Genomic DNA, 54,304 nt, shown 5'->3' with positions numbered 1-54,304 from the left:
GATGCCGAGCGGCTCGCCAAGGCGCTGCTGGACAATCCCGACGTCATGCCGATCGGGCTCGGCGCCCGCGACAGCCTGCGGCTCGAGGGCGGACTCTGCCTCTATGGCCACGACATCGACACCACGACCACGCCGGTCGAGGCCGCACTGGAATGGTCGGTGCAGAAGAGCCGCCGCACCGGCGGCGCGCGCGCCGGCGGCTTTCCCGGCGCCGAGACGATTCTCGCTCATTTCGACCACGGCGCGGCTCGTCGCCGCGTCGGGCTGCGCACTGAAGGCCGCGCGCCGGTGCGCGAGGGCGCGCTGCTGTTTGCGGACGCGACCTCGAGCGAGCCGATCGGAAAGGTCACGTCGGGCGGCTTCGGCCCGAGCCTGAGTGCCCCGATCGCGATGGGTTATGTGCCCACAGGTCAGAGCGCGCTTGGCGCACAGATTTTCGCCGAGGTGCGCGGCCAGCGACTGCCCCTGCAAATCGCCGCGATGCCTTTCGTGAAAAACACCTACAAACGCTGAGGACAAGAAAATGACCACGACGCTGTACACCTCCGACCACGAATGGCTCGCGATCGACGGCGATGTCGCCACCGTCGGGATCACCGACTACGCGCAGTCCCAGCTCGGCGACGTCGTGTTCGTCGAACTGCCCAAGCTCGGTCGCGCCCTGAAGAAGACGGAAGCCGCAGCCGTCGTGGAATCCGTGAAGGCCGCCTCCGACATCTACGCGCCTGTTACGGGCGAGGTCACCGAAATCAACGACGCCCTGGCCGCCGAGCCGGCGCTGGTGAATTCGGATGCGCAAGGCAAGGCGTGGTTTTTCAAGATCAAGATTGCCGACAAGAGCGAGCTAGGCGGCCTCATGGATGACGCCGCCTACAAGGCCCACACGGCTTAAAGACGATGGAGCAAGCGATGACCGCGCACCGCAAATCCAACGGCGATACCGCCGCTTTCGTTCGCCGCCACATCGGCCCCTCGGCACGCGACGTCACTGCAATGCTCGAGGCCGTCGGCGCGAAAAGCGTCGAGGCGCTGATGGCGGAGACGTTGCCGGCCTCGATCCGGCAGGCCGCCCCGCTCGATCTCGGCAAGCCCTTGAGCGAGACCGAGGCGATCGCGCATATGGGCGAGCTCGCCGCCCAGAACCAGGTCTTCGCCTCGCTGATCGGCCAAGGCTATTCCGGCACGATTCTGCCTGCGGTGATCCAGCGCAACATTTTGGAGAACCCGGCCTGGTACACGGCGTACACGCCCTATCAGCCGGAGATCAGCCAGGGCCGGCTTGAGGCGCTGCTCAACTTCCAGACCATGATCTGCGATCTCACCGGGCTCGACGTCGCCAACGCCTCGCTGCTCGACGAGGCGACGGCTGCCGCCGAGGCGATGGCGCTCGCGGAGCGGCACTCGCGGGTCGAAGCAAAGGCCTTCTTCGTCGACAAGGACGTGCATCCGCAGACGCTCGCGGTGATGCGCACCCGCGCGGAGCCCCTGGGCTGGACCCTGGTCGTCGGCGATCCCATCACCGATCTCGACAAGACCGACGTGCTTGGTGCGCTGCTGCAATATCCGGGAACGTCGGGCGCCGTGCGCGACCTCAGGCCCGCGATCGCAGCACTGAAGGCGAAGGGCGCACTCGCGATCGTTGCCGCCGATCTGCTGGCACTGACCCTGCTCGCCTCGCCAGGCGAACTCGGCGCCGACATCGCGATCGGCTCGGCGCAGCGTTTTGGCGTGCCGATGGGTTATGGCGGGCCGCACGCGGCCTATATGGCGGTGCGCGATGCGCTGAAGCGCTCGCTGCCCGGCCGCATCGTCGGCCTCTCCGTCGACTCCCGCGGCGCGCCCGCCTATCGCCTCGCGCTCCAGACCCGCGAGCAGCACATCCGCCGCGAGAAGGCGACCTCCAACATCTGCACCGCGCAGGTGCTGCTCGCCGTGATCGCCTCGATGTACGCGGTCTATCACGGCCCCGAAGGCTTGACGCAGATCGCCCGTAACGTGCACCGCCGCACGGCGGTGCTTGCCGCCGGCCTGCGCAAGCTCGGCTTTGCGCCGAGTAGCGAAAACTTCTTCGACACGCTCAGCGTCGATGCGGGTGCGAAGCGTGCCGAGATCGTCGCTCGCGCGATCGCCGAAAAGATCAATCTCGGCATCGGTGATGGCGCTTTGCGTATCGCGCTCGACGAGACCACCGCGCCTGCGACGGTGGAAGCGGTCTGGCGGGCCTTCGGCGGCACGCTTGCTTACGCCGAGATCGACGCCACCACGCGCGAGGCGCTGCCGGAGACGCTCAAGCGCGCGACCTCTTTCCTCACCCATCCGGTGTTCCACGCGCATCGCTCGGAGACCGAGATGCTGCGCTACATGCGCAAGCTCAGCGACCGCGACCTCGCGCTCGACCGCGCGATGATTCCGCTGGGATCGTGCACCATGAAGCTGAACGCGACCACCGAGATGATGCCGCTGACCTGGCCGGAATTCGGCTCGTTGCATCCCTTCGCCCCGCGCGAGCAGGCACGCGGCTATCACGCGCTGTTCGCGCGCCTGGAGAAGTGGCTGTGCGACATCACCGGCTATGACGCGATCTCGCTGCAGCCGAATTCGGGCGCGCAAGGAGAATATGCCGGGCTGCTCGCGATCCGCGGCTATCACGCCGCGCGCGGCGAGACGCACCGCAAGATCTGCCTGATCCCCTCCTCCGCCCACGGCACCAACCCGGCTTCCGCTGCGATGGTCGGCATGGACGTGGTGGTGGTCGCCTGCGAGAAGAATGGCGATGTCGACGTCAATGATCTCAGGGCGAAGGCGGAGAAGCACTCCAACGACCTCGCTGCGGTCATGATTACCTATCCCTCGACGCATGGTGTGTTCGAGGAGCACATTCGCGAGATTTGCGACATCGTGCATGGCCATGGCGGCCAGGTCTATCTCGACGGCGCCAACCTCAATGCGCAGGTCGGCCTGTCCCGACCCGGCGATTACGGCGCCGACGTCAGCCATCTCAACCTGCACAAGACCTTCTGCATCCCGCATGGCGGCGGCGGCCCGGGCATGGGCCCGATCGGCGTGAAGGCGCATCTCGCGCCGTTCCTGCCAGGTCATCCGGCGGCGAATGGGAATGCGCCGGTCGGCCCGGTCTCGGCCGCGCCGTTCGGCTCGGCTTCGATCCTCACCATCTCCTACATCTACATCCTGATGATGGGCGGCGAAGGCCTCAAGCGCGCCACCGAGATCGCGATCCTCAACGCCAACTATGTCGCCGCGCGCCTCGATGCGCATTTCCCGGTGCTCTACAAGAACGAGAAGGGCCGCGTCGCGCATGAATGCATCGTCGATCCCCGCGCGCTGAAGACGACGTCCGGCGTCACCGTCGACGACATCGCAAAACGCCTGATCGACTACGGCTTCCACGCGCCCACGATGAGCTTCCCGGTGCCGGGCACACTGATGATCGAACCGACCGAATCGGAGTCGAAGGCCGAACTGGACCGCTTCTGCGATGCGATGATCGCGATCCGGAAGGAGATCACCGAGGTCGAGGGCGGCCGCTTCAAGATCGAGGCCTCGCCGCTGCGCCACGCCCCGCACACGGTGCACGACATCGCGGATGACGACTGGAATCGCGCCTACACCCGCGCCGAAGGCTGTTTCCCCGCGGGCACCTCGCGCACCGACAAATATTGGTGCCCGGTGGGGCGCGTCGACAACGTCTATGGCGACCGCAATCTGGTGTGCTCTTGTCCGCCGGTGAGCGATTATGCGGAAGCCGCGGAGTAGGACCCGACGGAGGTTTCGTAGGGTGGGTTAGCGGGCGGCTGCGCGAAGGCGCAGACCGCCGGCGTAACCCACCGCTTTAGCTTCCGCGGCGACAAAGATGGTGGATTACGCCTTCGGCTAATCCACCCTACGGCAATGATTTACGGCGCAATCAGCAATCGGGTTTCGCGATCCCACCGCCAGAGCCGTTCGTTGGTCAATTCAGTCCCGCCCCACCAACGCTTGATCGGGTTGTGGCGCCACAAGTCATCTTCTCGGGCGACAAGGGAACGTCCGAGTTCAGTTAGCGTGACCCTCCACTCGCTCCTGCCGAAGTAGCGATCCTCATTGTCGAACGCCGGATCGCCCAACAGAACGGGCGGCGCCGAATGTTCCGCCAATGCGATCAAGGCATCGCTCGCCTCACCCTCTTCGAACACATCGCGATACCACCTCGCTTCGGAGATGTATTTTGGGTCGGTGTGCCCTTCATTCACACAGCCCAGCATATCCATCTCGCTGGCACCGAGCCCCGTCACCTTGTCCGGAAGCTCTTCAAGCAGCGCAATGAGCGCCGATCGAAGTCTCGGAAAGATCATCAGATCCGTCATCAGCAGATCGAAACAGGATTTTGGCGTTTCAGCCCGATAGGCGCGCCAGGCGCGGCTTGCCATCACCAAATGATCGTCGGCGACCTCGAAGGCCGGCAACTTCCATTTTGCGACGGACTCCGCAGCATAGTCCGCAACACTGTCATCCGTGTGCACCAGGCTCAGCTTCGTCGTGATCTCCTTGTAAGGGCGAAGCAGGTCGAGCAACCAGACAAGCACGAGCTGATCGTTGGGCTGAGGATCGATCCACACTTCGATCGAGTCGAACTTCGCACAGAGCTCTAAGAAACCGATATCGCGCGTGCCGAAACCTTCCAGCCAGTCTCGACAAACCTCGTCGAGCCAGTGATCGCCTGGATTGCAGTGCTTTGCCGACCGCCGCTCCAGCCCCATCAAAAGCTGCTCTGCGGAGGGCAATTGGCCGAAGACGAAGCGCATGCAGAAGCCGAGCGCGATATTCGCCAATTTGGTCTGCCGAAGCGTAGCTGCCGCAAGATGGTTCGTGGTCAGAATCAAATGTGACACAGTGGCCTCGCGATTAACAAGCAATACCAAAACACCTCGAGCAGCACGCACGCATCAGACAGGAGAAAGCAATGCCCGGCTGTCGCGATCCCAACGCCAGAGCCGATCGCTGGTCAGGTGGGTGCCGCCCCACCAGCGACTGATCGGGTTATGGCGGCAGAAATCCTCTTCTCCCGCCAGCACCGCTTTCCCGAGGTCAGTGAGCGACAAGCGGGATTGCTTGTACCGCGCGTGACGGGAGGGATCGACATGCATGTCCAGCGAGAACGGTCCCTCCTCCAACCCCGATATGGCCGGCACCGGACAACGTGCGAGACCATCAAGCAGCGTGCCGACCTCCCAGTAATCGAAAACGCGCCGCTCGTTGCGCTTCTGATCACCCGGAAAAACTTCAAACGGCTGTACCTCGCCCGGTGCGATTAACTCTAGAATCCGCGTTTCCGTAGCTCCAAGACCAGTTGTGACGCTCGGAAGCTCTTCCAGCAGGCCAATTGCGGACTGCTCCAGCTGCGGAAGCAGGCTTAGATCCGTTTTGAGGAGGTCGACCCAAGCCCGCGGCGTCGGGGAACGATAAGCCCGCCATGCACGGCCGGCCAGTTCAACGTGACCTTGCGAAGGATTAATAGTCCGCGGATTTTGCTCCGCAAGTCGCTCCGGATCAACATCACCAGCGGCAACGTCCAGCTGACGTATCACGAATCTGGAAACCGCCACTCTCTCGCCGCCACAATGGTCGAGGAGCCAGAGCAGAAGCAATTGTGCGTTTGGGTTTGGCTCTATCCACAGTTCGGCCGATTCGCATTCGAACAACAGCTCGATCAATCCCCGCCCCTTCACTCCCGGCTTATCGAGGCGCCAAGCCGGCGTGTCATCCAGCCAATGAAGGCCGGGTAGCTGTGTCGTATGCGGAGCAAAGAACGCTTCAAGCTCTGCGCCGGATGGCGGCGCACCCCAGACAAATCGACGATTGATCGCGAGCACGAGATCGCCCAGGCTGGCCTGTTCGAGGGCGCCGGCAGCGGAAGAGTCTGTTGTCAGAACAAGCCGCGTCATGCTCGGGGCCTCAAGGCTTGGTTAAAACAGAGCCGTAACGCCACAGCCGGTCGTTGGTCAGCCGCGTGCCGCCCCACCAGCGGTCGATCGGATTGTGGCGACTGAAATCTTCCTTGCCTGCAAGAACTGCCTCGCCAAACTCCGTCAGCGACAACCGGCTGCGTAGATATGCGGCGTGCCGATCTCTGTGATTCTCGCGATCGATCGTGCGCAGCTCGTCGTCCAATCCGGCCACTGCAGGACTGGGGCCAAGCGCTAGCCCGTCGAGCAACCGGCCTAACTCAGTCTCTCCAAACACGAACGTCCGCCGGAGCGAACGCAGGTGAAACAACGCATTCGTGTTTGCAAACCCTCCGGCAAGCATCTCCAAGAATCGCATCTCGGTCGCACCGAGTCCCGTCGAAGGCGACGGGAGTTCTGCCAAGAGATCGAGCAAGGCCGGGCGCAGCATCAACAACGCACTGAGATCTTGATGAACGAGATCGACGCAAGCCTCAGGGGTCGCTGCGCGGTAGGCTGACCACGCCAACTTGGCAGTCTCGAACTCTCGGGCCGTGATACGCGCGACATGAATGTGCGGCTCGGACGCGGCGAGATCCTCACCGCTTTCTATCATCAGATCGGATGCCACAAGTCGAAGTCTAAGCTTTCGCGTTAGCGCTGAGCAGGAGCTGAGGTAGTCCAGCAAGCAGACGAGCTGCAATTGATCCCTGGGAGCTGGATCGAACCAAAGTTCGATCACGTCATATCGCTCGCAGAAGTCCGCAAGGGGCAAGTCTTTGCGATCCTTGATGCCCTTGGGCCACCGGATGCCCCAATCAGACCAATGATCACCTGGCCCGAGATTCGCCGAACGCGCCGCGAAATAGGCTGCGAGCTTCCCGGGCGAGGGAAGCGGTCCCCACTCAAAGTGAAACGAAGATGAAATGACAAGCTCCGCTAACCCCGATCGTGCGAGCGCGCTTCCGGACGAACTGGTCAAGATCAGACGCTTCATCGCACCACCTAATCAATGCAACGCAAAACGAAACGGGCACTGACGACGTCGGCAACTCAACGTCTTCAGCGCCCGCTCCTCGCGAAAAACTCTAGGCTTGACGCTTACTCGTCCGCCGGCTCGTCGCCGTCGGCATCACGCTCGGGGCTGCCGGCGAGAATCTGCTCGGCGATCAGGCCGGAGTTCTGGCGGATCGAGGTTTCGATCTTGGCGGTGATATCGGGGTTGGCCTTCAAGAACGCTTTCGAATTCTCGCGGCCCTGGCCAAGACGCTGGCTGTCATAGGAGAACCATGCGCCGGATTTTTCGACGATGCCGGCCTTGACGCCGAGATCGAGGATCTCGCCCATCTTGGAGACGCCTTCGCCATACATGATGTCGAACTCGACCTGCTTGAAAGGCGGCGCCAGCTTGTTCTTCACCACCTTGACCCGCGTGGTGTTGCCGACCACCTCGTCACGCTCCTTGATCGCGCCGATGCGGCGAATGTCCAAACGGATGGAGGCGTAGAACTTCAGCGCGTTGCCGCCGGTGGTGGTTTCCGGCGAACCGTACATCACGCCGATCTTCATCCGTATCTGGTTGATGAAAATGACCATGGTGTTGGACTTGTTGATGGACGCGGTCAGCTTGCGCAGGGCCTGGCTCATCAGGCGGGCCTGCAGACCCGGCAACGCATCGCCCATCTCGCCCTCGAGCTCGGCTTTCGGTACCAGCGCCGCAACCGAATCGATCACCAGCACATCGACCGCGCCCGAGCGCACCAGCGTGTCGCAGATTTCCAGCGCCTGCTCGCCGGTGTCCGGCTGGGAGATTAGGAGTTCGTCGATGTTGACGCCGAGCTTGCGCGCATAGACCGGGTCAAGCGCGTGTTCGGCGTCGATGAAGGCGCAGATGCCGCCCTTCTTCTGCCCTTCCGCCACCGTGTGCAGCGCCAGCGTTGTCTTGCCCGAGGATTCCGGCCCGTAGATTTCCACGACGCGCCCCTTCGGCAAACCGCCGATCCCGAGCGCAATATCAAGCCCCAGCGAGCCCGAGGAGATCGCCTCGACATCCATCGAGCGGTCGTTCTTGCCGAGCTTCATCACCGAGCCCTTGCCGAACTGCCGCTCGATCTGGGAGAGCGCGGCGGCCAGAGCTTTACTCTTGTCCATGGAAGATCCTTCGACGATACGCAGGGCAGTGGTGGACATTGGGTCGTGCTCCTTATGGCGAGGATTCGCTAGAGGGACAAACGGCTGGCGGGGACGGCGCGGCGATAAAACAACGTACCCTATTTGTTCTAGGTTCGCAATATGTTCTTTTGCAGATTTGGGGTGCTGGCTGACGCACATCAAAGACCGATGACCTGGACGCCGTCAGAATTCCGTAATCCTGCGGCACCGAACCTTTTTGCCGTCTGCGGCCTTCTTCCGGGACACGGGACCGCAACTCCGGGGATCTCAGTCATGACGGACACGCACCACGATACGACCAGGCGCAATCGCCTGCTGGAGGCCGCGCGGCAAGAGATGATCAAGTTCGAGCGCAAGGAAAACGAGTTTCGCAAGAAGGATCGCGAAGAGCGGGCCGCCGAGCTCCGTTTGCCGCTGGACGCGATCAGGGTTCATTAATCCGCACAGGACGGGCTTCGGCGCTGACGAAAGGACACGCTGCCGGACGCGGCAGGCGGTGGCGGTGCCCGCCGCCCGGTCCGCGCCGGAGACAATGCCCGCCGGGAGCGGCCGCCTGTTCATCGCAAGGGACCGACACGGGAATCGAGATTCGCATATCCCGGTGGCGAGTCCGGGCACGATGTGGTATCGCGATACTACCGGTAAGTCATTGATGGAACGCGAACATTTTCCAGAGAGCTACTGTGCATGGGGTTGTTTTCGCGTTTTTTGAAAGGCGCGCATGCGTCTTCCACCACTGGAGCGCAATTTGGATCGGGCCGGCCGCCGTCTCACGGCATGCCTGCACCACCCCTACAGCAGAACCAGCAACCCGATGCCGATCACCAGCACCACGAAGCCAGCCGCCGTCGCGGCGGCGAATGACCGCTCTACGTTGTCCATGATGCCACCCCGTTGCCGGCGCGCCACGTTTCCCCCATGGCAGCACCGTCGGTGCGAAATCTCGCCCGCCGTTGTGTCCTGAGTTGTGCGAACGGATGTCGAAATTGGGACGGGTGCGGGGCCAGTCTGCGGCCTCGACTTTCGCAGCCACTGTCAGGCGCGCGCAAGCCTGCTCTCCTGGTCTGGTCGTGTCCGGTTGACCGACACCGGGCCTCCATACCCAGACGACGACCCCGCTCTCCCCGAGCGGGGTTTTCTGTTTGCGGGCACGAGCGAACGCAGCGGGCCGGATCCGATTCGCGTCATTGTCAGGCTGTCGTAAGCTGAGCCGGCTAGGCTCATCTGGCTATGGTGTTGCAGCCCAGCACCTCAGCCTCCAATAACCTCCTGCCCCGCTTGGCTCTCCCCAAGCGGGGTTTTTTCATGCCGGCCGGCCGGTTTGCGAGCCCCCTCTTCCCGCGTCAGCCGCAGCGAGAAGGCGCGGATCGCCGGCGCTGCGAGCAGCACGATCGGCAGCATTGCGACCCATGCGATCAGCCACGACACGATCCAGTGCGTGAGGAAGACCATCGCGGTCCCTGCGGGAAAGCTGGCAATCCCCGCCGCGATCAGCGAGGTCAGGCCGGACTGGATGACACCGAAGACGAAATGAGAGTAGCGGCGAGGAATGCCGAGCATGACGCGCCCATGTTGTTTGGCCGTTATCAGGCCAAGCAAGCCACATGCCGTCGCAGCGCCCCTGCGGGGCCCAGGAACTTTGTTCATGGTCGGAGAACCACGGGCACGGCGCCCCGGATGTATTCCGTAGCCGCCCGGAATTGATCTCAGGATGGTTTGGGATTGGAGTGCGCGCGCCCATGACCTTGAGGGATGGCCTTGAGGGATGGCCTTCCCTGGGGGATGTCACGCGCGATCGGTGCCAACCATGCCGCTCTACTTCTTCCGAATCCGGAACGGCCGCTATTCCGGCTGTGCCGACCAGGCGTCGGAATTTGCCGATCGCGATTTGGCCTGGAAGGAGATGACCAGCGTCTGCGCCGACATGGCCGCCGGCATCGCCCGCAAGCTCCAGGAAAATTCCGAATGGCACATGGAGCTGCTGGACGAGGCCAAGGAGCCCGTGTTCCGGATCCGCATCACATCCGAAACCTTCGAATAGGGCTGGCCCTAATCCGCGCTGGGCAGCCGCCGCATCGTGAATTCGATGTCGCCGCCGGGCAGCTCGCGCCAGTTCTCGACCGCGCTCATATAGCCGGCCTTGGGGTAGCGGGCGAAGAAAGCCTGCGCCCTCTCCCGCGCCGCCGCGCGCGGCAGCGTGAAGGTCTCGCGCAGATAGCCGTCGCCGGCCGTCGGGCCGGGGTTGCCGCCCAGCTTGCGCCGGCGCGCCATCCGCTCGGCGAGATCCCGCGGACGATCGGCCATGTCCTGCCTCCTCGCAATACGCTCTCACGAGATGTAGGAAGCAGGCCGGTCGAACAGGAGTCCCGGCCGGAGGCGTCAGCCGCCTCCGATCGGTCAGACGGTCAATTGGCAGTCGTGCCGGATTTCTTCTTCGGCGCACCGGTTGCGGCCGAGGCCTTTGGCGCCGCCGGCTGCTTCGGCGGATCGGAGCGCATGCCACCCCATGGATCGTTGGACGCCTTGGAGTCCGGAATCTTCTTCAGCGTTTCCTTGTAGGCCTTGTCACGCTCGGCTTCCGCGGCCTTCTCCTCGGGGGTCTTGCTCGGCCCTTCCTGCAGCAAATTGAGATTGGGCATTTGCGCATAGGCCGGTCCCGCCAGCACGGCCGGTACCGCCAGGACAGCCAGCACCGCGGCCATACGGAAAAGCTTCATCATCGACTCCTTGATCATCCATGGCGGCGCGGATCGCCCGCGCCTTGTCGCCCTTGTCGCAGCCCGCCGGGACCGCTCGGCCCTAGAGCCGGTCCGATTTGCACGATTTCGGCGCCTGTAGCCAGTCGTCCCAGATCGGCCCGCACTTGGTGCACCCGTTCAGCGCGAGGCCGAGCGCGACCAGACCAAACACGAGGACATACCGACGCAACATCATCCACCCATACCCACTCCGGGCCATCATATCGGGCGAAGTCAGGCATTTTCAAGCCGACAGGACCCGCGGCTGACCGGGTGACTTTGCCGCGCCGATCCGCTCACATGGCCGAAATATCCGGCAACACGGAGGGAACGACAGCAATGCCATCGCAGCCAGAAGCCGAGTTCGGCATCACCGACGCCAGACGCATCCTCGGCGAGGTCTTTGCGCCCTGGGTCCAGGATCTCAACCTGTCGGTCGAGAGCATCGAGCACGTGCCGCCGCCGGACATGCCGGACTGGCAGCCGGCAGCGCTCCTGCGCATGCCGTTCTCGGAACGGCTGTGCCGCAACGGCGGCGTGGTCTGCGGCCAGGCGCTGATGGCGCTCGCCGACACGGCGATGGTGATCGCGAACCTCGCCGCCAACCGCGGCTATCGTCCGATGACGACGGTCGACCAGACCACGCATTTCATGCGCGCCGTCTCCTCGTCGGACGTGCTGGCCGACGCCCGCGTGGTGCGACTCGGACGCACCATGAGCTTTGGCCGCGTCACGCTGCTCTCGGCCACCGACAACAAGCCGGTGGCGATGGTGTCGAGCGCGTTCGCGATGCTGCCGGGGTGAGCATCAGTCGAAAAGAAGAAGCCGCGTGAGCGCAAGGCGCACCGCGGCTTTCGATGGAGTTATGCCGCGAGGCGAAACGCGATCGCGCGTCGCGCCGTCGCACACGAGAAGTTACTTGCCGAGCACCTCGTCGGCCGCAGTGACGATGCTGACGTTCGGATTTTTTCCGCAATATGTGCCGAACTGCTTGGCGTTCTCGACGAACACGTCGGTGTCGATGATCGCGTTCTCTTCGTCGCCCTTGTACCAGCCGTCCATCCAGGTCAGCACCATCTTGATGGTGTCGTCGCCGCTCTCGAGGAACTGCTTGCAGCTCATGGTCGCAAGATCGAGCTTGGTGGCGTGCGCGGGCATCGACGACAGCGAGAGCGCCGCGGCGAACAGAAGCGAAAGCGTGGTCTTCATCAATATCTCCATCGGCGCGTAACGCCATAAAGGAAAGGCTTGTGGGGAAAGTCGGCGGAGTGACCTCCGCTTCGACGTCGTAAACGAAGTCTGAAGCGCAGTGCAAGTAGCGCCAGTATTGAGTTTATTTCAACGTAATTTCTACTCGCTATTTTACAAACGTCATTATGGATTAACGCGATGATCGAGAAACGTGCAGCGCAGCGCTACCGTGTTTTCAAGGGGGGAACGATCACCTTTGAAAACAACGGCATCGCGTGCACGGTGCGAAACATGTCGGCGAACGGCGCCGCGATCGACCTCGACGCCGCCGTCACATTACCGCAATCGTTCACGCTCGCGATCGCGCGCGACAATGTCGTGCGGAATTGCCGCACCGTCTGGCGTAGCGACAGGCGCATCGGCCTCGCTTTCGTACAGTAGTGCATATGATGTGAATGAACGTTCGCATCGCGCGCGCGATGCTGGGTCATGTTCGCGCGATACGACGCCGGCGCCGCCAGCGCAGGCTTGCAACCACGAGCGCGACGATCGCGAGCGCGACCGCCGATGATGCCGCAAAAAATCGTCCACCGGGACGATCGATGGTACGCGACCATAGCGACGGCCCCTCGCCCGGCCGTGCCAGGCGAAAGGAAACGACGCTGTCGCCGATCGAGGTGCCTGCCTCGGAGTGGCCGCCGGCGCCGATGGCGACATACTGCTCGCCCTTCCAGAGATAGGTCATGGGATTGGCGACGCCGGGCACCGGCAGCCGGCCTTGCCACAGTTCGCTTCCGCTTCGTGCATCGAAGGCGCGCAAATAGGCGTCCATCGCGCCGGTGAAGACGAGCCCGCCTGCGGTAACCGCGAGCCCGTTGAGGAGCGGAGCGCCCCAGGGGAGCGGCACGCCGAGCGGCGCCAGATCCTCGGTTGTGCCGACGGTCGAACGCCAGAGGATCTTGCCAGCCTTCAGATCGACCGCAACCATTTCGCCCCAGGGCGGCTTGTTACAAAGAAACCCGAGCGGCGATGTCACCATCGCCCGCGACATCGCAAACGGCGCGCCATTCTGCTGGCCAAAATCGTGGCCGGGCGGCGGATTGAATCCGGCAGCCTCCGCGCGCGGAATCAGCTTGATCAGATGAACGGCGCGACTGGTGTTGGCATAGAGGATCTGGTTGACGGGATCGAAGGCCGCACTGCCCCAGTTCACGCCGCCGCCGGTGAAGGGGTATTCCAGCGTGCCTTGCGTTGAAGGAGGTGTGAACAGCCCCTCGTTGCGCGCTTCCGCGAACTGGCGTTCGCAAGAAGACCGGCGCAAGCCGGGCAAGAATGAGAGCGCATCATCTGCCGAGATCGTCTGCGACGTCAGCGCCGGCACATGTGTCGGGAATGGCTGCGTGGGCGACAGCCGTTCACCTTCCGCGGCCCCCTGCGGAACGCTGCGCTCCTCGACCGGCCACACCGGCTTGCCGGTATCGCGATCGAGCACGAAGACAAAGCCCTGCTTGGTCGGCTGGATCACGACATCGCGCTGACCTTCTCCAGTGTCGATGCGCGTGAGCGTCGGCTGCGCCGGCAGATCGTAATCCCAGACGTCGTGGTGCACGGTCTGGAATGCCCATACGAGCTCGCCGGTCTCGATGCGCAGCGCGACCACCGAATTGGCATGCTCGTTGTTGCCCGGCCGCTTGCCGCCCCAGAAATCCGGCGATGGAGAGGATGTCGGCAGGAACACCAACCCGCGCGTGGCGTCGACCGACATCGGCGCCCAGACATTGGCGTGACCGGCTTCGATACCGTCGCGCTTCAGCGGCTCGAATGTCCACCGCATTTGACCGGTGCGCGCGTCGAACGCGCGCACGACGCCACTTGGCGCGTCGACGCGGCGGTTGTCGCCGATCGCGGATCCGATCACGACGACACCGCGGCCGACCGCCGGCGGCGAGGTGATCTGGAATTCGCCGGGCCATTCCAGCTTCGTGCCGATATCGGGCCTGACCTCACCGCCCTTGCCGAAGCCGGCGCAGGGGATTCCCGTCTTCGCATCGAGCGCGATCAGGCGGACATCGTTCGTGCCCATGAAGATGCGCGATCGACATGCGGCATCTACAGGCGCCTCATCGTCGACCCAGTAGGTGACGCCGCGGCATACGTAGCGATTGGCGGGACGCTGGTTGATCGCGATCTTCGGATCGTAGCGCCATTTCTGCGCGCCCGTGCCGGGATCGAGCGCAATCACCTCGTTGAAAGGCGAGCAGAAGACCAGGCTGTCCTCGACGAACAGCGGCGTCGCCTGGAATTTGGTTCGCCGCATCACCCCGGGCGGCCGCGCCGCGAGATCGCCCGTGTGGAATTCGAAGGCCCGAACCAGGTTGCCGACATTGTCGGGCGTGATCTCTCGCAATGGCGAGAAGCGCGAGCCGCCGGGATCGCCACCCCAGCTCTCCCAGGCGATGCCTGGCCGCGACGAAAACAGGAGGAGCGTGATGAGAGCGGCCAAATAGCAGGGGCGGGTCGCCAACGCCCGCCTCATTTATTTCGGCTTCTTGGCAGGTTCAGGCGGACGCGCCCCGCTCCACGGATCATACTTCTCCTTGGACTCGGGAATGCGTTCGAGCGCGGCCTTGTAGGCCTTCTCGTCGACCTTTGGCTTGTTGTCCGCCTTCTGGCCGCCCTCGTTAGGCTGGCGTCTGCCGCCACCCATCTGCGCTTGCGCCGAGACAACCGTCAGCGCCAGCACCGCGGCCGCTATGACCAAAATCCTCATTGGCTCCCCATCGTCTGGGCACAAACTAGCCTGCAATCCCGGAATAGCAAATACCGCGGGTTCCAGGCCCTCAGGAATCCTGCCTTCAGGAAATCTTGATCGGCCGGGACTTCGTCGGATCGCATTCGTGCCTATCTGTTGGCCCGCAGGGGACCTTCACGGATGTTGCGGATTATTGCTCAAGCAGCGCTGCTGGCCGGCGTGCTCGCGCTCGGTGCGTGCGGCTTTGCCGATAGCCGCGCACCGGTGCCGGAGTTCATGCGCATCAAAGAAGCCGAGCAGGCGCCGCCCGAATCGCCCCCCGACGTCAAGCGCGTCGTGCGCGAGCAGATCGAATTCGTTTTCCTCAGCACGTCCAATCCCCGCGAGGTGCATGTCGCCACGCCCCATCGTGAGGTGAGGGGACCGGGCTGGACAGCCTGCGTCCGCGCCCAGCTGACCTCCGCGACCGGCTCGGCGCTCGGCGCCCAGACCTACATCGTGACCATCACCGGCGGAAAAGTGGTCGATCGCCGGCGCGCCGAAGCGGACGACATCTGCGGGTCGGAAAGCTACCAGCCGATCTAGGAACAAATCACGCCGACACGCGATCCGGTTCCGGGAAAAACCAGCATGACGGCCGGGAACGATCACCGCCTCCCCTTCTTGTTACCGCCGAGGGCAGTTTCTGAGGAGGACACGATGAGGACATTCACGATTGCACTGCTGGCCGGCGTCGGGGCCCTGGCCACAGCGAGCGGCGCGAAGGCCGCCGACATCTATACGACCAGCGAATACACCAGCCCCGATCTCGTTCAGCAGGTCCGGCTCGTCTGCGATGATTCCGGCAATTGCTATCGCAGCCGTGGCGGTGAGCGCGTGATCGTGCGCGATTCCTATAACACCATGCCGCGCGAGCGCTATTACGAGCGCCGCAGCCATCGCGACTGGGACGATGGTCCGCGCGGCGGCGTCGGCATTCGCACACCCGGCGTCAGCGTGGGCGTCGGTGTCGGCGGGGACCGCTGGTAGTCAATAAGATTGAAATGGGCAGGACCGGACGAGACAACTCGCCCGGTCCTGTTCCATGTCAGGTTTCGAGCTCAGGTTTCGAGCGGATCGGTCGGCGCGACGATGCGCGTTGACGACGTGAGCTGCGCGATGAAGCGGGCGAGCACCATGCCGGCGCACATCGCAACGACGAAGATGAACGCGAAGGCCGAACCGAATCCAAGCGCGGTCAAAGCCGGCCCTGGACAAAAGCCACCAAGGCCCCAGCCGATTCCGAATATGGCGGGACCGGCGATAATCTTGGGGTCGATGTCTCTTCGCGTCGGAATGTAGAAGCGGTCGGCGAAGACAGGCCGCGCGAGCTTCAAGACGCGGCTGAAGCCGACGAAGGTCACCGCGACCGCGCCGGCCATCACGAAAGCGAGGCTCGCATCCCAGGTCCCTCTCGGGATCCCGCCGACGTCCAGAAAGTTCAGCACCTTTGCCGGGTTCGACATGCCGGAGACGATGAGGCCGAGGCCGAAGATCAGGCCGATCGCGAATTGAACGAGAATGGCCATCGCGATCAGCTCCAGTGCCGCATCGCGAAAACCGTCGCCACGCCGGTCGCCATGAAGGTGATGGTCGCGACCAGCGAGCGCACCGATAGCCGCGACAGGCCGCAGACGCCATGGCCGGACGTGCAGCCGCTGCCCCACACCGCGCCGAAGCCGGTGAGCAATCCGGCGACAATTAGAAGCGGCGTTGCCGCCGCGATCGTTTGCGCCGGCAGGCTTCCCGTGACTAGGCGCACCAGGATGGGCGCGATGACGAGGCCAGCGACGAAGGCGAGCCGGCCGGCGAATTGCCGATCCTCGTAAGGCGGAAACAGCCGCGCCACGATTCCGCTGACTCCGGCGATCCGACCCGCCGTCCACATCAGGAGCACGGCGGCGAGACCGATCAATGCGCCACCAAGGAGCGACGCAATCGGCGTGAAAGGTGTGGCAACCATGATGATCCTCCGGGTCGAGAGTAATTCTGGCGTATCCATCGGGGCGTCCGGCCGCTGAGCGCCCTCATGCTCAATGAGACGTTAATATTACCACTCGAATTGAAGCGGCGTCCCAACTGTATTTTCCAATCTTTGCGCTAAACATGGCCTCCTGAACGGGGACGACGGGACGTGGTCGATATTGCGCACCAGGCTGCGATCAATCCGGCATCGGCAAAGCATGCCGCGGCGTCGCACGCGCGCGTCCCTCTTACGGCGATCGAACCCGGCCAATGGCGCGCGCTCGCGCAGCGCGCGATCGAACCGAATGGATATTATTTGCCGGGCTGGGAGCTCGCCGTGAGCGCATCCGCGCACGGCCGCACGGATGCCTCGGCGCTTCCCGCTTTCGACGGAGCCTCGGCCCGGCTGATCGGGCTGATGCCGGTGACCTCGCTCTGGCGCGCGTGGAATATCCCCCTGCCTGCGCTGGTGAGCGCGCATCCCTATGGGACGCTGTGCAGCCCTCTGATCGACCGCGACGCTCCGATGGAAGCCGCCACGCGTCTGTTGCAGCGGGCGCGCGAAGCCGGAGCGCATGCGCTCGTGCTCAACGACGTCGCGCTCGACGGGGCGGCGATGACCACCCTCAATCAGGTCCTGCATCGCGACGGCCTGCAGCCGAAAATCCTCAGCTCCTACATCCGCGCCAGCCTCGATGCGACGCAGGATGGCGAGACGCTGTTGCGCGAGGCGCTCGGCGCCAGAAAGCTCAAGGAGCTGCGCCGCCAGCGCCATCGTCTCGAAGAGCATGGCGCCGTCGCGTTCGACGTCGCACGGCGGCCCGACGAGATCGGACCTGCGCTCGAAACGTTCCTGCAGCTCGAGGCCAGCGGCTGGAAAGGCAAGCGCGGCACCGCGCTGATCCAGCATGCGGGCGATGCGACCTTCATCCGCCGTGCCGTAGCGGCGCTGGCAGAGACCGCGCAGTGCGAGATTGTGACCTTGCGCGCCGGTACGATACCGGTGGCCGCCGGCATCGTGCTGCGTCATCAGGACCGCGCCTTCTTCTTCAAGCTCGGCATCGACGAACGCTTTGCAAAATATTCGCCAGGCGTGCAGCTCACTCTCGAGCTCACCCGCCACCTCTGCGCCGATCCCGCCATCGCCAGCGCGGATTCGACCGCGAGCGCTGACCACCCCATGATCAACCCGATCTGGCGCGGGCGCTTCGCAATCGGCGATGTGCTGATCCCGCTGCGGCGGAACGATCCGATCGTGGCGCTTGTTCATGGAGCGCTGATCGGCCTCAACGTCGCGCACGAGACCGCGCGACGCGCGGTCCGCCTGCTCCGCAAATAAGAGAAAGCTACTCCGCCGCCTGGGCGTTGATCTCCGCCGAGACCTCACGGACGGCACGCGCGAGCATGTTGGGATCCTGTGCGCCGGAGACGGCGTATTTCTGCGCAAACACATAGGTCGGCACGCCGGAGATGCCCTTCTCGGCGGCTTCCTGTGCGTCCGCCGAAACGCGCGCGACGTCCTCGTCGGTGGCAAGGCGCTTGCGCACGTCGTCGGCGTCGAGGCCGACATCGGCAGCCGCCTGCACCAGCACGCTCACATCGGTGAGGTCGCCGCCGTCGCGGAAATACAGCTCCATCAGGCGCTGCTTCATTTCGGGTGCCTTGCCGATCGTCTCGGCCCAGAGGATCAGGCGGTGGCAGTCGGTCGTGTTGGGCTGACGCGCGACAAGCTCGGGCTTGTAAGTGAGGCCCTCTTCGCTTGCGGCCGCGACCACACGGCCGGCAATGCCCTTATAAGCCTCGACCGAGCCGAACTTCTGGGTGAGATAGGCCTCGCGGCTGATGCCTTCGCGCGGCACCCAGGGATTGAGAAAGAAGGGGCGGAATTGCAGCTTGACCGGAACGTCGGGCACCAGCGCCAGCGCGCTCTCGATCCGGTGCTTGCCGATATAGCACCAGGGGCACACCACGTCGGAGACGACGTCGATCTGGAGCGGCTTTAACGTGCTCATATCAGGGCCTCCTTCGGGCACTTCGCGGGTTCGCCCCAAGATAAGCCGAACCCGCCCCGAGGCAAGGGTGCTAGGTCATGGGTGCTAGGTCATGGCTGCCGCCATCTGCTTCAGCCGTTCGGCTGTGCGCTCGTCGGCCGGAAAGAACGTCTCCAGCGCCAGCTCCGACAGCGTGATGTCGACGGGCGTGCCGAACACCATGGTGGTGGAGAAGAAACTTAGTATCTCTCCGTCATGGCGCAGCTTGAAGGGGATCGCGACATTGTCGCTCGACAGCGGCACCGCGCGCGCCGGGATCGGATAGCTCTTCAGGTCGTTGTGGAGCCTGATCAGCTCGGGATCGGCGGTTGCCTCGCATTGCCGGTGCAGCCGCTCCAAAAGATGCCCGCACCATTCCGCGAGGTTGACCGTGCGCGGCGCCAGTGCCTCGGGATGCAAAGCGAGCCGCAGCACGTTCAAGGGCCGGCCTAGCAGCCGCTCCGGGATGCCGGCGAGCAGCGGCGCCAGCATGCGGTTGGCGGAGACCAGATTCCAGTGCCTGTCATAAGCCAGCGCCGGGTTGGGTTCATGCGCTTTGAGGACGAGGTCGATCGCCTGGCGGGCTGATTTCAAGGCGGGATCCTCCAGCGGACGCTGCGGAAAGGCCGGGGCATAGCCGGCCGCGACCAGCAGCACGTTGCGTTCGCGCAAGGGCACGTCGAGGCGTTCGGCGAGCCTCAGCACCATGTCACGCGAGGGTGCGGCGCGGCCGGTCTCGACGAAACTCAAATGCCGCGCCGAGATCTCGGCCTCGCCTGCGAGATCGAGCTGGCTCATGCGGCGGCGCTGCCGCCATTCGCGCAGATGGTCGCCGATATGGACTGGCTGGTTGCGTTCGGCCTGTGCTGTGGATGCATGTGCGTTCATGGTCGAAAACCTAGCACGCGGATTTCGGCTCTTCCATTACGTCGGAGGTAATCGAATTGGGCCACGGGCCGGCGCATCTTCGGTCGCAACAGGAGACGATCATGATCGCACTGCTGCTCTACCGGACCGTCGCAGACCACCTTGTTCCCTGGGCCATGGCGTTCGCAACCGGGATGCTGGCGCGCAGCCTCAACATGCCCGAGCCGCTGGTGCATTCGACCGGCGACTATGTCGTCGCGCAGGTCACAGCCTTCGAGCACAGCGTCGGCAGGACGCTCTGCCCGTTCCGTCTCGCCCGCCTGCTCCGCGCCTGGTGGCGCGGATTGCACTGAGTTTCACCTCCAGCCCAACCCAACCATGGAGACCACGATGATCGACGCATCCAGCTTCCTCCGCCGCGCGCTTCTTGCCGACGCAATCTTCAGCGGCGTCTCCGCTCTCGGTCTCACTTTCGGCGCCGGCGCGTTCGCGTCGCTGTTCAACCTGCCCGAAGCGCTGCTGCGCGAGACCGGCCTGTTCCTGATCGCCTATGCCGCGCTCGTCGGCTGGCTTGCCTCGCGCGCCTCTGTGGCGAAGCCGCTCGTGCTGCTGGTCGTGGTCGGCAACGCGGCCTGGACGGTCGGCAGCATCGCGTTGCTGTTCTCAGGCGCGGTATCGCCGAACCTTGCCGGCGAGCTCATGGTCGTGGCGCAGGCGATTGCGACCGGCGTGTTTGCCGAGCTGCAGTATGTGGGATTGCGCAAGAGCGGCAGCGTGGTGGCGGCGTAGGGCTTATCGCTGCCAGTCGTCGCCCGGTTTAACCGGGCGACGCATTCTTCCAGAGACAGTATTCCAGAGACAGTGGACGTATGCGGATAAGCCGCGGCGTCCAGGATGCCTCGGTCAAGCCAGGGCATCCAGGACGGCGGGAGGCAGCTGCGCAAGTGCAGGCTACGCCCGCGCGCGGCCGTTCTTCTTGCCAACCGCGTGGCCGTTGAGCTTCTTCTTTTTGGGGGCCTTCGCCCCCGCCTTCTGCGCTTTACGTTCCGCGCGCGCCTTCACCTTGGCGCGCTCGACCCGCGCTTCCGCGCGAAGCTTCTTGCGCTTCTTCTCGCATGAGGCGCATTTGCAGCCGATCGGCTTCAGATAGGCTTTGAAATAGTCGGTGCCGTAGTCATAGTTGATCTCGTCGCCCGGCTCGATGTTCTTGATGGCGCGGATGAAGACCTTGCGCTCGCGCGGCCGGACGTCGGATTCGGCGTTGGGCCGGCACGAATGGTTGATGTAGCGCGCGAGGTTCTTGCGCACCGAGCCGTCGATGGTCCAGCGGCCGTTGAGCTCGAACAGGTATTTGTTCTCGATGTCGTCCTGCTCGGGAATCCGCGAGTCCAGGATCGGTCCGTAATAACGGATGATCCGGGTGCCCTTCTTGATCGGCTGAGTGGCGAAGAGGCCGAGCCCGGTTTTCGAGCGGCCGACACGATAGGATTTTTGCGAGGAGATGGCTGTCATGATCAGGAGAAAGAGGACCGCGAACGAGGCCCGATGCCTCAAGCGAAGCCGCCCTTCTAGAACGATTCCGCGCCGCTGTCAGGTGTCTGTCGACGCTGTTTGAACCTTGCCCACAATCAAGACGTCTGATGGTACGGAGTTCCCGCTCGATCAAAGGCGTTGTCATGAACCACATCACCACCGCAGGCAAGGCCGTGTTGCTGTTGTGCACCGGTCTCGACTGCGCCGCAGCCCAATCCATGGGCAGCGCCTACACCTCGACGGCACCGAAGGATTGCCGTCGAATCGGCAAGCCCGGCGAGCTCGACGGCAGCACCACGCGGGTCTGCAAGAGCAAGGTTGGTCTCGTGGTCCTGATCGCCGAGGACGATCTTCGCGAAATCGTCTCCGGCAAAAGTCTGGTTCGGCCCGTTCAACTCGTCCGAAACCACCGTCGAGTGGCGCACAGCGGCCGCAAAACCGTTTGCGATCATTCAGCGCTGGCACATCGCCGATGGCACCGACCCCGACAAGCAGGGGCGGCCGAACACCAAGGCCATGCTCGTCGTGACCCGGCTGCCGCCGGGACCGGTCTGCCACGTCGCCTATATCGACGCGATCGCCAACCCGAACAGCAATGAGCTCGCCCGCAAGGCCGCAGACGATTTTGCCCGCAGTTTTCGCTGCGGCAAGGACGAGGTGAAGATCATCGGCGGCCGCGGCCGCGCCGTGGAGCTGGCGACGATGCGCTAGGCGTTCGCCTGGCATCATGTCCCAATTGATCAGGGACCCGGCGGCTTCCCGGTTATGGGTGCCATCAGCATCGCCTCGAGCAGGCGTTCGGCCGTCGTCCCCTCGGGCAGCCGTCCCAGGATGTCCGAAAGACGTCCGTCGAGCAGCAGCGTGGTAAAACCGTGCACCATCGACCAGGCGCGTGCGATCGCGGCGCCCTGATTGAGCGTCAGCGCATCGCCGCTGATCTGCTCCTGCCGCATCATGCCGACGGCATTGGCGAGCCCCGCGAAAGAAGCTTCGGCCGCCTCGTGCAGCGACGGCCTGGAATAGTCGAGGCGCTCGGTGCGGAACATGATGCCGTACATGCCGGGATGAGCCTGGGCATAGGCGACATAGGCTTTCGGCCGCGCCAGCGCGCGCGCGAGCGGCGTGGTAGCGGCGTCACAGGATGACGCCATCGCCGCATTGAACTGGCGGAAGCCGACCGCCGCGAGCTCACTGAGAAGTCCCGTGAGGTCGCCGAAATGATGGGTGGGCGCGGCATGCGAGACGCCCGCCTCGCGCGCCACCGCGCGCAATGTCAGGCCGGCGAGCCCCTCGCGCTCCAGCACCCGTTCGGCGGCCCGGAGCAGCGCCTCGCGCAGCGCGCCGTGGTGATATGGCGTCTCGGTCTTGACGCTCGCCGGCCGTCGCGGGGAACGCGGCGTAGTCGCTGCCGACGATGTCTTTCGCGACGTGCGCGCGCGCCGCGGGGATTCGGTCCTGGTATCGCTCTTGCCCATCAGCAAGCTATAAGACGCAATATTGACAGTGTAAAGATTTCACTTGACTGCCGTGACGATCGGAACTATCTCATCTTTACGATGTAAAGATACGGAGGGATAGACCGTGCAGCAGGACGCCGTTGCCGAACGCCGCCACAACCTCGCGCCGATTCCATTCGAGGCCGACGCACCGTTCCTCAAGATCATCGGCGAATTGCCGCGCGAATTGAACGGCACGCTCTATCGCAACGGCCCCAATCCCCAGTTCGATGCGCCCGGCGCGCACTGGTTCGTCGGCGACGGCATGCTGCACGCCTTTCACCTCGATAACGGCCGCGCCAGCTATTGCAACCGCTGGGTCCGCACGTCGAAATGGCTGGCCGAGCACGATGCCGGCCGCGCATTGTTCGGCGGGTTCGGCCGCAAGCTGCCGGATGCGCCAGCAAACCTCACCGACGGCGGCGTCGCGAATACCAACATCGTCTTCCATGCCGGCAAGCTGCTGGCGCTGGAAGAAGCGCACCTGCCGACCGAGATCGAGCCGGGCACGCTCGCAACGCGCGGCTATCACAATTATCAGGGCCGCGTCGCCGGCAGTTTTACAGCCCATCCCAAGGTCGATCCCGTCACCGGCGAGTTGGTGTTCTTCGGCTACAACGCCGCGGGACCGCTGACGCCTGCCCTTTCCTACGGGTCGATCGACGCGTCCGGCAAGGCGACGCGCTTCGAACGGTTCGAAGCGCCTTATGCCAGCATGGTGCACGACTTCATCGTCACCGCGAACCATGTGTTGTTTCCGATCCTGCCCGTCACCGGCAGCATGGAGCGCGCGATGAGCGGGCGGCCGCCCTATGCCTGGGAGCCGGACAAGGGCGCCTATGTCGGCGTGGTCAAGCGCAAGGGCAGCGCGAAGGACATCGTCTGGTTTCGCGCTGAAGCCTGCTACGTCTTCCACGTCATGAATGCGTGGGAGGACGGCGACCGCATCATCGCGGACGTCATGCAGTTCGAGGAAGCACCGCTATTTACCCATCCCGACGGCACACCCACCGATCCCAAGAAATCGTTTGCCCGGCACTGCCGCTGGACCTTCGATCTCTCGGGGAATACCGACCGCTTCCAGCAGACCTATCTCGACGACCTCACCGGCGAATTCCCGCGCATCGACGACCGCCGCGCCGGACTGATGAACCGTCACGGCTGGTACGCCTGCGCCAATCCGCGGCTGCCTATGTTCGGCGCGCTGTCCGGCATCGTTCATGTCGACGGCAACGGAAAGCGCCTCGGCCATTATCTGCTGCCGGCCGGCGACACCATTTCCGAACCGGTGTTCGTCGAGCGATCGACGGATGCAGCGGAAGGCGACGGCTGGCTGCTCGCAGTGGTCTGGCGTGCGCGAGAGAACCGCAGCGACCTCGCCGTGTTCAATGCCACCGATGTCGAGGCCGGCCCCGTCGCACTGGTGCAGCTCGGCCACCGCGTGCCCGATGGCTTTCACGGCAATTGGGTCGGCGCGCAGTAGCTATCCCTCGTCATCGCGGATGTCACCGTAGAGGTCTCTGATGCACATGCCCTCGATCACTGCGGACTGTCTCGTCGTCATCGTCCTGATCTGCGCCGCGCTCTCACTCCAGATGATCCGGCTGAGGCGGAGCGGCCAAACCATTTTCAACGGCGGTATCTTGCTCGCCCTCGGCCTCTCGACCGCCTGCGCGCTACCCGTCCTGTCGTGCCTGCCCTGGGCGGAATTCGCTGACGAAATCACCGAGCAAGCCGTTGCCACAATTCAGTTTTTGGAAGTCGCTTACGTCATTTTGACACTGTAATGATATCGCTTGACCCTGCTTCGTCCCTGAACTACTGATCTTTACATCGTAAAGATTTGGCCTGACCGAGGCGGACCATGGCGATTTTCGTGATCCTCGCGCCCTACGGCGCCTACACCTTCCTGATGCTGACGACATCGGCCACGATCAGCGTGTTCGTGGCCGCGGCAATCTGTCTCGCCACCGTCGCGATCGATGTCGTGCGCGGCCGCTCCGTGAAGATCCTGGCCATGGGCTCGGCGCTGCTGTTTGCCGCGATCGGCCTCCACCTCGCGCTGTTCGACCCGGCGCTGGGCACGCTCGGTGTCAAGCTGTCGGTCGACATCGGCATCTTCGTCATCTCGCTCGGTTCGATGCTGGTCCGCCGTCCCTTCACGCTGCAATACGCGCTCGAGGGCGTGCCGGCCGAGATAGCGGCGATGCCCGGCTTTCTCTATGCCAATTACGTCATCACCGGTGCATGGACCGCGGCCGCGCTTTTGATGGCGGCTGCCAATCTCGTGCTGCTCTATGTCCCCGGCCTGCCGCTGTGGTCGAGCCTTGCGGTCGCCTTCGCGGCCCGCAACAGCGCGATCTATTTCACAAAGTGGTATCCGGAGTATCGATCAAGTACGGTACGCCATCCAGCGCAATGCCCCACACACGCTGAACAGGATCGACGATGAAGGACGTATTCGCCCGCCTCGCTTCCGACTTCCTCTCCGCCATCGTCTTCCTGGTCATCTACCTCATCACCGACAACATCGTCCTGGCAACGTCGGCTGCGATTGCCGGAGCAATCGCGCAGGTGATCTACGCCCGCGTCAAGGGACAGCAGCTCAACTACATGACCTATGCGAGCGTCGCGCTCGTCGTGGTGCTGGGCACGGTCACGCTGCTGACCAACGATCCCCGCTTCATGCTGGCGAAGCCCTCGATCGCGCATTTCGCGATCGGCATCATCATGCTCAAGCGCGGCTGGATGCTACGCTACATGCCGGCGATCGTCGTCGAGACCGTCCCGGAATATGTGACGGCCGCGGGCTATGCCTGGGCGGGGCTGATGTTCGTGATCGGTGCCGGCATGATCGCGGTCGCCTCCACAGGCGATCTGAAGCTGTGGGTGTTCTACATCACGGTGGTCGCAGGCGGCGCCAAGATCCTCGCCTTTGCCGTGCAGTATGTCGTGCTTCGCCTCATCGTCACCAGCCGACGACGCGCGGCCGCCCGCGCCTGAATGCCTCCAACGGAGCGTAGGCAGCTGCTGCGAGTTGCGCTATACGCTCGACCCGGGACTGGCCCGCGGATCGTCGCGGTCCGCCGGAATTTTGGGAGACCCGAATGGCCGTGGACGGCAACTGGACTCTGACCATGACGACGCCCATGGGCGAGCGCAAGGCGACGCTGAGCCTCACGGCCGCTGGCGGCACGCTCAACGGCACGCAGGGTGCGGAAGGCAATACCGCCGAGATTTTCGACGGCGCCGTCAGCGGAGATGCCGTCAACTGGAAGGTCTCGATCACCAATCCGATGCCATTGACGCTCGAGTTCATCGGAACGGTCTCCGGCGACAGCATGAGCGGCGAAATGGGCATCGGCCCGATGGGCAGCTTCCCGTTCACCGGCACGCGCGCGTAAGCCGCGCGGCAACCGTGCGCGCACTCGGCGCGCGCGGACGATGCCGAACCGGCGTGGCAGGCAAGCGCGCTCGCTATGGTGCCGGCAGGCTATGTCGCCGGCACGGCCTATCGGACCACCGACGGCGGGCCGAAGCGCAGCCTTGCTTGCAGCGGCCTCTGGGGCCTTGTCGAGAGTCAGGACGACGTCCGTGGCTGGTGGCGCGCGCAGTGCTCCAACCAGGTCACCAATTGTAGCTGAGCGAGTAAGTCTCGTGTCGCGGACGCGATGCAGCGCGAAGCGGTGCGTCGCAGAGCCTGCTGCCAAAATGGACCCCGGATCAGCAGCGCATCATTTCATGCTGCGCAGCATCCGGGGAACGCCGCCTCAGCCCAAATTCAACTCCTTGAAGAAGTCGTTGCCCTTGTCGTCGATGATGATGAACGCCGGGAAGTCGACGACTTCGATGCGCCAGATCGCTTCCATGCCGAGCTCGGGATATTCGAGCACCTCGACCTTCTTGATGCAGTGCTCGGCAAGGTTCGCCGCGGCGCCGCCGATCGAGCCGAGATAGAAGCCGCCATACTTCTTGCAGGCCTCGCGCACGGCAGGTGCCCGGTTGCCCTTGGCGACCATCACCATCGAACCGCCGGCAGCCTGGAATTGGTCGACGAAGGAATCCATGCGGCCTGCGGTGGTCGGGCCGAACGCGCCGGAGGCGTAGCCCTCGGGCGTCTTGGCGGGCCCGGCGTAATAGACCGGGTGGTTCTTGAAATAGTCCGGCAGCGGCTCGCCCTTATCCAACCGCTCGCGCAGCTTGGCATGCGCGGAATCGCGCGCGACAATCATGGTGCCGCTCATCGAGACCCGTGTCTTGGTCGGATACTTCGAGAACGTCGCCAAAATATCCTTCATCGGCTGGTTGAGGTCGATCTTGACGACCTCGCCGCCGAGCGCCTGCTCCACCTGCGGCAGATACTGCGCCGGGTTGTGCTCGAGCTCTTCGAGATAGACGCCGTCCTTCGTGATCTTGCCGAGCACCTGGCGGTCAGCGGAGCAGGACACGCCGAGCCCGATGGGCAACGAGGCGCCATGACGCGGCAGACGGATCACGCGCACGTCGTGGCAGAAATACTTGCCGCCGAACTGCGCGCCCACGCCGAGTGACTGCGTCATCTTCAGAATTTCCTGCTCCATTTCGAGATCGCGGAACGCGTTGCCGTCGGGCGAGCCGTGGGTCGGCAACGCGTCGAGATAACGGGCTGAGGCGAGCTTCACCGTCTTCATGCAGAGTTCGGCCGAGGTGCCGCCGATCACGATGGCGAGGTGATAGGGCGGGCACGCCGCAGTGCCCAGCGTCAACACTTTTTCCTTGAGGAAGGCGAGCAGCCGGTCTTTGGTCAGCACCGAGGGCGTGGCCTGGAACAGGAAGCTCTTGTTGGCGCTGCCGCCGCCCTTCGCCATGAACATGAACTTGTAGGCGTCATTGCCCTCGGCGTAGATCTCGCACTGCGCCGGCATGTTGTTGGCGGTGTTCTTCTCCTCGTACATCGAGAGCGGCGCGACCTGCGAGTAGCGCAAATTGCGGCGCAGGTAAGCATCGCGCGCGCCTTCCGAGAGCGCGGCCTCGTCGTCGCCGTCGCTGATGACGTTGCAGCCCTTCTTGCCCATGATGATCGCGGTGCCGGTGTCCTGACACATCGGCAGCACGCCGCCGGCCGCGATGTTGGCGTTCTTCAGAAAATCCAGCGCGACGAACTTGTCGTTCGGGCTCGCCTCGCCGTCCTCCAGGATCGCGCGGAGCTGCTTCAGATGCCCCGGCCGCAAATAGTGGTTGATGTCGCCAAAGGCCGCTTCGGACAGTGCCCGCAGCGCCTCACGCGACACCACCAGCATGTCTTTCCCCAGGACCTTCTCGACCCGCACGCCCTCGGCCGTGATCTTCTTGTAGGGCGTCTCGTCCCTGCCCAGCGGAAACAGCGGCGTGTGCTTGTAGGGCGGAACGGGTTTCGACGGGTCGGGGAAGGCGGTAGGAGCGTTCATGGGCTGAAATCTCGGGGTTTTGGGGCCCTCGCATGGGCCCCTTTCATAGAGGCGTTCTAAGCTTTTTTGCCGCAAAGGGAAGGCGGTCTGGTGTGGTCGGGGCATCCCGATTCGGCGGCATGGCGATCCTTTTTCGGCGGCTCTCGGGCGGACACGTGTCCCTCATGATGCCGGTGAAGACCCTGGGCGCACCCCTTGCGCTACGCCCGGGACGACGCTTGAATACGCCCCATAAGGGGCTTTTTATCATGACATTGAACTTGAACGTCCGCGGCGCGCTCCTGGTCGCCGCCGCCATCACCGGCCTTGTGACCCTCGCCTCGCCCGCACGCGCCGACCGCTGCGACGACAGCGCCAAGGAGCTGGCGAACCAGGTCGATCGCCTCAAGGTGAATTTCCGCGCCGCCAATGTCGTCTACCTGACGCACCCCGCGGCCAAGGAATTGTCTGTGGCCTGCCGTGGCGACAAATATTCGATCGAGCTCTATGCCAAAGGCGATCGCAAGCCCAAGCCGGAGTTCTTCGCGCTGGTGGGGTCGATGGCGGCGATCGTCTTCACCGTGACGAAGGACGATACGACGACGGGCGCGACACGCTGCCTGAAGCGGATGGGACTCCTGCGCGGCGACAAGATCAGCATGCGTTATCGGCGTCTCAACATGGAATGCACCCGCACCAAAACCGACGCGTCCATCACGATCACGCGCGGCAAGGACGAATAGGCGGGGCGAGCGTAGCGAAGCACATCCAAACTGTCTCCGCGGTGACAGACTGGATTGCTTCGTCGCAAGGGCTCCTCGCAATGACGAGGAGAGGTCCGAGAGCACATCCCAGCGCGCCGGATCGTTCGCATTTTAACGATTGCCTTGAAGGAAATTTCGCGCCTCGCGGTGCAAGGTCAACTGTTTCTATGTGTGAGGATTTGTGGATGAGCGTTTCTACCGTTTCGCCGCCGCCGATCGCGATCGTGGTGCCGAGCTACGACGCGACCAAGCAGCAGGACGATCAGACCAAGACCAAGGACAACGATCCGACCTATAAGCCGCCGCCGCCTGCGCCGCTGCCGCCGGGTCAGGGTACGCGGATCGATCAGCTCGCCTGATCCATCCGTTTCGCAATGAAGCGCCCGATCCGGTCGATCGGGCCTTTCGCGCGTCCGGCCGCATCTTTGCCGGATAATGGGACCAATATCGTGCGCGTCTACCCTGAGACCTGCGCATGATCGCAAAACTGCTCCTACAGAACACGATTACCACTGTTGCAATGGGCGCGTTGCTGTTCGCTTGCGCCGGGACGATGCATTGGCCTTCGGCCTGGGTGTTCCTTGCCACCTGCGCCCTGCTCGGCCCGCTCTGCGGCTGGTGGCTCTACCGGATCGACCCTGCCTTGCTCGCCGAACGTCTGCGGCCTGTCCTGCAAAAGGACCAGCCGGCCGCCGACAAGGCGTTCATGATCGCCTTCGTCGTCGTGATGCTGGTCTGGCTGGCTGCGATGGGGCTCGACCGGCGCACGCTATCCTCCGACATGCCGCTCGCGCTGCAGATGCTCGGCCTCGCACTGTTCCTGCTCTCGACGCTCTTCATCCTCTGGGTCTTCCGCGAGAACTCGTTCGCCGCGCCCGTGGTGAAGCTGCAAGCCGAGCGCGCGCAGCGCGTGATCTCGACCGGGCCTTACGCGCATGTGCGCCATCCGATGTACAGCGGCATGATCCTGTTCTTCGCCGGCGTGCCGCTGCTGCTGGGCTCGTGGTGGGGACTTCTGATGCTGCCGCTCGTCCTCGTATTGTTTGCAGCCCGCATTCGCATCGAGGAGCGCACGTTGCGCGAAGGCCTGCCGGGCTACTCCGATTATATGACGCGCGTGCGCTATCGCCTGCTGCCCGGCGCGTGGTGAGTTGCGCATCACTCTCCTGTGCGATGCACGGAAGGAAGACGCGACGATGTTCGGCAAGCCCTCCTGCCCCGACGAGCATGATCTCTCGACCATCCCCGACAACACAGCCAACCGATCTGGCCCGAAGCGTTGGCAAGCGCTCGAAAGCCACGACGTGTTCGGGCGATTGATCGCGCCCGAAACGGTCCGGAACGGGGCTGCCGCCAGCCTCCCTCCGGACCGGCTAACCATCCAACTCGCGGTAGCGGCGGAAGATGCCCTGCTCGTTGAAGGGAATACGGCGCTCGCTTTCGAGATAAGCCTTGATGTTCGGCCGCGCGGCGACCCGATCGCGCAGGCCGACGAGGCCCGGGATATCTTTCTCGAACGCCTTCATGCGCTTCGGGAACGCGTAGCGCAGGCCGTCGACGATCTGAAACAGCGAGAGATCGACATAGGTCAGCTTGCGGCCAGTGATATAGGCGCCGCCATTGCCGGCGAAAAGGTCTTCGAAATAGCCGAGATATTTCGGCACGCGCTCGCCCCAGAAATCCGCCGTGCGCTTCTTCGCCGTCGGCTTTTGGTCTTCGTAATAGAGCGAGGGTCCGAGCGGATGATGGGTGTCGTGAATCTCGACCACAAGGTCGGTGATCGTGAGCTGAAGCTGATGCAGCCAGAGTTGGCCGGCCTCCGTCTTCGGGGCGAGGGCGTGGCGGGCGCCGAGATAGAGCAGGATGTTGGCGGTCTGGCCGACGATGAGTTTTCCCGCTTTGAGAAACGGCGGCGCAAAGGGCGGCGTGCCCTTGTGCGCGTCCATCATCTTCATCATCGCAGCCGTGCCGTGCGGACCGCGCGCCACGTCGACGTAGGTCGCCCCCGCCTCTTCCAGCGCCAGCCGCACATATTCGCCGCGGCCCTGGATCTCGGGCCAATAGTAGAGTTCGTACTTCATGGGACGGATCCGTGATTGCGTTGCGGCGAGTGTAACACGCAACCACGAACGCCATGACGGGGAGAGAGTTCCGCGTCTCAATTCGCCGCGAAGCAATACAGCAGGCGGTCGGCGCCGGTGCTCTTCAGATCGGCCGGCGAGCAGCCGCCATCGGGGCCGTGCGAGGAATGCGAGCTGTTCCGCGATTTCGATGGCTTGCCATCGCGCAGGCCTTGACGATCGGCGTGGCCGACGACCGTCGCGCCTTGCGTGCTCGACGTCCAGTTCTTGCAGATATTGTCGTCACCCGCGGGAAATCCCGTGCCGTCAGCTTGCGAACCGTGAGGATGTTTATCGTTGGCCGCCAGACTTCAACCCGAGGCGCGCCCGCTTATTCCGGTTCCGCGATACGAGACGTCCCAAAAGAAAAAGGCGCCGTGCAAGAAGCACGACGCCCTGGCTTTTCATGTCGTCTGCGATCAGTTGGTCTGCTGGATCGCCGACAATTCCCAGCCGCTGCCCGGGCGTCGGGCAAAGGTCCAGACTTCGGTGGCCTCGCCCGGCTGCTCGCTGCCGGCGACAATCGCGCCGGTGTTGCGGTCGAGCGTCTTGTCCGTGAGCGCGAAGCGCAGCGCCACTGTCGCGTAGTCGGTCTCGCCTTCGCGCCAGGATTCCGCGAGGTCGCCCTGCAACAGCTTCACATCGCTGACCTTGTTGACGACGTTGCGCCCGCGGTTCTGGCCGAGGTCCTGCTCGAAATAGGAGACCATTTCCGGCGTCGCGAGCGTGTGCAGCTTGGCCACGTCCTCGTTGGACCAAGCGGCCTGGACGTCGCCGAGCAGACGCTCGAACGCCTCATAGTCCGCCGGCTTGATCTCGAGCGGCGCGTTGTTGGCGCCAAAGCCGAAGCCACTGCCAAGACCACTGCCCAGACCACTGCGGGAGTTCGTATCCGGTCCCGGGCCGGCACCGGCATTCGCGTTGGCATAGGCGGCCTGCGGCGTGTGGCGGCGCTGCCACCACGACATCGCCAGCCGCACCACGACCACCACCAGCACGATCTGGATGATCAGGCCCAGGATCGAGGACAGGCCGCCAAGGCCGCCGAACAGGCCACCGCCGAACAGCATGCCGAGCAGGCCCGCGCCGAGGAAGCCGGCCGCAAGGCCGCCCAGGAAGCCACCGCCGCGGCCGAACAGGCCGCCGCGCGCAGGCGCGGTTGCGGCCGAATTCATGCCTGCACCGGGCTGGGTGTAGGTGCGGTTGAACTGCGACGTCGAACCCGGCGCGGTCGTGGTCGACGGCGGGGCCGAATAGGTCCGCGCGCCGCGCGACCCCGACGACATGCCGCCGCCGACGCGCGCGTCGGCTGACGAGATCGCCAGCGCGGTCGGCAGCGCAAGCGCCAGCACGACAGCGATCGTCTTGAAGAGACTGCGGGAGCGTTGTGAGAACTTCATGTGCGTTTCCCAAATCCCCGGCATGGGGACGTATCCTTAAGATGGGCAGACTTCCCGAAAAGTGAAGATGGTTTCGGAACTTATGGCTGCGGCCCTCAGTCGCGGGGATGTGGCAAAAGCCCATATTTGGCGGGCGCTTGGCCGGGTGTGCGAGGGACTGCGGTCACGGGTTACCGGCGGCTTGGAGGGGAGAATTCCGCTTTTTCCTCAAAGCCTCACCCCGCCTTCGCCATCGTCTCCTTCACGGCCGCCACGAGCTGGCTGAGCGTGAACGGCTTTGGCAGGAAGTCGAACTGCTGGCCTTGGGGCAGGCTCTTCTCGAACGCGTCCTCGGCGTAGCCGGAGACGAAGATGAACTTGATGTCGGGATTCTTCTCGCGCATCGCCTTGAGCAGGGTCGGGCCGTCCATCTCCGGCATCACGACATCGGAGACGACGAGATCGATGCCGCCGCTCTGCTCTTCCAGCAACTCCATGGCCTCGACGCCATTCTCGGCCTCGACCACGGTGTAGCCGCGCGAGCGCAGGCCGCGTGCGTTGAGCGCGCGCAGGCCCTCTTCGTCCTCGACCAGGAGGATGGTGCCCTGTCCGGTGAGATCGGTGCGGGGCTTGGCTTCCGCCGCAAGCCCGGCCTCCTTCGCGGCCCCATTGGTGGCGCCAACGACCGCCGTCGGCTGCTCGACCTGCTCTTCAGGCTCGGCGTGATGACGTGGCAGGAAGATGTGGAACGAGGTGCCCTGCCCCGGCTCGGAGTCCACGTAAATGAAGCCGCCGGTCTGCTTGACGATGCCGTAGACGGTGGAGAGCCCGAGGCCGGTACCCTTGCCGACTTCCTTGGTCGAGAAGAACGGCTCGAAGATCTTGTCGCGGATGTCGGCGGGAATGCCGGTGCCGGTGTCGGCGACCTCGATCCGCACATAGTCCGCGGCCGGCATGCCCTTGTAGGCGAGCCTGGCGGCTTCCTCTGTGGTGACGTTGGCGGTGCGGATGATCAGCTTGCCGCCTTCCGGCATGGCGTCGCGCGCGTTGACCGCGAGATTGACGACCACCTGTTCGAACTGGGAGACGTCGACCTTGACCGGCCAGAGATCGCGGCCGTGGATGGTCTCCTGCTTGACCTTCTCGCCGATCAGGCGGCGCAGCAGCATCGCGAGGTCGGAAAGTGCGTCGCCGAGATCGAGCACCTGCGGCCGCAGCGTCTGCCGCCGCGAGAACGCCAGCAACTGCCGCACCAGCGTGGCGGCGCGCGTCGCGTTCTGCTTGATCTGCATGATATCCTGGAACGACGGATCGGTCGGCTTGTGCGCGTTCAGCAGGAAGTCGTTCGCCATCATGATGGCGGAGAGCACGTTGTTGAAGTCGTGAGCGATGCCGCCGGCGAGTTGGCCGACCGTCTCCATCTTCTGCGACTGGTTGATCTGGTTCTCCAGCGCGCGCCGCTCGGTGGTCTCGAGCATGTGCACGATGGCGGCTTCGGCGTCGTTCTCGGCCGCGTCCACCGGCGTAACGAAGAACTGGCCCCAGCGCTCCTTGGTGCCTTCGAGCGCGACTTCGACCGGCGCGACGTCGGCCTGTCCCTCCGCGGCCTGGTTGATGGCCGCGATCAAAAGGTGCCGGTCGCGCGAACTGACCGCGCGGAAGATCGACTTGCTGGCGCTGTCGAGCCCCAGCGCCTGCCCGAGCTTGGCGTAGCGCGCATTGGAGCGCACGACGTTGCCGCCGCGGTCCACCGTCGCAATCGCCATCGGCGTATGGTCGAAGAAGCGCATGAAGCGCACTTCGGCGGCGCGGTCCGGATCGCTGCGCTCATCGCGGGCACGGCTGATCACCAGCGTGCGCGACGGCCCCGGCGCACCGTCGGCGCCGAAGGCGAGCTTGTGATAGAGCCGCACCGGCATGGTCTTGCCGGTGCGCATGCGCAAGTCGATGTCGAAGACTTCGGTCTTCACCTCGCCCGGCACCGCCACGATCGCGGTGAGCAGCGAAGCGCCGTCGCCGGAGACGATGTCGGTGAGCTTCAGCCCGCCCGAGCCGATCTCGGCGAGGTCGTGGTCGAGCCAGTTCGCCAGCGTCGCGTTGACATAAGCGAGCTCGCCGGCCGGATTGACCGAGAAGAAGCCGCAAGGCGCGTGATCGAGATATTCGATCGCGTGCTGGAGTTCCTGGAACACGTCCTCCTGGCGCTCGCGGTCGCGGGTGATGTCGGCGATCGACCACACCGCGTATTTCGTCTCGCGCTTTCCCGTGCCAAGGGGCCGCACCCGCATGCGCAGCCAGCGGCCCTGGCTGCCGTCCTGGCCGGAGATCCGCACCTCTTCCTGCTGCCGCTTGCCTTCGCGCGCGGCTTTCAACAGGCGGAACACGGCTTCGGAGACGTCGGGGTTGCCGATGAAGACGCGCTCGACGGGGCGCACCTCCTGCGGGCCGGTGGCGCCGGTCAGCGTCAGATAGGCGGCGTTGGAATAGACCACGTGGCCGCGCGGGTCGGTCACGGCCAGGCCATCGAAGGCGTGATCGGCGATGCGCCCCATCACGGGATCATCGAGATTGCGGTCCACGAAGCGGATGATGCCGGCTGCAAAGGCAAATAGGTTGAACAGGCCGACCATCGCCAGCACGGCGAGGATGCCGAGGATATAGGGCTGCGCCTGCGCGCGCCCAAGCGTCATCAGCCCGATAGCGACGGCGACGAGGCCGGCGGCCACCAGCAGCACCAGCGCAATGCTGCCCGAGCGCGGCGACGGTTCGGGCGCCGCAACGGGCTCGCGTGTGAGGTCGTGGTCGGTCTCAGCAGTCATCTCAAGCTGGCGCAGCCTGTCGGCAGAGAATCAACGCGCTACAGGGCGCGTGGGGTCCTCCCTGCCTGAATCGGACCCGCAGGCGCAAGGGCAGCAGGGGCGAAAGGTACGCTGATTCCCAGATTACGGCCATTTCCAGTACTTTTCAGGGGTTTTATTGCCGGCTGGCGCCGAATCCGCTCTTCAGACGCATGACGTAGCCGATGACTTCGGCGACTGCATGGTAGTGCTCGGTCGGGATTTCCTGGTCGATCTCGACGGTGGCGTAGAGCGCGCGGGCGAGCGGCACGTTCTCGACGATCGGGATGTCGTGCTCGCGCGCGATCTCCCGGATCTTGAAAGCGAGGTTGTCGACGCCCTTGGCGACGCAGATCGGCGCCGACATGCCGCGCTCGTAGGACAGCGCGATCGAATAGTGGGTCGGGTTGGTGATGATCACGGAGGCCTTGGGAACCGCCGCCATCATGCGCTTCTTGGAGCGCTGCTGGCGCAGCTGCCTGAGCTTGCCCTTGATGTGCGGGTCGCCTTCGGACTGCTTGAACTCTTCCTTGATCTCCTGGAGCGACATCTTCTGCCGCTGGAACCAGCTGCGATACTGGAAGAAATAGTCGCCAATGGCGATGATCGCGAGCGCCGCGACCACCGCGCCGAGCAGATGAATGGTCAGGCTGGTGGTGGCGCCGAGCATGGCGGCCGGATCGAGCCTGACCATCGCCTCCATACGATGCCGCTCCGGCCACAGGATCGTGGTCATGACCGCGCCGAGCACGATCAGTTTGCCCAGACCCTTGAGGAAGTTCGCAGCCGCTTGCTTGCCGAAGATGCGCTTGAGGCCTTCGGCGGGCGACAGCTTGCTGAACTTGGGCTTGAGGGATTCGGCCGACCACACCAGGCGGTGCTGCAGCATGTTGCCCGCAATTGCCGCCAGCACCAGCATCAGCAGCGGCACGCCGACCGCCGCGAGCACCGCGACTTCGATCTGCTGCATCAGGGCGAGCAGAGCCCGGCCGTCGGTCTTGATCATCCAGGAATTGGCAAGCAGGTTGCGCATCGGCGTCATCAGCCCGCTGCCGACCGAGCCTGAGAAGCTCGATACCACAAGCGTCGCGCCCGCGATCATGAACCAGGTGTTGATCTCCTGGCTCTTGGCGACGTCACCGCGTTCGAGCGCATCTTCGAGACGTTTTTGCGTCGGGTCTTCTGTTTGACTCTCTGGATCGTCGTCTTCCGCCATCGATCACCCGGTCACTTGAGTGGCATCATCTGGTGCATGACACCGATGAAATAGTCGAGATAGGTGCCCATCATCGCCGTGAGCACCACGGCGAGCACCAGGAAACCGGCGAAGATCGACAGCGGCACGCCGACGAAATAGACCTGCATCTGCGGCATCAGCCGCGCCAGCACGCCAAGCCCGATGTTGAAGACGAGGCCGAACACCAGGAACGGGCCGGAAAGCTGCAAACCCAAGCGGAATGCGGCGGCGAAGGCGCGCGTCGCCAGCGCGGCGACATCGCCGCTCGACACGGTCTCGCCCGGCGCGAAGATCGCGTAGCTGTCGTTCAGCGCCGCGATCACCAGATGATGGCTGTCGGTGGCGAACAGCAGCGTCACCCCCAGTATTGTCAGGAAGTTGCCGACCAGCACGCCCTGTTGTCCCTGCGTCGGATCGACCGAGGTGACGAAACCGAGCCCCATCTGCTGCGCGATCACGGCACCGGCAACCTGGAGCGCCGACAACGTCACCCGCGCGGTCGCCCCCAGCACGATGCCGATCACGATCTCATGCAGCATCAGGACGAGCAGCGCCGCGATCGATTCCATGTCGACGTGGTAGGCGCTCCGATGCAGCGGCAGGATGATCAGCGTGAGCAGCAGCGCGATCGACAGCTTGATCCGCGTCGGGATATTGGTCTCGCCCAGGCCCGGCAACAGCATCACCATCGCGCCGACCCGGGCGAAGGCGAGCATGAAGGAGGCGGCAAGCGCCGGCAGCAGCGAGACGTCGATGCGCATGACCGGCGCATTGTGCCTCAGCCGCCGATGATTCGCGACGATATCCGCAGCATGTGGGAATGCAGTGCGTCGGCCATGAACGGCAGCGCCAGCAGCATTGTGGCAAAGATCGCCAAAATCTTCGGCACGTAGATCAGCGTCTGCTCCTGGATCTGCGTCAGCGCCTGGAACAGCGACACGACGACGCCGACCACGAGCCCCACGATCATCAGGGGCGACGACACGATCACGATGGTCCAGATCGCATCACGCGCGACGTCGAGGGTTTCCGGTCCGGTCATTGCAAACTTCCTTTGTTCAAGTCTCATCTCCGCGCCCCGCGGTGATCGAACGCCCGCTCCCCGTCATTGCGAGCGCAGCGAAGCAATCCAGGCTGCCGCCCTGGAAAGATTCGCAATGACGACGGAGGTCGAAATCAGATCGGCATCTTCATGATGTCTTCATAGGCCGCGATCACACGGTCGCGGACGGAGACCAGCGTGGACACCGCGACGTCGGTGTCCGCGACCGCCGTCACCACGTCCATCACGTTGGCCTTGCCGGCGGCCATCGCCACCGTCTGCGCATCGGATTTGCGGCCGGACTCCAGGACGCTGCCGACGGTGTCTTTCAGAAGCGAGGCAAAGGACTGCCCGCTCGGCTCGCTGCCCTTGCCGGCACCGCTGTTCTCCAGCACGCGGGCGAGGTTTGCATAGGCGTTGGCGGCAATTGTCGGTGTTGCCATGGCTCAAATGTCCTGTTCAGCTCTTGAGGATGTCGAGGGTGCGCTGGATCATCCGGCGCGTCGCACTGATGATGTTGAGATTGGCCTCGTAGGACCGCTGCGCGTCGCGCATGTCGGTCATCTCGACCACCGAGTTCACGTTGGGATATTTGACGTTGCCGGTCGCATCCGCCGCCGGATTGTTCGGCTCGTATTTGGTGCGGAAGTTCGACTGGTCGGGCTTGATCCGGCCGAGGGTGACGACCTGCGCGTCGAGCGTGCGGTCGAGCGCGGAGGAGAAAGTCGGCACCTTGCGCCGGTAGGGATCGCCGCCGGCACTCTGCGACGTCGAATCCGCGTTCGCGATGTTCTCCGAGATCACCCGCATGCGCCCAGCCTGCGCCCGCAGGCCGGAGGTCGCGATCGCCATCGAGCGGGCAAAGTCGCTGCTGTCATTCGCCATGATGCGCTTCCTCTAGCTCTCTTTTTTGAGCATGATCTGGTCGGAAAACCGCTGCGCACTTTTCCGGATCATGCTCTAGCCTTTGCCGATCGCGGTCTTGAGCAGATGCAGGCTCTTCGAATAGAGCGAGGTCGCCGCCGCATAATCCATCTGGTTGCTGGCGGCCTTCATCATCTCCTCTTCGAGATTGACGGCGTTGCCCGCGGGACGGGTCTCAAAACCCGCATTCTTGTTCTGGTCGAATCCGGAGGCCCCGCCTGATGGCGCGATGTGGGAACCGCTGGTGCGGGTGAGCGCCAGGGGGCCCATCGAACCCGTGACGGCGCCGGCCTTGTCCAGTTTCGGCTCGACCAGGTCGCGTGGCCGGAATTTGGGCGTGTCGGAATTGGAGACGTTTTCGGACAGGACGCGCTGGCGCTCCTGGTGCCATTGCATCTTGGTGCGAAGCGCCGACAGCACCGGAAGATCGTTGATGGACATCGTTGCGGCTCCTTCCGCCTCACGGACCAAGTCCGAAGCTAGGCAGAATTTGCCGCGTGTATGGTTAACAGCTGGTTAAGGACGTCACAGGCAGATGTCCCCCGCCGGAACACGAATGCGCGCCCCCGTGATTCTACGCCTTCCAAAACGGCATTAACCCAACCCCTTGGCGGCGCGTGCACAGGCCAAGAAGTCGTTTTGGATCGAGCGATTCATAGGTTATTAAGAGTTGGGGACGGCAAAACTTGCCGTGGGACGTTAAGAAATCGCAGTTTGGGGCATCGTATGCCGGTGGTTGGCGCATCTGACCACGGGCACGAGAGAAGCGCCATTTGTCGGGGACAAGTATGCAAGGCAGCCCTATCACCTTCATCGTCGCGTTCATCGTCGTTCTGGCGTTGATCGGCGTCGCTGCATGGCTGGTTCGCCGATTCGCCACCAGCCGGCTCGGCGCCAACACCCAGCGCGGCCGCATGCCCCGGCTCGCCGTGATCGATGCCGCCGCGGTCGACGGCCGCCGCCGCCTCGTGCTGGTCCGGCGTGACAATGTCGAGCATCTGCTGATGATCGGCGGCCCCACCGACATCGTCGTCGAGCCCAACATCGTGCGCGCAGCGCCCGGCCGCGACCAGCTCCCGCAGCGTCCCAATGCCGCCGAGCCGCCGCGTCTTGCGCCAATGCCTGATACCAGCGGCTGGGCCGACGAAGCACCGCGGCCCGAACTGCTCGATCATCCCGAACCGCAGATGCCCGAGCCGCCGCCGCGGCCCGCGCGCCCGTCCTTCGCCGACGAAGTGCGCCGGCCCGCTCCCGCCATGGCCGAACGCCGCAACGAGCCGCCGCGGGGCGGCTTCATGTCCGAGCCGCTCGCGCCGCGCCCCGAGCGCGAGCTGCGTCCCGAACCTATTCCGCCGCGCGTTGCCCGCAACGAACCCCCTCTGATGCCGCGTCCGCCGCGCCAGAGCGAGCCCGTGAAGGTGCCTCCCGAGCGCGCAGCCGCGCCGCCGCCTCCTCCGCCTGTGCCGCAGGCTCCGCCCGTTCCGCCGCCGGCGCCCGCTCCTGCGGCGCCATCGAGCGCCGAGCAGAATCTCGCCGAGATGGCGCAGCGGCTCGAAGCTGCGCTGCGCCGCCCTGCCGGCGAGACGGTTGCCCCTCCGGTCGCGCCGGAGTCCCCGCGTGCGGCCCGCAGCGAACCGCCGGCACCACCGGCCTCACCCGTAAAGCCGCCCCCGGAAAAGACCAGCTTTGAAAATCTCGAAGACGAAATGGCCTCGCTGCTTGGCCGTCCAAAGCCGTCTTCGTGAGGCTGCCGGCCCTCCCGCGTAGAGTTGTTTTTCTTTCTGTCCTGATCGGCGCGGCATCGCTCGCGATGCCGGCGCATGCGCAGGACATCAGCATCAATCTCGGCGGCAGTCCGGGCGGCGGCGGCGTCACCGAGCGTGCGATTCAGCTGATCGCGCTGCTGACGGTGCTGTCGATCGCACCGTCGATCCTGATCATGATGACGTCGTTCACGCGCATCGTGGTCGTGCTGTCGCTGCTGCGCACCGCGATGGGCACGGCGACCGCTCCGCCGAACTCGGTGATCATCGCGCTGGCGATGTTCCTTACCTTCTTCGTGATGGGACCGGTGTTGCAGAAATCCTACGACGAGGGCATCCGCCCGCTCGTCGCCAATCAGCTCAGCGTCGAGGACGCGCTTCAGCGCGCCTCCGTTCCCCTGCGCGGCTTCATGCAGAAGAACGTGCGCGAGAAGGACCTCAAGCTGTTCCTGGATCTCTCCGGCGAGCCGCCACCCGCCACCCCCGACGAACTCGGCTTACGCATCCTGGTCCCCGCCTTCATGATCTCCGAGCTGAAGCGCGCCTTCGAGATCGGCTTCCTGCTGTTCCTCCCCTTCCTGATCATCGACCTCGTCGTCGCCTCCGTGCTGATGTCGATGGGCATGATGATGCTGCCGCCGGCAACCATCTCGCTGCCGTTCAAGCTGATCTTCTTCGTGCTGGTCGACGGCTGGTCGCTGGTAGCGGGAAGCCTTGTGCAGAGCTACGGGGGGTAATCTCCACCGCCGGCATGCCCGCGAAGGTTGCCGCTTCGCGCGGCACCTGTCGAGAGGGTAGCGGGGTTCCTAACGCGTCATCTTGATCTGCCGCACGACGGGGATCGTGGGCAGCGAGCCGGTGTGGTCGGACTCGTCCTTGGCCTGCGGCGAGGCCGGCGCGCGGGCGGTGGCGTCGGGGAAGCGCTGCTTCATCTCGCGCAGGAAGCCGTCGAGCGTGTCGACGCTGGCAGCCAGCTTGGCGATCTCCGCGAATTCGGCGCTGGAGGCGCCGGACGGCTTGCTCGCGATGTCGAAGGCGAGCCGATCGGCACTCTCGCTCATCAGCGGCGCGTATTTCTCGCGGAAGCGCGACACGCCGATCGAGTCGTCAGCCAGCGCATAACCGACGGCAGCGCGAATGATGTCGCTTTTCTCCACCGTGTTGAGCGGCTTGAAGTCACGGAAACGCTCGCCGTAGTAGAGCTCGATCTGCTCGGCGGATTCACGCCAGCGCCGCGCGGCCCAGAAGATGTCGGAGCGCAAGCGCAGCACTTCGCGTCCCGAGACGTTGGAGACGATGTCGAGCGCGAGATCGTGGCGGCCGACGTCGCTCTGCGCGCGCGCCTCCAGCAGCAGGCGCTGCTGCCTGAGCTCGCCGGAGAGGTCGCTGATGCGGCTCGCGCGCAGCGCCGTAATCGCCATGTCGGGTCTGCGGTTGGCGAGATAGATCATGGAGAGGCGCGCGGCAACTTGTGCACGCGCCGCGCCTTCGAGGCGGTGGTCGACCTGGTATTGCAGGAGCTCGGCGGCCTGGTCGAGCAGATCGATCGAGGCGAGACGGTCGGCGAGGCGTCGGATCAGTTCGTCGCCGCGGCGGCCGATCGGCGTCAGCTCGCGGAACTCGTAGAACATCCCGAGCGCTTCGACCGGCGGCAGCTCGTCGCCCTTGGGCCCCAGGAAGATCTGCGTGAACAGGTCGGAGGCGAGGTCCTGCGCCTGCCGCGAGGCTTCCGCGTTCGGCTGCAGCTTCGTCGCGGTACGCGCCGCGGTGAGCGCGTCCCGGTAGCGCCCGCTCTCCGAATAGATCTGCGACAGCATCTGAAGCGTCTTGACCTCGGTGGAGTCGCCGCGCCAGGTCATCGAGAGCGTCTCGAGCTCGCGCAGCGCGTCCTCCTTGCTGATCTCGTCGCGCTTCTGTCGCAGCGCGACCTCGAGCTGCTTGGCCTCGGCCGCGGCCGGCCGGTCGGTCGAGCCGACTGCGAACTTGTAGTCGTCGAGCGCGTCCTTGTCGTGGCCGAGCGCCTCGGCGAGCCGGCCGCGCAGCACGGCGAAGCCGGGAGCGGCCTCGGGCGGGACGCCGACCACCTCGAGCTCGCTGCGGCGCTTGGAGGCGCCGGCATAGTCCTTCACCTCGAGCGAAGCGCGCATCGCCTCCATCGTCACGATGCGCTGGATGTCGAGCGGCAGCGAGGCGATGGCGAATTCGACGTTCTTGAATTTCTCCCGCGCATCGGCCCATTTGCCCTGACGCGCATAGGCGAGCGCCTTCCAGAGCTGGGAATCGTGGCTGTTGCCGATGACGGGGTTGGCGAGGTCCTTGAGGCCCTGCGCCGGCCTGCCGATCAGGATGCTTGCGACCGCATGCATGATCAGCGCACCGCTCTCCTCCTTGTTGAGAGGATCAGCCAGCATCAATTCGGTGACGGCCTTGGCCTCGTGATACATCGCGCGCGACATGTAGAATTGCGCGAGGTCGAGCCGCGGCAGCGAACGCAGCGCCGGTTCGACGATGGAGATCGCCGTGATCAGGTCGTTCTGGCGCGCTATGAAGTTTTCCGACTGGCCCTTGCGCCAGCCTTCGGGGTTGAAGATCGGCCGCACTGCGGTCGGGGCGCGCTCGGCCGAGATGTCGACCGGCGACAGCGTCAGCCCGCCCTTCTTGCCGAGGATGACCTTGTCCGCCCCGACCTCGACGGCGACCTCGTCGGAATTCGGTCGGATCGCGATGCCGTGCGCGGATTCCAGTAACGCGAGATCGACCAGGTCCTGCCGCTTGATGAAGCCGCGCACCGGACGTTGCGCGGTGACGACATAGAGCGTGTCGCCGGCGTCGGGATCGGTGAGCTTGTGCAGAAGGCCCGGATTGGCGAAGGGGATCGCGATGTTGGCAAGCGCGGGGTCGGTGATGTTGCGCGACATCATCAGCGGCAGCGGCGTCGCCTGGATCTTGTCGGCGAGGGTCAGGAGCCAGTTGGTCTCCTTGCCGACCTCCTCGCTCGTCAGCGAATAGACCAGCGGCCGGGTGAGACGGATACGCACCGCCTGTCCCTTGTCGAGCGGGATGCGGCCGACGTCGCCGATCATCGCACCGCCCTTGGTGCGGATCGCTTCGACGTCGATCGGCTTCGGCGTATCGAACACCAGCCAGACAGTGTCGCCACGTCGGAACGCCGCCGCAGGCGTTGCGACCTGAAGTGGGAAAGTCACGCGCAGGCCGTCGCTGTCGCGGCGGGCATCGACGCTGGCAACAGTGGGCTGCGGCGCGGCAGGCGCCTCTGCCGGCGCAGCCTTGACGGCTTCCTTGACCGGATCCTTCGCAGTCTCCTTGGCGGCTTCCTTCACGACCTCTTTGGGCGCTTCGGCCATGACGGGCCTGGCAGGCGCAGCGTCCGCCGCTTCGGCCGCGGGAGCCGGCGCCGATTTCGGTGCTTCAACGGGCGGCATGGCGGGCGGCGCTTCCGGCTTCACCTCGGGCTTGACATCGATCTTGGCTTCGCGCGCGATCGCCTCGGACGTCGGCGGTGCGATCTCGCGATGGGCGTCCTTCGGCTTCTCGGCCGCCGGCTTTTCAGGCGCAGGCGCAGGTCCGTGGGCGGCAGGCCTGGCCTGCGCGATCGCGGCCTCGGCCGTCGCGGCGATCTTGCCCTTGTCCGGCTGGAAGGAAATGTCGACGACGTAGTTCTTGTCGTCGCGGAATGAATGCACGTCGGAATCGCCGATCAGCGCGATCTCGACACTGGTCTGGTCGATGTCGGCCTTCTGCTTGATCGAGGCGACGTTCGGCGGCGCTGCGACGACCGCGTCCGCCAGATCGAAATTGAGGTTGGCGTTGAAGGCGAGCGTCAGCTTCTGCTCGTTGAGCACGGAGGACACGCCCACGCCGTCGGGCATCTCGAACACGAAACGGACGAAGGTCGGCTGCACCGAGGCGCGCACGCGGATCTGCGGACGCTTCTTGCTCTCGGCCGCGGCGCGCTGAGCGCGCAGGGCCCGTTCGGCGACGCGCGCGCGCTCGGCGAGTTCCTTGACCACGTCCATGGGCAGGCTCGGCGGCGGTCCCTTCCAACCCTCCGGCAAGAGGTCGATGAAGGTGCGTTCGCCGGCATTCATGGTGTTGACGGTGACGCGCCGCGCCAGCGACAGGCGGATGGCGCCGCCGTCGGGATCGCGGCGGGCGGAGTTGACGTAGTCGGGCGCGCCTTCCGGGACGCGATCGACGGGAACATCGACCGTCCGGTCGAAGCGGATAACGAGAATGGAACCGGCCGTCGTCACCTCGGAGGAGACGTCCTCGCCGAGCTTGATCACGAGACGGGCAAAGCCGCCCGCGGCCGAGAAAGTCGCCTCGCCCCTGACGACATCGGCCGCCCGCGACGGTGCGTTGAAGCCGATCAGGAGGCTCGCAGCCAGCAGCGGCGCCACGCGGACGTGACGCGACAGCCCCCGCGCCAAAGCGCGGGCTCGCGACACAAATCCAGCGGCAGCCTCTCGCGCCATTGGCAGTATTTCTTCCGATTCGACGGTCCATGCCGGCACTGGCGCCGGCCCGTGCCATCGACTGTAGGTTTTGCCAATTAAGGACTTGTTAATGCTGTAATGACGACTGATCCGGCGCAGCGTGTCGCGACGCCCTGGATGCGGGCTGAAGCGTTCGCCCTTGCGAATTTGGAGAGCAAGTGGTTAGGGAGGTGTTAACATCCGGCCGTCGCCCGCACCTCGAGGCCCGCGATTGGCGTCGACCGGCGACGCCAATCACGCCTTCAGTGTTGCTTTCCCGCGCAATCCGGCGCCGAGGAGTGCTCCCGCTCGAGACAAGCGTCATCAGAGTCGTCTTCTTCCTCTTGCGGCGGCCATGCATGCTGATGGTCTAGCGCGGACGTCCATGCGAACGTCATCGCGGCGATGAGCAGCCGATTGACGGCTTCGATTGCGCGTTCTGCTACGGACGAGTAATTCATAGCTTCCTCCCGCGCTGCTGATTGCGAATGGCGGAAGCCTAGGACGAACGCTTCAGCGCCACTGTACCCCACTTCACATTTGTGCGCGTCAACTCATCGCAGCCTCAGAAGATGCCGCTTGCTTCGGCTGCATCCGCAACGCGAGTCGCATCGCTCCGTGCGGCAAGAAAGTCAACTCGCGGCGATCACCCCACTCCCAGGCGTGTTTGATCTGTGTGCTTGGTTGCCGATTATGCGCGCACAACCCCAAAGGTGTTGCGGTCCATCAACGACTCTGAATCAATGTGATCACGGCGATGCGAATTCGATTGGTCGACTTTTGGGGGGCAATCAATGAGCGGAGAAGCCAACTGCATTGTATGCAGCCGGACAAGAACGGTCGTAGCCGTCTTTCCAATCGCGCGGGGCTATGCCCTCAAGGTATACGAGTGCTCCTGCTGCCACAGCACCTTGCATCTCGTGACTCGAATGACGAAGGCTGCGCTGATCAAGCAGCACTGCGAGACCCTCCTTCCCGTCGAGAAACCGTTGAGCTCGGCCGGTCGCAGGGTTCAACAGCGGCACGCAAGCTAGACACGCAAGGCGTCTAGCCGCGTGCTGGCCGAACGGCCGCGCGACGACGCGCAGGTTGCCGCGCCTCTTGAGCCCTCAATTCGGCTTTTGCGTCGGCTTGCCGTCGATCTTGGGCAGATCGCCGGCCGAGGCGGACTGATCGCCGCCGCCGTTGGCCCGGCGGGCCATCTCGACCGTCAGCCGCTCGGCGGCCTCTGGCGACATCAGTCCCATGATGTCCGACATCTTTCGCGGCGCGATCTGCGAGGCGATCTCGATCAGCACGCCCATCTCCAGGCGGTCGAACACGCGCGCGGCATCCTTGGGCTTCATGCCCTCATACATGGTCACGAGGCTCTTCATGCGCTGGGCTTCGGCGGCCTTCTGCTCGGCCTGGGTCGCGGAGATGCGGGTTTCCACCGCCTTCATCTCCTCGACCTTGTTTTCGATGCGCTTCTCGGCGGATTTCAACAGGCTCTCGCGGATGTCGATCTCGCGCTGGCGGGCCTCGATTTCCTGGCGGCGCGACTGCAAGCGTTCCAGGATTGCGCGCTCCGAGGCCGAGATCTGCGGCTGGGCTTCCTCCACCTTGACCACGGTGCCTTCGGGCTTGGTCTCGGGCGCGGCCGGCTTCGGCGCGCCGTGGGTCGAGCCCGTAATGTCGGGGTCCTCGCGGCTGCTCGGAAAGTTCAGATTCTCCTGCGCCCAGGATTTTTTGACCTGGTTCGGCTTGTAGTCGAAGACATAGCCGCCATTGAGCACGAGGCCCGCGACCTTCAGCGTGGCGAGGCCAGCGACGGCAACCAGCACGATCGGGATGACGCGGATGTTGCGAAAGGACTTCATACCCTGACTTTATGCGGCAAGACCGTTGGACCGTCGGCGCTCGGAGAAGGCTTCGGCCGCAGCCGCCACCGCCTTCGCCGACGAGGGCTTGGCTGCGGGCGCGGCGACCATATCCGGGTTCGTCATGGGACGCGCGGCGATCGCGATCTTGGACAGGCGCCGTACCACGTTGTCGGCTTCACCGAGCTGCTTGTAGAGCTGTTCGGACATCTGCGTCGCCGCCACAAGCTGGCTGCCGAGGTTCTCGTTGACGTCGCGCACGGCGAGCTTCAGCCCGCCGATCGCGCGCTCGGCGATCTCGGTTGCGGTGATCAGCTCGCCGATGACCGCCTTCAGCGAATGCTCGTCCGCCTTCAGCCGCGTCAGCCGCTTGTTGAGCATCACGCAGTAGAAGATGGTCAGCATCAGCAGGATAGCCACCAGCGTCTCGATCGCCATTCCCAGGGAGTGGTTCATGGGGCCTCCATCATCTTGTTCTGCTCGTCGACCTTTTCGAACATCGCAAGTGTCGTACTTGGCTTGCGCAGGGGTTTCGTCACCCGAATCGCGACGCGATCGCCGACCCGGCCCATGCGTCCTTCGGTGATCGTGACGTCGCCGCAGCGAACAGTGACGTTGGCATCCGCGCGCATGTCCAGCGGCAGTGTGTCGCCGACCTTCAGCCGCATCAGCTGCTTGAGCGGAATGTCGGCTTCGTAGAGCACGGCGTCGACGGAGATCTCGGCCTGGACGATCTCGGTGGCGAAATGGCCTTCCCAGACCTGGTCGCGGCCGAACTTTTCGCCCATGAACATCTGGAGCAGGACGCCCCGGATCGGCTCGATGGTCGCGTAGGGCAGCAAGAGCTCGATGTTGCCGCCGCGATCTTCCATGTCGATGCGCAGGCGCACCAGGATCGCGGCGTTGGCAGGCCGGCTGATCGCGGCGAAACGCGGATTGGTCTCGAGCCGGTCGATCGTGAAGGTCACCGGCGACAGCGGCCGGAACGCCTGTTCGGCATCGGCCATGACCACCTCGACCAGCCGCTTGACCAACTCTGTCTCGATCGTGGTGTAGGGCCGGCCCTCGATGCGGAGCTGGCTCGAGCCGCGGCGGCCGCCGAGCAGCACGTCGATCATCGAGTAGATCAGGCTGGAATCGACCACCGCCATGCCGAAATTGTCCCACTCCTCGGCCTTGAAGACGGTGAGGACGGCGGGCAGCGGGATCGAGTTCATGTAGTCGCCGAAGCGCACCGAGGTGATGCGGTCGAGCGAGACTTCGACGTTGTCGGAGGTGAAATTGCGCAAGGATGTCGTCAGCAACCGCACCAGGCGGTCGAAGACGATTTCGAGCATCGGCAGACGCTCGTAGGAGACCATCGCCGAATCGATGATGGCGCGAATGCCGGAATGATCGTCGAGTGTGACGTCGCCGGCTGTGAAGCCGAGGAGGTTGTCGATCTCCTCCTGCGACAGCACCCGCTCGCCGGAATTCTTGCCGGCGCCGAGATCGCGGCTGCCGTCCTCGACCATGGCCGCCCATTGCAGGGCCATGGTCTCGGATAGTTCGTTTTCGGCAGCAGCCTTCGCGGCCTCGGCGGGATCCTCGGAATCGAGCGAGGCCTCCCATTGGGCGGCAATTGCATCCTGGTCCGGTTGGTCGGTGCCTGCCATGATCCCTAGACCGTCATGCTCACTGGATCACGACTTCCTTGAACAGCACCGCGCTGACCTGGACCGGGGCTACCGCCGCGTTGACGCGCTTGGTCAGCTCTTCCTTGAGACGGAAGACGCCGGCGGAGCCATTGAGGTCGGAGGAGCGCAGCTCGCGCACATAGGTCTGGAAGATGTCGGTGATGCGCGGCATCGTCGGCTTGATCGCCTCGATCTGCTTCTCTTCCTTCAGCTCCAGCACGATCTTGAGCTTCAGATATTGCACGCGCTCGCCCGGCGCACCGGCGAGGTTGACCATGATGTCGGGAACGTCGACGAAAGCCGGCGGCTTCGGCGGGGGCGCCGCCTCGGCGTGATGCTCGTCGTCGCCGTGACGGAAAAAGAAGAACCAGGTCGCGGCACCGCCGCCGAGGACCGCGAGCAGGCCCACGGCCATGACGATGATCTTGAGCTTGTTCTTCGGTGGAGCGGCTTCCGCGCCTGAACCGCCTTCCGCTTCATTCTCTGCCATGATCGCCGCGCTCGTTCATTTCTCAAAGGCATCGAAAGAGCGAAGCTCCTGGCAGACAGTGACGCGATACAAATGCCCCAGCGCAGTGCGCTCCTCTTATGTGCAAACGCTACGGTAATAATGGTTAACGGAACCTTTCGATTGGGCTCCCACTAGGAAAAATCTGCCGGGCAAACATGGCTAACAGTTCCTTTCTGCCGCCTCCCCGCGCCCTCAGAAAATAGATAAACGATTGAATTTACGTAATTTTCCCGGTTGGCACGACTTTCGCTAAGAAAGGGCCGAGACCTAAGGTTTGGGAGAACCCGAGGTCTCGTTCACGGGATCGGCCAAGGCGCTTGGGAGAGCGAGCTGGCGGATCTCACTCAGGGGAGATTTCCGATGCAGAACGCGCTTCTGATCGGCTTGTCACGGCAGATGACGTTGGAACGGCAGATGGATGTCGTCGCCAACAACGTCGCCAACGCCAATACCAACGGCTTCAAGGCCGACCATTCGTTGTTCGAGGAGTACCTCAACTCGAACGCGCGTGAGGACAATTTCGCCGGCTCCGACCGCCGGGTCTCCTATGTGCAGGACCGCGGCACCTTCCGCGACGTCAGCCAGGGGCCGATGGAGCCGACTAAGAATCCGCTCGACATGGCGATCAGCGGCGACGCCTATTTCGCGGTGCAGGCCAATGGCGCCGAGCGCTACACCCGCGACGGCAAATTCTCGCTCAACAGCACCGGCCAGCTCGTCACCTCCGACGGCAACCTCGTGCTCGGCACCGGCGGCCCGATCACCTTCCAGCCGACCGACCACGACATCAACGTCGCCCCCGACGGCACCGTCACAGTGCTTGAGGGCACGGCCAAGAACGACTCGATCCGCGGCAAGATCCGCATGGCCGCGTTCGACGACCCGGCCAAGCTGACCAAGCTCGGCGCCAACCTTTACAGCGCCGGCTCCGCGACCGCGCAGGCCGACACCAAGTCGACCGTGCAGCAGGGCTACGTCGAGAAGTCGAACGTGAACTCGGTCGGTGAGATGAGCCGCATGGTCGAAGTCATGCGCAGCTACACTGCCATCGCCAACCTGCTCCAGCAGCAGAGTGACATGCACAAATCGGCGATCGAGAAACTCGCCGACGTTCCGGCTTGATTGAGGGAGAACTGACATGCAGGCGCTTCACACCGCAGCGACCGGAATGGCGGCACAGGAACTCAACGTTCAGGTGATCTCCAACAACATCGCGAACTTGCGCACCACCGGCTTCAAGAAGCAGACCGCGGCGTTCCAGGACCTGATCTACGAACACGTCCGCCGCGTCGGCGCCCAGTCGTCCGACCAGGGCACCATCCTGCCGGTCGGCGTCGACATCGGCGGCGGCGTCAAGACCGTCGGTACGCCGCGCAGCATGACCCAGGGCACGCTGTCGCAGACCGGCAACGACCTCGACATGGCCATCACGGGCGAAGGTTTCTTCAAGATCCTGATGCCCGACGGCAGCTACCAGTACACCCGCGACGGCACCTTCCAGATGGACAATCAGGGGCGCATCGTCACCGCACAGGGCAACCCGGTGCAGCCGACGATCACGATCCCGAACAACGCCTCGGGCCTCACCATCAACGTGCAGGGCCAGGTCTCGGTGACGCTGCCGGGTTCGTCGACCTCGGCGGTCCAGGGCCAGATCGGCCTGACCCGATTCATCAACAAGGCGGGCCTCCAGCCGGTCGGCAACAATCAGTTCACCGAGACGCCCTCCTCCGGCCCGCCGCAGGACGGCACAGCGACGGCCGAGGGTTTCGGCAACATCACCCAGAGCAGCCTCGAGCAGGCCAATGTCGACGTCGTCTCGGAAATGAGCGACCTGATCGCCGCCCAGCGCGCCTACGAGATGAACGCCAAGGTGATCAGCGCCGCCGACCAGATGATGCAATCGACCACGGCGCTGTTCCGCTGAGGTGATGACCATGATCCGCACCACCCTCGCCACGATCTCCGCTCTCCTCGTGCTGGCGCTGCCTGCACGGGCCGCCGACGATTTCATCGCAACGCCGACGCTGCGCGCGAGCATCTCCGTGACCTCGGACGTGGTGCGGGTCGGCGATCTCATCGACAATGCCGGATCCGCCGCGCTGATCCCGGTCTACCGCTCGCCCGATCTCGGCACCACCGGCGCGCTGCCGGTCGCCCACGTCCTGAGCGTGCTCCGTGCAAAGCAGGTGATCGGCGTGATGACCGGCGACATCAAGGAGGTCCAGGTTACCCGTCTCGCCCGCACGCTGGTGAACAAGGACCTCGAAACCGCGGTCGCCTCGGCGCTCGAGCGCCGCTTCGGACTTGGCGATGCCGCCAACATCACCGTGACGTTCGACCGCGGTGTCGCCGACATGCGGCTGGATGCCTCTAACACCGGCGCGCTGCAGCCGGTCGCAACCCGCTATGACGCCCGCAGCGGCCGCTTCGACATCGCCTTCGAGATCAACAACGACAACAATCCGGCGCCGACCAAGCTGCGCTTTACCGGCAATGCGATCGAAACGGTGGAAGTGGCCGTGCTGACGCGCGACATCGACCGCGCCGATCTCCTGAAGTCCTCCGACGTCGCCGTGGAACGCCGGCCGAAGGCCGAGGTCACCGGTGAGGCCGCCTCGCGCGATCGGACGCTCGGCATGCAGCTCCGCCGACCGATGCGGGCGGGGATGCCGATCCGCGTCGCCGATATCGTCAAGCCGGAATTCGTGCAGCGCGACCAGAACGTCACCGTCATCTACCAGGTCCCCGGGATCTATCTCACCACGCGCGGCAAGGCGATCGAGAGCGGCGCCGAGGGCGACATCATCAGCGTGCTCAACCTGCAGACCAAGCGCACGCTCACAGGCGTGGTCACGGCCCGCGGCCAGGTGACGGTCCAGGGCGCCAGCCAGGCCGCGCCGATGCCGGCCGCGGTCGAGCAAACCTCATCGCTCAAGCGTGACGAAACGCCCGCCCCCACGGCCGCAGCCCTCGCCCAGAGCCTGGTCCAGACCCCGGCGTCCCCGGCCCAGATCGCACAAGCCCAGATCCCGCCAGTTCGCGTCTCGCAAGCTCCAGCCAAGTCAGAGTAAGTCATGTCCAGTTTCAGTTCGGCTTCCCGTCCTCGTCGCATCGCGATTACTGCCCTGCTGCTGGCGACTTGCGCGCTGGCGAGCGGCTGCTCCTCGATCGACCGCCTGTCGCAGATCGGCGAGCAGCCGAAGCTCGCGGCGATCGAAAATCCGACGACGCAGCCCGGCTACAAGCCGGTGCAGATGCCGATGCCGAAGCCGGAAGTCGCCTCCTACAATCCGAACTCGCTGTGGCGCAACGGCAGCCGAGCCTTCTTCAAAGACCAGCGCGCGACCCATGTCGGCGACCTCCTGACCGTCACCGTGAACATCACCGACAAGGCCAACCTCTCCAACGAGACCCAGCGCAGCCGCACCTCCAAGGAAGACTCGGGAATTACCGATTTTATCGGCAGCCAGACGGTCACGCAGCCACTCAAGATCCTGCCGGGTCGGCTTCTCACCACCGACTCGACATCCTCCGCCGATGGCAAGGGCTCGGTCAACCGCCAGGAAGCATTGCAGACCAACGTCGCAGCGGTCGTCACCCAGGTGCTGCCGAACGGCAATCTCGTGGTCGAAGGCAAGCAGGAGATCCGCGTCAACTACGAGATTCGCGAGCTCATCGTCGCCGGCATCGTCCGCCCCGAAGACATCCAGAGCGACAACACCATCGATTCCAGCAAGATCGCGCAGGCCCGCATCGCATACGGCGGCCGCGGCCAGATCATGGACGTGCAGCAACCACGCTACGGCCAACAAGTCATGGACGTGCTGCTGCCCTTCTAGTCTTCTCCCGAGCTCCCACATCTTGTTCGTGAACCTAGGCGCGAACGACGATGTACGACGCGGCCCTCGCTAGCTCCCCTGGCGAGGGCCGCATCTATTTTGGCATGGTTGCGGCCGCAAGAAGCAAGTCAGAGGCGAGAAATTGTAGCGACACCGGCGCCCCAAACTCCGTCATTGCGGGCGCGGCGAAGCAATTCAGAGCGTCCGCGGAAAGATTCTGGATTGCTTTCGTCGCGAAGGGCTCCTCGCAACGATGGAGGCGAGAGCGTGCACATCACGCCACATCCATGACTGCGCGTATCTCCAGATGCACGCCGGTCTCCTCCTGAAGCGCGCGGATCACCGCCACCAAGTTGCCCATTGTTGGGTTTCCGCCGGGCCCGAACATCCGCATCAGGCTCTTCTGCGGACGATCAAGCACCTTGCTCAATCGTTCGAAACCGATGGTGGCATTGATGTAAGTCCGCAGCGCGGTGCGACCGTAATCGGTGTCCCCCTGCAACAGGGTCTGCATCGCCTCCTGAAACAGCGCCTCGCGGAAAGTTGGATCGCGCTCTGCCCGCGCGCGAATGGTCTCTTGAAAACTGTGGGTCAACGGCATCGGGTCATCCCTCATTGCGCTTTCGCACCTTGTAGTCACGCCATCGACGAAGCGCGACGCTGATATCGCTCTGTTGCCTCTGCTTGGTGCCGCCACCCAGGAGGATCACCAGCACGCTGCCGTCCCACCCGAAATAGACCCGGTAGCCGGGGCCGCGGTTGATCTTCAGTTCGGCCGCGCCCTCACCGATCGACTTGACATTCGAGGTATTTCCATCGGCAAGTCGTCCAATTGCCACGGCGACAGCTGCGGCGGCCTGCGCATCGAGCCGGTCATACCAATCCCGAAACGGGATACGACCGTCGATGCTGTATTCCGCGATCTCGATCTTTGGTACCATATTCGTTACCAATTTTCTATTTCAGAATTTTCGGATTTTAAAAACTTATTGTTGACGCGCTCCGATCGCTTCATCATGTTCCCTCTTTGTTCCTTCCACAAGAGGGCGTCTCTCGCGACCGTCACGAAACGAGGGGTGGAATGCGATGGACGCGACGGCGTCGGACGCGAAGAGCTTTGCAGGGCGGGAATCCTTCGATGGTATTCCGTGAGCAGAACCTCTCGCGTGACGGCGTCCCGGTTCGGCTTCGACGGTGAGCGCACGCCAGCCGTCGATGATGCGAGCGGGGATGCGCGCGGACGGAGAAGTCGTGTGGTCCTGACGCCCGGGGTCTGTGCGTCAAGTCTTGTAGTGATGTGTGCTGTCCGACCGGGCACGCGCATCAGCCATCTGCATGGCGACGGGGGCAATAGTGCATCGCTCCCCGGGGAGAGCACGAAGGCAAGGAAGGCCGGGATGTCCCGGCGTCACCTGTGATCCACCCGTGCGCGTTTGATCCGCACACGGGATTGCGGGTGCCAGCCGGCGCCCGGCCTTCCCTGCGCCTTCTTGATCTTCAGGAGGGCGAGACGATTGCAAAACTCGGGCGGAAGATGCCGCGAGGATGTGGTGGTGCATCCGCAATTGCGATGTAAATTGAAAGAACGAAATCGTGCCCCAACCTCCGTCATTGCGAGCGAAGCGGTAACTGCCCAGGTCCGTTTGCTCGGTTAGGCGACGCTGAGTTTGTGGATGAGTTGTGTGGGGCATCGGGACAATGTTTCGAGCATGTTCCATCCGCGC

The 54,304-nt window shown here is 64.3% G+C and carries 59 protein-coding genes and 4 pseudogenes (1 of these 63 cut by a window edge); 28 read left to right on the top strand and 35 right to left on the bottom strand.

Features of this window, described 5'->3' with window-relative positions:
- The 3 genes in view from gcvT to gcvP are tightly spaced (at most 17 nt apart) and all read left to right on the top strand, a layout consistent with a single transcriptional unit that may run on beyond the window.
- Positions 1-513, top strand: the end of a protein-coding gene (gene gcvT / locus IVB27_RS16290) for a glycine cleavage system aminomethyltransferase GcvT (protein ID WP_247444448.1). Its footprint begins 636 nt before the window's first position; 513 of the gene's 1,149 nt are visible here — the last part of the coding sequence; the start codon falls outside the window, past its left edge; its stop codon occupies positions 511-513.
- A gap of 10 nt (positions 514-523) precedes the next feature.
- Positions 524-892 carry a glycine cleavage system protein GcvH gene (gene gcvH / locus IVB27_RS16285; protein WP_247339164.1) on the top strand — a complete coding sequence of 123 codons (369 nt, stop codon included), beginning with the start codon at positions 524-526 and terminating at the stop codon, positions 890-892.
- 17 nt (positions 893-909) lie between these two features.
- Positions 910-3,774 (top strand): aminomethyl-transferring glycine dehydrogenase, encoded by a 2,865-nt coding sequence (gene gcvP, locus IVB27_RS16280; protein WP_247444447.1) that lies wholly within the window; start codon positions 910-912, stop codon positions 3,772-3,774.
- Between the two features lie 140 nt (positions 3,775-3,914).
- Here gcvP and IVB27_RS16275 read toward each other — a convergent pair whose 3' ends face one another.
- From IVB27_RS16275 to recA, 4 genes are all read right to left on the bottom strand, one after another.
- Positions 3,915-4,829 (bottom strand): hypothetical protein, encoded by a 915-nt coding sequence (locus tag IVB27_RS16275; protein ID WP_247444446.1) that lies wholly within the window; start codon positions 4,827-4,829, stop codon positions 3,915-3,917.
- Positions 4,830-4,943: 114 nt separating this feature from the next.
- Positions 4,944-5,942: a hypothetical protein gene (locus IVB27_RS16270; RefSeq protein WP_247444445.1), complete on the bottom strand. Its 999-nt coding sequence runs from the start codon at positions 5,940-5,942 to the stop codon at positions 4,944-4,946.
- A 10-nt stretch (positions 5,943-5,952) separates the two neighbouring features.
- Positions 5,953-6,939, bottom strand: a complete 987-nt coding sequence (locus IVB27_RS16265; protein WP_247444444.1) for a hypothetical protein — start codon at positions 6,937-6,939, stop codon at positions 5,953-5,955.
- Between the two features lie 104 nt (positions 6,940-7,043).
- Positions 7,044-8,132, bottom strand: coding sequence for a recombinase RecA (gene recA / locus IVB27_RS16260; RefSeq protein WP_247351873.1), 1,089 nt, complete (start codon positions 8,130-8,132; stop codon positions 7,044-7,046).
- A 255-nt stretch (positions 8,133-8,387) separates the two neighbouring features.
- Between recA and IVB27_RS16255 the strand changes: the two genes are divergently transcribed.
- Positions 8,388-8,552: a hypothetical protein gene (locus tag IVB27_RS16255; protein ID WP_247444443.1), complete on the top strand. Its 165-nt coding sequence runs from the start codon at positions 8,388-8,390 to the stop codon at positions 8,550-8,552.
- A gap of 813 nt (positions 8,553-9,365) precedes the next feature.
- Here the strand turns inward: IVB27_RS16255 and IVB27_RS16250 are convergent.
- Positions 9,366-9,674 carry a DUF2798 domain-containing protein gene (locus IVB27_RS16250; protein WP_247444442.1) on the bottom strand — a complete coding sequence of 103 codons (309 nt, stop codon included), beginning with the start codon at positions 9,672-9,674 and terminating at the stop codon, positions 9,366-9,368.
- 247 nt (positions 9,675-9,921) lie between these two features.
- On the opposite strand from IVB27_RS16250, the gene IVB27_RS16245 reads away from it, so the two are divergent.
- Complete coding sequence (locus IVB27_RS16245; protein ID WP_247351877.1) at positions 9,922-10,155, top strand: DUF6894 family protein; 234 nt, start codon at positions 9,922-9,924, stop codon at positions 10,153-10,155.
- 8 nt (positions 10,156-10,163) lie between these two features.
- Here the strand turns inward: IVB27_RS16245 and IVB27_RS16240 are convergent, their stop codons facing one another.
- Both IVB27_RS16240 and IVB27_RS16235 read right to left on the bottom strand, forming a co-directional pair.
- Positions 10,164-10,418: a hypothetical protein gene (locus IVB27_RS16240; RefSeq protein ID WP_247444441.1), complete on the bottom strand. Its 255-nt coding sequence runs from the start codon at positions 10,416-10,418 to the stop codon at positions 10,164-10,166.
- Between the two features lie 101 nt (positions 10,419-10,519).
- Entirely contained in the window at positions 10,520-10,831 is a 312-nt protein-coding gene (locus tag IVB27_RS16235; RefSeq protein ID WP_247444440.1) for a hypothetical protein, read from the bottom strand.
- Between the two features lie 360 nt (positions 10,832-11,191).
- On the opposite strand from IVB27_RS16235, the gene IVB27_RS16230 reads away from it, so the two are divergent.
- Positions 11,192-11,656 carry a PaaI family thioesterase gene (locus IVB27_RS16230; protein ID WP_247351884.1) on the top strand — a complete coding sequence of 155 codons (465 nt, stop codon included), beginning with the start codon at positions 11,192-11,194 and terminating at the stop codon, positions 11,654-11,656.
- Positions 11,657-11,767: 111 nt separating this feature from the next.
- Here IVB27_RS16230 and IVB27_RS16225 read toward each other — a convergent pair whose 3' ends face one another.
- Entirely contained in the window at positions 11,768-12,061 is a 294-nt protein-coding gene (locus tag IVB27_RS16225) for an HdeA/HdeB family chaperone (RefSeq protein WP_247444439.1), read from the bottom strand.
- A gap of 180 nt (positions 12,062-12,241) precedes the next feature.
- Here IVB27_RS16225 and IVB27_RS16220 point away from each other — a divergent pair, with 180 nt between their 5' ends.
- Positions 12,242-12,484, top strand: a complete 243-nt coding sequence (locus IVB27_RS16220) for a PilZ domain-containing protein (protein WP_247351886.1) — start codon at positions 12,242-12,244, stop codon at positions 12,482-12,484.
- Between the two features lie 46 nt (positions 12,485-12,530).
- On the opposite strand, the gene IVB27_RS16215 is transcribed toward IVB27_RS16220, so the two are convergent.
- The gene (locus IVB27_RS16215; protein ID WP_247444438.1) at positions 12,531-14,579 is read right to left on the bottom strand and encodes a pyrroloquinoline quinone-dependent dehydrogenase; all 2,049 of its coding nucleotides are present in this window, start codon (positions 14,577-14,579) and stop codon (positions 12,531-12,533) included.
- On the bottom strand, positions 14,580-14,813 hold the full coding sequence (locus IVB27_RS16210; protein WP_247351890.1) for a hypothetical protein: 234 nt from the start codon (positions 14,811-14,813) through the stop codon (positions 14,580-14,582).
- 162 nt (positions 14,814-14,975) lie between these two features.
- Between IVB27_RS16210 and IVB27_RS16205 the strand changes: the two genes are divergently transcribed.
- Entirely contained in the window at positions 14,976-15,380 is a 405-nt protein-coding gene (locus tag IVB27_RS16205) for a hypothetical protein (protein ID WP_247444437.1), read from the top strand.
- Between the two features lie 114 nt (positions 15,381-15,494).
- Positions 15,495-15,824 carry a hypothetical protein gene (locus IVB27_RS16200; RefSeq protein WP_247444436.1) on the top strand — a complete coding sequence of 110 codons (330 nt, stop codon included), beginning with the start codon at positions 15,495-15,497 and terminating at the stop codon, positions 15,822-15,824.
- 71 nt (positions 15,825-15,895) lie between these two features.
- On the opposite strand, the gene IVB27_RS16195 is transcribed toward IVB27_RS16200, so the two are convergent.
- Both IVB27_RS16195 and IVB27_RS16190 read right to left on the bottom strand, forming a co-directional pair.
- The gene (locus tag IVB27_RS16195; protein ID WP_247444435.1) at positions 15,896-16,363 is read right to left on the bottom strand and encodes a DUF6691 family protein; all 468 of its coding nucleotides are present in this window, start codon (positions 16,361-16,363) and stop codon (positions 15,896-15,898) included.
- 5 nt (positions 16,364-16,368) lie between these two features.
- Positions 16,369-16,797 (bottom strand): YeeE/YedE family protein, encoded by a 429-nt coding sequence (locus IVB27_RS16190; protein ID WP_247444434.1) that lies wholly within the window; start codon positions 16,795-16,797, stop codon positions 16,369-16,371.
- 171 nt (positions 16,798-16,968) lie between these two features.
- Here IVB27_RS16190 and IVB27_RS16185 point away from each other — a divergent pair, with 171 nt between their 5' ends.
- Positions 16,969-18,138: a GNAT family N-acetyltransferase gene (locus tag IVB27_RS16185; protein ID WP_247444433.1), complete on the top strand. Its 1,170-nt coding sequence runs from the start codon at positions 16,969-16,971 to the stop codon at positions 18,136-18,138.
- Between the two features lie 7 nt (positions 18,139-18,145).
- On the opposite strand, the gene IVB27_RS16180 is transcribed toward IVB27_RS16185, so the two are convergent.
- Entirely contained in the window at positions 18,146-18,811 is a 666-nt protein-coding gene (locus IVB27_RS16180) for a DsbA family oxidoreductase (protein ID WP_247444432.1), read from the bottom strand.
- A gap of 84 nt (positions 18,812-18,895) precedes the next feature.
- Positions 18,896-19,717, bottom strand: a complete 822-nt coding sequence (locus IVB27_RS16175) for a helix-turn-helix domain-containing protein (protein WP_247444431.1) — start codon at positions 19,715-19,717, stop codon at positions 18,896-18,898.
- 101 nt (positions 19,718-19,818) lie between these two features.
- Between IVB27_RS16175 and IVB27_RS16170 the strand changes: the two genes are divergently transcribed.
- Together IVB27_RS16170 and IVB27_RS16165 are read left to right on the top strand one after the other, a co-directional pair.
- Positions 19,819-20,049 carry a hypothetical protein gene (locus IVB27_RS16170; RefSeq protein ID WP_247444430.1) on the top strand — a complete coding sequence of 77 codons (231 nt, stop codon included), beginning with the start codon at positions 19,819-19,821 and terminating at the stop codon, positions 20,047-20,049.
- A gap of 37 nt (positions 20,050-20,086) precedes the next feature.
- The gene (locus IVB27_RS16165; RefSeq protein ID WP_247351908.1) at positions 20,087-20,485 is read left to right on the top strand and encodes a hypothetical protein; all 399 of its coding nucleotides are present in this window, start codon (positions 20,087-20,089) and stop codon (positions 20,483-20,485) included.
- 162 nt (positions 20,486-20,647) lie between these two features.
- On the opposite strand, the gene IVB27_RS16160 is transcribed toward IVB27_RS16165, so the two are convergent.
- Positions 20,648-21,208, bottom strand: coding sequence for an SET domain-containing protein (locus IVB27_RS16160; RefSeq protein WP_247352186.1), 561 nt, complete (start codon positions 21,206-21,208; stop codon positions 20,648-20,650).
- A 164-nt stretch (positions 21,209-21,372) separates the two neighbouring features.
- Here IVB27_RS16160 and IVB27_RS16155 point away from each other — a divergent pair.
- Positions 21,373-21,940, top strand: a pseudogene (locus tag IVB27_RS16155) (hypothetical protein).
- A 29-nt stretch (positions 21,941-21,969) separates the two neighbouring features.
- On the opposite strand, the gene IVB27_RS16150 reads toward IVB27_RS16155, so the two are convergent.
- Positions 21,970-22,704 carry a TetR/AcrR family transcriptional regulator gene (locus IVB27_RS16150; RefSeq protein ID WP_247444429.1) on the bottom strand — a complete coding sequence of 245 codons (735 nt, stop codon included), beginning with the start codon at positions 22,702-22,704 and terminating at the stop codon, positions 21,970-21,972.
- Positions 22,705-22,810: 106 nt separating this feature from the next.
- On the opposite strand from IVB27_RS16150, the gene IVB27_RS16145 reads away from it, so the two are divergent.
- The 6 genes and pseudogenes from IVB27_RS16145 to IVB27_RS16120 all read left to right on the top strand — a co-directional run.
- A complete protein-coding gene (locus tag IVB27_RS16145) occupies positions 22,811-24,208 on the top strand; it encodes a carotenoid oxygenase family protein (protein ID WP_247444428.1) in 1,398 nt (465 codons plus the stop codon).
- A gap of 40 nt (positions 24,209-24,248) precedes the next feature.
- Positions 24,249-24,512, top strand: a complete 264-nt coding sequence (locus IVB27_RS16140) for a hypothetical protein (protein WP_247444427.1) — start codon at positions 24,249-24,251, stop codon at positions 24,510-24,512.
- Between the two features lie 77 nt (positions 24,513-24,589).
- Positions 24,590-25,161: pseudogene (locus IVB27_RS16135) on the top strand (hypothetical protein).
- Positions 25,162-25,173: 12 nt separating this feature from the next.
- Positions 25,174-25,728, top strand: a complete 555-nt coding sequence (locus IVB27_RS16130; protein ID WP_247444426.1) for an inner membrane-spanning protein YciB — start codon at positions 25,174-25,176, stop codon at positions 25,726-25,728.
- A 104-nt stretch (positions 25,729-25,832) separates the two neighbouring features.
- Positions 25,833-26,129: a hypothetical protein gene (locus tag IVB27_RS16125; protein WP_247351923.1), complete on the top strand. Its 297-nt coding sequence runs from the start codon at positions 25,833-25,835 to the stop codon at positions 26,127-26,129.
- A gap of 117 nt (positions 26,130-26,246) precedes the next feature.
- Positions 26,247-26,369, top strand: a pseudogene (locus IVB27_RS16120) (SH3 domain-containing protein); the annotation flags it as partial.
- 126 nt (positions 26,370-26,495) lie between these two features.
- Here the strand turns inward: IVB27_RS16120 and IVB27_RS16115 are convergent.
- Entirely contained in the window at positions 26,496-28,151 is a 1,656-nt protein-coding gene (locus tag IVB27_RS16115; protein WP_247444424.1) for a fumarate hydratase, read from the bottom strand.
- A 248-nt stretch (positions 28,152-28,399) separates the two neighbouring features.
- On the opposite strand from IVB27_RS16115, the gene IVB27_RS16110 reads away from it, so the two are divergent.
- The 3 genes from IVB27_RS16110 (at position 28,400) to IVB27_RS16100 (ending at position 30,044) form a co-directional block, all read left to right on the top strand.
- A complete protein-coding gene (locus IVB27_RS16110; RefSeq protein WP_247444423.1) occupies positions 28,400-28,873 on the top strand; it encodes a hypothetical protein in 474 nt (157 codons plus the stop codon).
- A gap of 206 nt (positions 28,874-29,079) precedes the next feature.
- Positions 29,080-29,253: a hypothetical protein gene (locus IVB27_RS16105; protein ID WP_247351930.1), complete on the top strand. Its 174-nt coding sequence runs from the start codon at positions 29,080-29,082 to the stop codon at positions 29,251-29,253.
- Positions 29,254-29,369: 116 nt separating this feature from the next.
- Positions 29,370-30,044 carry a methyltransferase family protein gene (locus IVB27_RS16100; protein ID WP_247444422.1) on the top strand — a complete coding sequence of 225 codons (675 nt, stop codon included), beginning with the start codon at positions 29,370-29,372 and terminating at the stop codon, positions 30,042-30,044.
- Between the two features lie 223 nt (positions 30,045-30,267).
- Here the strand turns inward: IVB27_RS16100 and IVB27_RS16095 are convergent, their stop codons facing one another.
- The 10 genes and pseudogenes from IVB27_RS16095 to flgB all read right to left on the bottom strand — a co-directional run bounded on the left by IVB27_RS16095 (position 30,268) and on the right by flgB (position 38,874).
- Entirely contained in the window at positions 30,268-30,975 is a 708-nt protein-coding gene (locus IVB27_RS16095; protein ID WP_247444421.1) for a glutathione S-transferase, read from the bottom strand.
- A gap of 77 nt (positions 30,976-31,052) precedes the next feature.
- Positions 31,053-31,295, bottom strand: a pseudogene (locus IVB27_RS16090) (lectin); the annotation flags it as partial.
- A 138-nt stretch (positions 31,296-31,433) separates the two neighbouring features.
- Positions 31,434-32,438 (bottom strand): Tim44 domain-containing protein, encoded by a 1,005-nt coding sequence (locus IVB27_RS16085; protein WP_247444420.1) that lies wholly within the window; start codon positions 32,436-32,438, stop codon positions 31,434-31,436.
- Positions 32,439-32,629: 191 nt separating this feature from the next.
- Complete coding sequence (gene cckA, locus IVB27_RS16080) at positions 32,630-35,212, bottom strand: cell cycle histidine kinase CckA (RefSeq protein ID WP_247444419.1); 2,583 nt, start codon at positions 35,210-35,212, stop codon at positions 32,630-32,632.
- 154 nt (positions 35,213-35,366) lie between these two features.
- The gene (flhB, locus tag IVB27_RS16075; protein WP_247444418.1) at positions 35,367-36,446 is read right to left on the bottom strand and encodes a flagellar biosynthesis protein FlhB; all 1,080 of its coding nucleotides are present in this window, start codon (positions 36,444-36,446) and stop codon (positions 35,367-35,369) included.
- A gap of 11 nt (positions 36,447-36,457) precedes the next feature.
- Positions 36,458-37,228 carry a flagellar biosynthetic protein FliR gene (gene fliR / locus IVB27_RS16070; protein ID WP_247351941.1) on the bottom strand — a complete coding sequence of 257 codons (771 nt, stop codon included), beginning with the start codon at positions 37,226-37,228 and terminating at the stop codon, positions 36,458-36,460.
- Positions 37,229-37,245: 17 nt separating this feature from the next.
- Positions 37,246-37,509 carry a flagellar biosynthesis protein FliQ gene (gene fliQ / locus IVB27_RS16065; protein WP_129268713.1) on the bottom strand — a complete coding sequence of 88 codons (264 nt, stop codon included), beginning with the start codon at positions 37,507-37,509 and terminating at the stop codon, positions 37,246-37,248.
- A 134-nt stretch (positions 37,510-37,643) separates the two neighbouring features.
- On the bottom strand, positions 37,644-37,952 hold the full coding sequence (fliE, locus tag IVB27_RS16060) for a flagellar hook-basal body complex protein FliE (RefSeq protein ID WP_007612285.1): 309 nt from the start codon (positions 37,950-37,952) through the stop codon (positions 37,644-37,646).
- Between the two features lie 16 nt (positions 37,953-37,968).
- Positions 37,969-38,394, bottom strand: coding sequence for a flagellar basal body rod protein FlgC (gene flgC / locus IVB27_RS16055; RefSeq protein ID WP_027567607.1), 426 nt, complete (start codon positions 38,392-38,394; stop codon positions 37,969-37,971).
- A gap of 75 nt (positions 38,395-38,469) precedes the next feature.
- Complete coding sequence (flgB, locus tag IVB27_RS16050) at positions 38,470-38,874, bottom strand: flagellar basal body rod protein FlgB (protein ID WP_247351945.1); 405 nt, start codon at positions 38,872-38,874, stop codon at positions 38,470-38,472.
- 347 nt (positions 38,875-39,221) lie between these two features.
- Between flgB and IVB27_RS16045 the strand changes: the two genes are divergently transcribed.
- Together IVB27_RS16045 and fliP are read left to right on the top strand one after the other, a co-directional pair.
- Positions 39,222-40,178, top strand: coding sequence for a flagellar biosynthetic protein FliO (locus tag IVB27_RS16045; protein ID WP_247444417.1), 957 nt, complete (start codon positions 39,222-39,224; stop codon positions 40,176-40,178).
- Positions 40,175-40,933: a flagellar type III secretion system pore protein FliP gene (gene fliP / locus IVB27_RS16040; protein WP_247444416.1), complete on the top strand. Its 759-nt coding sequence runs from the start codon at positions 40,175-40,177 to the stop codon at positions 40,931-40,933. The genes IVB27_RS16045 and fliP overlap by 4 nt, the downstream gene beginning before the upstream one ends.
- 69 nt (positions 40,934-41,002) lie before the next feature.
- Here the strand turns inward: fliP and IVB27_RS16035 are convergent, their stop codons facing one another.
- From IVB27_RS16035 to fliL, 6 genes are all read right to left on the bottom strand, one after another.
- Positions 41,003-44,692: a tetratricopeptide repeat protein gene (locus IVB27_RS16035; RefSeq protein ID WP_247444415.1), complete on the bottom strand. Its 3,690-nt coding sequence runs from the start codon at positions 44,690-44,692 to the stop codon at positions 41,003-41,005.
- Between the two features lie 263 nt (positions 44,693-44,955).
- Positions 44,956-45,153 (bottom strand): hypothetical protein, encoded by a 198-nt coding sequence (locus tag IVB27_RS16030; protein ID WP_247444414.1) that lies wholly within the window; start codon positions 45,151-45,153, stop codon positions 44,956-44,958.
- Between the two features lie 648 nt (positions 45,154-45,801).
- The gene (locus tag IVB27_RS16025) at positions 45,802-46,551 is read right to left on the bottom strand and encodes a MotE family protein (RefSeq protein ID WP_247444413.1); all 750 of its coding nucleotides are present in this window, start codon (positions 46,549-46,551) and stop codon (positions 45,802-45,804) included.
- A 9-nt stretch (positions 46,552-46,560) separates the two neighbouring features.
- A complete protein-coding gene (locus tag IVB27_RS16020) occupies positions 46,561-47,007 on the bottom strand; it encodes a DUF6468 domain-containing protein (protein WP_247351954.1) in 447 nt (148 codons plus the stop codon).
- The gene (gene fliM, locus IVB27_RS16015; RefSeq protein WP_247351956.1) at positions 47,004-48,206 is read right to left on the bottom strand and encodes a flagellar motor switch protein FliM; all 1,203 of its coding nucleotides are present in this window, start codon (positions 48,204-48,206) and stop codon (positions 47,004-47,006) included. The genes IVB27_RS16020 and fliM overlap by 4 nt, the downstream gene beginning before the upstream one ends.
- Positions 48,207-48,225: 19 nt before the next feature.
- On the bottom strand, positions 48,226-48,717 hold the full coding sequence (fliL, locus tag IVB27_RS16010) for a flagellar basal body-associated protein FliL (RefSeq protein WP_247351957.1): 492 nt from the start codon (positions 48,715-48,717) through the stop codon (positions 48,226-48,228).
- A gap of 381 nt (positions 48,718-49,098) precedes the next feature.
- Here fliL and flgF point away from each other — a divergent pair, with 381 nt between their 5' ends.
- The 4 genes from flgF to flgH are packed head-to-tail and all read left to right on the top strand — an operon-like array spanning position 49,099 to position 52,580.
- Complete coding sequence (gene flgF / locus IVB27_RS16005; RefSeq protein WP_247351958.1) at positions 49,099-49,860, top strand: flagellar basal-body rod protein FlgF; 762 nt, start codon at positions 49,099-49,101, stop codon at positions 49,858-49,860.
- A 16-nt stretch (positions 49,861-49,876) separates the two neighbouring features.
- Complete coding sequence (gene flgG / locus IVB27_RS16000; RefSeq protein ID WP_211397591.1) at positions 49,877-50,665, top strand: flagellar basal-body rod protein FlgG; 789 nt, start codon at positions 49,877-49,879, stop codon at positions 50,663-50,665.
- A 10-nt stretch (positions 50,666-50,675) separates the two neighbouring features.
- Positions 50,676-51,812, top strand: a complete 1,137-nt coding sequence (gene flgA / locus IVB27_RS15995; protein ID WP_247444412.1) for a flagellar basal body P-ring formation chaperone FlgA — start codon at positions 50,676-50,678, stop codon at positions 51,810-51,812.
- A 3-nt stretch (positions 51,813-51,815) separates the two neighbouring features.
- On the top strand, positions 51,816-52,580 hold the full coding sequence (gene flgH, locus IVB27_RS15990) for a flagellar basal body L-ring protein FlgH (protein ID WP_247351962.1): 765 nt from the start codon (positions 51,816-51,818) through the stop codon (positions 52,578-52,580).
- Between the two features lie 274 nt (positions 52,581-52,854).
- Here flgH and IVB27_RS15985 read toward each other — a convergent pair whose 3' ends face one another.
- Both IVB27_RS15985 and IVB27_RS15980 read right to left on the bottom strand, forming a co-directional pair.
- A complete protein-coding gene (locus IVB27_RS15985; protein WP_247444411.1) occupies positions 52,855-53,181 on the bottom strand; it encodes a helix-turn-helix domain-containing transcriptional regulator in 327 nt (108 codons plus the stop codon).
- A gap of 4 nt (positions 53,182-53,185) precedes the next feature.
- Positions 53,186-53,509: a type II toxin-antitoxin system RelE/ParE family toxin gene (locus IVB27_RS15980; RefSeq protein WP_456664581.1), complete on the bottom strand. Its 324-nt coding sequence runs from the start codon at positions 53,507-53,509 to the stop codon at positions 53,186-53,188.
- Positions 53,510-54,304 lie beyond the last annotated feature (795 nt).

Origin of the sequence: Bradyrhizobium sp. 197 (assembly GCF_023073375.1) — a bacterium.
Lineage (GTDB): Bacteria > Pseudomonadota > Alphaproteobacteria > Rhizobiales > Xanthobacteraceae > Bradyrhizobium.
This window is presented reverse-complemented; position numbering and strand designations above follow the sequence as displayed.

Excerpts from the sequence above, each read along its gene's own strand:
- IVB27_RS16205 (WP_247444437.1), top strand. The coding sequence starts at position 14,976 with ATGTTGCGGATTATTGCTCAAGCAGCGCTGCTGGCCGGCGTGCTCGCG.
- IVB27_RS16035 (WP_247444415.1), bottom strand. The coding sequence starts at position 44,692 with ATGGCGCGAGAGGCTGCCGCTGGATTTGTGTCGCGAGCCCGCGCTTTG.
- IVB27_RS16100 (WP_247444422.1), top strand. The coding sequence starts at position 29,370 with ATGATCGCAAAACTGCTCCTACAGAACACGATTACCACTGTTGCAATG.
- flhB (WP_247444418.1), bottom strand. The coding sequence starts at position 36,446 with ATGGCGGAAGACGACGATCCAGAGAGTCAAACAGAAGACCCGACGCAA.
- flgH (WP_247351962.1), top strand. The coding sequence starts at position 51,816 with ATGTCCAGTTTCAGTTCGGCTTCCCGTCCTCGTCGCATCGCGATTACT.
- IVB27_RS16265 (WP_247444444.1), bottom strand. The coding sequence starts at position 6,939 with ATGAAGCGTCTGATCTTGACCAGTTCGTCCGGAAGCGCGCTCGCACGA.
- flgG (WP_211397591.1), top strand. The coding sequence starts at position 49,877 with ATGCAGGCGCTTCACACCGCAGCGACCGGAATGGCGGCACAGGAACTC.
- IVB27_RS15985 (WP_247444411.1), bottom strand. The coding sequence starts at position 53,181 with ATGCCGTTGACCCACAGTTTTCAAGAGACCATTCGCGCGCGGGCAGAG.
- IVB27_RS16245 (WP_247351877.1), top strand. The coding sequence starts at position 9,922 with ATGCCGCTCTACTTCTTCCGAATCCGGAACGGCCGCTATTCCGGCTGT.
- IVB27_RS16235 (WP_247444440.1), bottom strand. The coding sequence starts at position 10,831 with ATGAAGCTTTTCCGTATGGCCGCGGTGCTGGCTGTCCTGGCGGTACCG.
- IVB27_RS16150 (WP_247444429.1), bottom strand. The coding sequence starts at position 22,704 with ATGGGCAAGAGCGATACCAGGACCGAATCCCCGCGGCGCGCGCGCACG.
- IVB27_RS16115 (WP_247444424.1), bottom strand. The coding sequence starts at position 28,151 with ATGAACGCTCCTACCGCCTTCCCCGACCCGTCGAAACCCGTTCCGCCC.
- IVB27_RS16210 (WP_247351890.1), bottom strand. The coding sequence starts at position 14,813 with ATGAGGATTTTGGTCATAGCGGCCGCGGTGCTGGCGCTGACGGTTGTC.
- IVB27_RS16195 (WP_247444435.1), bottom strand. The coding sequence starts at position 16,363 with ATGGCCATTCTCGTTCAATTCGCGATCGGCCTGATCTTCGGCCTCGGC.
- IVB27_RS16105 (WP_247351930.1), top strand. The coding sequence starts at position 29,080 with ATGAGCGTTTCTACCGTTTCGCCGCCGCCGATCGCGATCGTGGTGCCG.
- IVB27_RS16250 (WP_247444442.1), bottom strand. The coding sequence starts at position 9,674 with ATGCTCGGCATTCCTCGCCGCTACTCTCATTTCGTCTTCGGTGTCATC.
- IVB27_RS16095 (WP_247444421.1), bottom strand. The coding sequence starts at position 30,975 with ATGAAGTACGAACTCTACTATTGGCCCGAGATCCAGGGCCGCGGCGAA.
- IVB27_RS16170 (WP_247444430.1), top strand. The coding sequence starts at position 19,819 with ATGATCGCACTGCTGCTCTACCGGACCGTCGCAGACCACCTTGTTCCC.
- fliE (WP_007612285.1), bottom strand. The coding sequence starts at position 37,952 with ATGGCAACACCGACAATTGCCGCCAACGCCTATGCAAACCTCGCCCGC.
- IVB27_RS16225 (WP_247444439.1), bottom strand. The coding sequence starts at position 12,061 with ATGAAGACCACGCTTTCGCTTCTGTTCGCCGCGGCGCTCTCGCTGTCG.
- gcvH (WP_247339164.1), top strand. The coding sequence starts at position 524 with ATGACCACGACGCTGTACACCTCCGACCACGAATGGCTCGCGATCGAC.
- IVB27_RS16030 (WP_247444414.1), bottom strand. The coding sequence starts at position 45,153 with ATGAATTACTCGTCCGTAGCAGAACGCGCAATCGAAGCCGTCAATCGG.
- IVB27_RS16240 (WP_247444441.1), bottom strand. The coding sequence starts at position 10,418 with ATGGCCGATCGTCCGCGGGATCTCGCCGAGCGGATGGCGCGCCGGCGC.
- IVB27_RS16020 (WP_247351954.1), bottom strand. The coding sequence starts at position 47,007 with ATGAACCACTCCCTGGGAATGGCGATCGAGACGCTGGTGGCTATCCTG.
- IVB27_RS16230 (WP_247351884.1), top strand. The coding sequence starts at position 11,192 with ATGCCATCGCAGCCAGAAGCCGAGTTCGGCATCACCGACGCCAGACGC.
- IVB27_RS16025 (WP_247444413.1), bottom strand. The coding sequence starts at position 46,551 with ATGAAGTCCTTTCGCAACATCCGCGTCATCCCGATCGTGCTGGTTGCC.
- IVB27_RS16220 (WP_247351886.1), top strand. The coding sequence starts at position 12,242 with ATGATCGAGAAACGTGCAGCGCAGCGCTACCGTGTTTTCAAGGGGGGA.
- flgB (WP_247351945.1), bottom strand. The coding sequence starts at position 38,874 with ATGTCCATCAACGATCTTCCGGTGCTGTCGGCGCTTCGCACCAAGATG.
- fliL (WP_247351957.1), bottom strand. The coding sequence starts at position 48,717 with ATGGCAGAGAATGAAGCGGAAGGCGGTTCAGGCGCGGAAGCCGCTCCA.
- flgA (WP_247444412.1), top strand. The coding sequence starts at position 50,676 with ATGATCCGCACCACCCTCGCCACGATCTCCGCTCTCCTCGTGCTGGCG.
- IVB27_RS16130 (WP_247444426.1), top strand. The coding sequence starts at position 25,174 with ATGAAGGACGTATTCGCCCGCCTCGCTTCCGACTTCCTCTCCGCCATC.
- flgC (WP_027567607.1), bottom strand. The coding sequence starts at position 38,394 with ATGGCGAATGACAGCAGCGACTTTGCCCGCTCGATGGCGATCGCGACC.
- IVB27_RS16160 (WP_247352186.1), bottom strand. The coding sequence starts at position 21,208 with ATGACAGCCATCTCCTCGCAAAAATCCTATCGTGTCGGCCGCTCGAAA.
- IVB27_RS16125 (WP_247351923.1), top strand. The coding sequence starts at position 25,833 with ATGGCCGTGGACGGCAACTGGACTCTGACCATGACGACGCCCATGGGC.
- IVB27_RS16140 (WP_247444427.1), top strand. The coding sequence starts at position 24,249 with ATGCACATGCCCTCGATCACTGCGGACTGTCTCGTCGTCATCGTCCTG.
- IVB27_RS16255 (WP_247444443.1), top strand. The coding sequence starts at position 8,388 with ATGACGGACACGCACCACGATACGACCAGGCGCAATCGCCTGCTGGAG.
- IVB27_RS16180 (WP_247444432.1), bottom strand. The coding sequence starts at position 18,811 with ATGAGCACGTTAAAGCCGCTCCAGATCGACGTCGTCTCCGACGTGGTG.
- IVB27_RS16110 (WP_247444423.1), top strand. The coding sequence starts at position 28,400 with ATGACATTGAACTTGAACGTCCGCGGCGCGCTCCTGGTCGCCGCCGCC.
- fliR (WP_247351941.1), bottom strand. The coding sequence starts at position 37,228 with ATGCGCATCGACGTCTCGCTGCTGCCGGCGCTTGCCGCCTCCTTCATG.
- fliQ (WP_129268713.1), bottom strand. The coding sequence starts at position 37,509 with ATGACCGGACCGGAAACCCTCGACGTCGCGCGTGATGCGATCTGGACC.
- IVB27_RS16085 (WP_247444420.1), bottom strand. The coding sequence starts at position 32,438 with ATGCCGGGGATTTGGGAAACGCACATGAAGTTCTCACAACGCTCCCGC.
- IVB27_RS16165 (WP_247351908.1), top strand. The coding sequence starts at position 20,087 with ATGATCGACGCATCCAGCTTCCTCCGCCGCGCGCTTCTTGCCGACGCA.
- flgF (WP_247351958.1), top strand. The coding sequence starts at position 49,099 with ATGCAGAACGCGCTTCTGATCGGCTTGTCACGGCAGATGACGTTGGAA.
- recA (WP_247351873.1), bottom strand. The coding sequence starts at position 8,132 with ATGTCCACCACTGCCCTGCGTATCGTCGAAGGATCTTCCATGGACAAG.
- gcvP (WP_247444447.1), top strand. The coding sequence starts at position 910 with ATGACCGCGCACCGCAAATCCAACGGCGATACCGCCGCTTTCGTTCGC.
- IVB27_RS16175 (WP_247444431.1), bottom strand. The coding sequence starts at position 19,717 with ATGAACGCACATGCATCCACAGCACAGGCCGAACGCAACCAGCCAGTC.
- IVB27_RS16270 (WP_247444445.1), bottom strand. The coding sequence starts at position 5,942 with ATGACGCGGCTTGTTCTGACAACAGACTCTTCCGCTGCCGGCGCCCTC.
- fliM (WP_247351956.1), bottom strand. The coding sequence starts at position 48,206 with ATGGCAGGCACCGACCAACCGGACCAGGATGCAATTGCCGCCCAATGG.
- IVB27_RS16045 (WP_247444417.1), top strand. The coding sequence starts at position 39,222 with ATGCAAGGCAGCCCTATCACCTTCATCGTCGCGTTCATCGTCGTTCTG.
- IVB27_RS16200 (WP_247444436.1), top strand. The coding sequence starts at position 15,495 with ATGAGGACATTCACGATTGCACTGCTGGCCGGCGTCGGGGCCCTGGCC.
- IVB27_RS16190 (WP_247444434.1), bottom strand. The coding sequence starts at position 16,797 with ATGGTTGCCACACCTTTCACGCCGATTGCGTCGCTCCTTGGTGGCGCA.
- cckA (WP_247444419.1), bottom strand. The coding sequence starts at position 35,212 with ATGACTGCTGAGACCGACCACGACCTCACACGCGAGCCCGTTGCGGCG.
- IVB27_RS16215 (WP_247444438.1), bottom strand. The coding sequence starts at position 14,579 with ATGAGGCGGGCGTTGGCGACCCGCCCCTGCTATTTGGCCGCTCTCATC.